Here is a 57,671-nt window from a genome sequence, read left to right as displayed (position 1 = left end):
GTAGCCGTACTGCTCCTGCTCCGCGTACGCGGGCGCGGGCGCCTGGGCCGGGATGGCGGGCGCCGGGACGGCCGGAGGCGCGGGCGGGGCGGGCGGGGGCCCCGGCGGGGCCGCGCGGCGGCCCCGGGAGGGTGCCGCGGCGGCCGGCTCGGAGAGCGCGGCGAGGTCCGCGAGGTAGTCGGCGTCACTGGTGGGGCGCGGGGAGTCCGCTCCCTCGCCGAGCGAGCCGAGCTCGTCCTCGACGACCCTGCCGTGCAGCTTCTGCCGTCCCCGGCCGACCGCGTCCAGGGTCTTGGCGAGGACGGCCTCGAAGGCCCTGAGCTTGACGTCGACGTACTCGTCGGCACGGCGGCGCAGGGTCTCGGGGTCGTGGCTGCGCTCGGGGGCCTCGGCGTAGTCGGGGTCCTGGTGGTCGCCGGGAGCGGCGCCGAGGAGCTTGTCGCGGCCCCGGCCGACCGAGCCGAGGGTCTTGGTCAGGACGACCTCGAAGTTCGCGAGCTTGGAGTCGACGTAGTCGTCGGCCTCGGCACGGATCTCGACGGCCTCCTCGCGGGCCTCGGTGAGGATGCGCTCGGCCTCGTCCTGGGAGCGGCGGGCGACCTCGGTGTCCGCGATCAGGGAGCCGCGCTCCTGGTGGGCGGCGCTGATGATCCGGCCGGCCTCCTCGCGGGCGCGGGCGACCACTTCCTCCTGGCCGCCGATCAGCTCACGCGCCTGGGCGAGCGAGCCGGGCAGCGCCTCGCGCACCTCTTCCAGCAGCGCGAGCAGTTCGGCCCGGTTGACCACGCACGAGGCGGACATGGGCATGGAGCGGGCGCTGCCGACCGTCGTGACGATCTCGTCGAGCTTCTTCTGCACGTCCACCGTGTGCTCGCCACTCCCTGTGCCTTGATGTGAGACGGACCAGGCGACTGTAAGGGCAGAGGGCACCGGCCCGACACCTGGTGACGGACCATCAGCAAGGGGGCAGGGCTCAGTCCCCGGCCTTCCCGCGCTCGCGCAGCCGGTCCCCCAGCTCGCCGAGGACGGTCGGCGGAACCAGGTGGGAGACATCGCCGCCCCAGGCGGCGACCTCCTTGACCAGCGACGACGACAGGAAGCTGTAGGTGGGGTTGGTGGGGACGAAGAGGGTCTCCACCCCCGAGAGGCCGATGTTCATCTGGGCCATCTGGAGTTCGTAGTCGAAATCGCTGACGGCCCGCAGCCCCTTGACGATCGCGGGGATGTCGCGCTGCTTGCAGAAGTCGACCAGGAGGCCGTGGAAGGACTCCACGACGACGTTGCCGTACTCGGCGGTGACCTCGCGGATCAGCTCGATCCGCTCCTCGATCGTGAACAGTCCCTTCTTGGACTGGTTGATCATCACCGCGACATAGATCTCGTCGTACAGCTTGGAGGCACGGGCGATGATGTCGAGATGGCCATTGGTGATGGGGTCGAATGACCCCGGACAGACGGCGCGGCGCAACTCAGTTCCCTCGCTCTCCGGTCCGGTCATGGGGCGTTTTCGCACGTGGGCGCGGTGTCGCTGATGGCGGCGGCGCGACCGTACCAAAGGGTCCCTTCGCCGTAGCGGCGGGACCGGACGGCCTCGAAACCCTCCGGCCAGGGGAACGTGCCTCCCCTGGTACCGCGTTCCACGGTGACGAGCGCGTCGCCTGTGAGCCAGCCCTGGGCACGGAGTGTGAGCAGGATCTCGCCAAGATCGCCGTCCGGGACGGCGTAGGGCGGGTCGAGGAACACCACGTCGTAGGGCTCCTGGGGGGCCGGTCCGGCGACGGCCTGCTCGGCCTTCCCGGGCCGTACCTCGGCGCCCGGCAGCCCCAGTACGCGGACGTTCTCCTTGATCACGCGGACGGCGCGGGGGTCCGCCTCGACGAGCAGCGCGTGGGCCGCGCCGCGGGACAGCGCCTCCAGCGCGACGGCGCCGGAGCCCGCGTACAGGTCCGCCAGCCGGATGCCGTGCAGCGTGCCGAGCAGGGACTCCCAGGTCGAGAAGAGTCCTTCACGCGCGCGGTCGGAGGTGGGGCGGGTACCGGTCCCCGGGGGGACGGCCAGCCGTCGTCCTCCGGCGGCTCCGGCGATCACGCGGGTCATAGGTGCGTCTTGCCCTTCGGCAGCGGTCGGTCACGGTCACGCCCACGATATGGCGTCCCCCGGGCCCCGGCAGCTCGCCTTCGCTTGCGCTTGCGAGGATTGCGGTGCGGGTCGCCTTCGCTCGCGCACCCGGGTTTCTTGTGCTGGGCCCACTTCGTCCCTGCACGGGTCGCTCGTGGGGTGCGCGGTTCCCCGCGCCCCTGGGTCGCGCCCCTTGCGGTTCCCGTTCGGGTGCGGGTGGTCCTTGGTTGCTCGCGCGGTTCCCCGCGCCCCTGAGGGGGCGCCCCTTGCGGTTCCCGTTCGGGTGCGGGTGGTCCTTGGTTGCTCGCGCAGTTCCCCGCGCCCCTTCGGGGGCGCCCCTTGCGGTTCCCGTTCGGGTGCGGGTGGTCCATGGTTGCTCGCGCGGTTCCCCGCGCCCCTTCGGGGGCGCCCACCTGGGGCTGTTCTCAGTCTGCGGGAGGGCGTGGGTGGGACGGAGGATCCCGACCTGCACCGACCCGAAAAACCGGCCGGACGCGTCCCGAAGGGGCGCGGGGAACTGCGCACCCACGGACGGCCCGCGCGGGAAGCACGTACGCCCAGCACAAGAAACCCAGGGCGTGAGCGAAAGGATCACCCCTTCTCCAGGTACCGCTCCCGCTCCGGGTCGACCAGCGCGTCCAGCGCGACCCGCAACCCCGGCAGGCTGCCGAGCTCAGGATCGGCGGCGACCAGCGCGGTCGCCTCCTCGCGGGCCTCGGCGATGATCTCCTCGTCGTCCACGACGGTGAGCACCCGCAGCGAGGAGCGCACCCCGGACTGCGCCTGCCCGAGGACATCGCCCTCGCGCCGCTGCTCCAGGTCGATCCGGGACAGCTCGAAGCCGTCGAGCGTGGACGCCACCGCGTCGAGCCGCCCGCGCGCGGGGCTCCCCTCCGGCATCTCGCTGACGAGGAGACACAGACCCGGCGCGGAGCCACGGCCCACCCGGCCCCGGAGCTGATGGAGCTGGGAGACCCCGAAGCGGTCGGCGTCCATGATCACCATCGCGGTGGCGTTGGGCACGTTCACCCCGACCTCGATCACGGTGGTGGCGACCAGCACATCCGTGTCGCCCGCGGCGAACCGCCGCATCACCGCGTCCTTGTCGTCGGGCGGCATCCGCCCGTGGAGCACCTCGATCCGCAGCCCGCGCAGGGCACCCGCGGCGAGCTCCGCCGCGATGTCGAGGACGGCGAGCGGCGGACGCTTGTCGGCGGTGGCCTCGGCCTCCTCCTTGGCCGCGGCCTTGGCGCGGGCCTTCGCGTCGGCGGGGTCGGGCTCCTCGTCCCCGATCCGGGGGCACACCACGTACGCCTGGTGGCCCTTGCCGACCTCCTCGCGGACGCGTTCCCAGGCGCGGGCCAGGAAGTGCGGCTTGTCGGCGGCGGGGACGACATGGCTGGCGATCGGGGAGCGGCCGGCCGGGAGCTGGTCGAGGACGGAGGTCTCCAGATCGCCGAAGACGGTCATCGCGACCGTACGCGGGATGGGGGTGGCCGTCATGACCAGCAGATGCGGGGTGCGGCGGATGCCCTCCTCGCCCTGGCTGGGGCCCTTGCCGCGCAGGGCGTCGCGCTGCTCGACACCGAAGCGGTGCTGTTCGTCGACGACGACGAGGCCCAGGTCGTGGAACTGGACCTTGTCCTCGATCAGCGCGTGCGTCCCGATGACGATGCCCGCCTCGCCCGTGACCAGGTCCAGCAGGGCCTGGCGGCGGGCCGCGACGCCCATGGAGCCGGTGAGCAGGGTGACCTTGGTGCCGTGATCGGCGCCGCCGAGCATGCCGCCCTCGGCCAGCCCGCCCATCATCTCGGTGATGGAGCGGTGGTGCTGCTGGGCGAGGACCTCGGTGGGCGCGAGCATCGCGGCCTGGCCGCCCGCGTCGACGACGGCGAGCATGGCGCGCAGCGCGACCATGGTCTTGCCGGAGCCGACCTCGCCCTGGAGCAGCCGGTGCATGGGGTGCTCGGTGGCGAGGTCGTCGAAGATCTCGGCGCTGACCTTGCGCTGGCCGTCGGTGAGGGTGAAGGGCAGCCGGTCGTCGAACGCGGCGAGGATGCCGTCGGCGGCGGGGCGGCGGGGGGTGGCGGGCAGCAGGGTGTCGCTGAAGCGGCGGCGGGCCAGGGCGACCTGGAGGACGAACGCCTCGTCCCACTTGAGGCGGGCCCGCGCGTCCTCGACGTCGCGTTTGGTGTGCGGGCGGTGGATCTTCAGCAGGGCCTCGGGCAGCGGGACGAGGGCGCGGCCCTCGCGCAGCGCGGGCGGCAGCGGGTCCACCGCGTCGGTGACGGAGGGCAGGACCGCGTCGACCGCCTTGGCGATCTTCCAGGACTCCAGCTTCGCGGTGGCCGGGTAGATCGGGATGAGGGCTCCGGCCCAGGAGTCGACGGCGTCGCCCCCGGTGTCGTCCGGGGAGCGGCGCAGCAGTTCGTAGGCGGGGTGGGCGAGCTGGAGCTTGCGGTTGAACAGGGAGACCTTGCCGGCGAACATCGCGCGGGTGCCCGGCACGAGGTCCTTGTGGGGCTTGTGGACGCCGCGGCCGAAGAAGACGAGCTGGAGCCGGCCGCTGCCGTCGGTGATGACGACTTCGAGGCGCTGGCCGCTGCCGCCGTTGAACTTGAGGACGCGGGCGGTCTCCACCTGGGCGACGACCGTGACGTGTTCGTCCAGGGGGAGGTCGGCGAGGCGGGTCAGCTCGCCCCGCTCGGCGTACCGCCGCGGGTAGTGGTGGAGGAGGTCGCCTACGGTGTGCAGGTCGAGGGACTCGGCCATCACCTTCGCGGTGGCGGGGCCGAGCACCTTCTTGAGCGGTTCTTCGAGCACGGGCACGGCATCCATTGCACACCACGGCACTGACATCGTCGTAGATCCCCGCGATTTCGGGGGGAAAGTCGCTGGTCAGCCGGTTCGGCCGGATGAGTTCGCCGACCGTGGGGCGCGGGTGGGGCGACCGTGTCCGCGAGGCGGTCGGGGGGCGGTCCCGGCCGGTGGGACCCGGTCCGTTCCGGCGGGCGGGGGACCGGACTTGCGTGCGGCGGACACCGGTGTGAGGACAGGGCCTAGGATGACCTGGCCCCAGCCCGCTCGCGGTCACCGGTTCGCGGGACCGCCCGACCCGCGCCGTCGTCCTTCCCCCCACCGGCGCAGCGACGATGGACTCTCAGACACCTCAGCCGCCCCATGTGCCCCAGGACAACCGGGCACCCCAGCCGACCCAGACCCCGCGGGCGGACCCCCCGCCCGGGGCGGACCAGCCGTTGCCGACGGCCGGGAGACCGCATTCGTTCCAGGTCGATCTCCGGGGGCTGGTGGATCTGCTCTCGCAGCATCTGTACTCCAGCCCCAAGGTGTATCTGCGCGAGTTGCTCCAGAACGCGGTGGACGCCGTCACGGCCCGCCGCGCCGAACAGCCGGACGCGCCCGCGCGGGTGCGGCTCACCGTGACCCCGGCGAGCGGGACGGCCGGGGCGACGCTGTGCGTGGAGGACTCCGGGATCGGGCTGACCGAGGACGACGTCCACTCGCTGCTGGCGACGATCGGGCGCAGCTCCAAGCGGTCCGGCGCCGGGATGCCGGGCGGGGCCGATCCCGTCGCGGCCCTCGGACTGGAGTCGGCGCGTTCGCAGTTCCTGGGCCAGTTCGGCATCGGTCTGCTGGCCTGCTTCGTGGTCGCCGAGCGCATCCGGGTCGTGAGCCGTTCGGCGCGGACCCCCGGGGCGCCGCCCGTCGAGTGGACGGCCCGCGACGACGGTTCGTACACCGTGCGTGTGCTGCCGGACGAGGCCCGGCCCGAACCGGGCACCACGGTCCGTCTGGAGGCACGGGCGGGCGCGGGCGAATGGCTCGACGAGGAGCGGGTGCTGGCCCTGGCCCGTGACTTCGGCGCGCTCCTGCCGTACGACGTGCGGGTGGGCGACGTACCGGTGACGGAGCTCCCGGCGCCCTGGGACCGCCCGTACCCGAGCCCCGCCGCGCGGCGGGTGGCGCTGGCCCGGCACTGTCACGAGGTGTTCGGCTTCAGCCCGCTGGACGCGATCGACCTGGACGTACCGCTGGCCGGGGTGCGGGGGGTCGCGTACGTGCTGCCGCAGGCCCTGAGCCCGGCGCAGCGGGCGGGGCACCGGGTGCACCTCAAGGGCATGCTGCTGACCGAGCGCGCCGAACAGCTGCTGCCCGACTGGGCGTTCTTCGTGCGCTGCGTCCTCGACACGGACAGTCTGCGCCCCACCGCGTCCCGTGAGGCGCTGTACGAGGACGAGACCCTGGCGGCCGTCCGGGAGGCGCTCGGGGAGCGGGTCCGGGGCTGGCTGACCGGGCTGGCGGCCGGGGACCCGGAGCGGCTGGCCGCGTTCGTCTCGGTGCACCATCTGGGCGTCAAGTCGCTGGCGCGGCACGACCGGGACATGCTGCGCACGATGCTGCCGTGGCTGCCGTTCGAGACGACCGACGGACGGCTGTCGCTGGACGAGTTCGCGCGGCGCCACCCGGTGGTGCACTTCACCCGGACGGTGGAGGAGTTCCGCCAGGTCTCCCCCATCGCGTCCGCGCAGGGCGTCGGGGTGGTCAACGGCGGCTACACGTACGACGCGGAGCTGCTGGAGGCGCTGCCGTCGGTGCGGCCCGGGACCGTGGTGGCGGAGCTCGACGCCGACACGGTGACCGCGCATCTGGACTCCGTCGACCCGGCGGAGGAGCTGGCGCTGGGCGCCTTCCTCGCCGCCGCGCGCGCGAGGCTCGATCCGCTGGGCTGCGATGTGGCGCTGCGCGCGTTCCACCCGGTGTCCGTGCCCGCGCTGCACCTGGACGACCGGCAGGCGCGGCACGAGCAGGCCCGCGCGGACGCCGCGGACCAGGCCGACGACCTGTGGGCGGGCATCCTCGGCTCGCTGCGGGGCAGCGCCCCGCGCGCGCGGCTGGTGCTCAACCACCACAATCCGCTGATCCGCAGGATCAGCGGGCTGCGGGACCCGGAACTGATCGGGACGGCGACGGAGTCGCTGTACGGGCAGGCCCTGCTGATGGCGCAGCGCCCGTTGCGGCCCGCCGACTCGGCGCTGCTGAACCGGGCGTTCATGGGGCTGCTGGAGTGGGCCACGCACACCGGCCCCGGGGAGGACGGACGATGACCGACGCGAACGCTCCCGCCATGGATCTCGGCGCGCTGCGTGCCGCGATCGCCGAGAACGACGGCCGGCCGGAGGGACCCGCGCGCAACGCGCGCGCGGAGGCCCTGGTCGTGGCGGCGGAGGGGCTGGGTGTCCCGCTCGCGGTGATCGAGGCGCTGGGGCATCAGTTGCAGGTGTACTGCTACAGCTCCGAGAAGGACAAGATGTTCGTGCCCTTCGCGCGGCTGCTGCGCATGTGGGACGAGGGTCCGCAGGACTTCGACGAGTACGAGACGCACTCCCTGCACTGGGCGTTCAAGTGGATGTCCGCGGGGATGCTGGACCAGCCGCACATCCCGCTGGCGTCGATCGAGAAGTGGCTCGCCGAGATGGAGCACCGGTACCGGGTCGCCGGTTTCTCGGAGCGGGCGGTGCGTTCCAGCGAGCACAGTGTGGCCCTGCACATCGGTGACCTGGAGCGGGCGGAACGCGCGCATCGCGCGTGGCGGGCCGCCGACCGGGACCGGATGAGCGACTGCCACGCGTGCGAACTGCACGACCAGGCGTGGTTCGAGGCGCATCGGCGGCACGACGAGCAGGCACTGGAACTGTGGCGTCCGGTGCTGGAGGGCGAGTACACCTGCGCCCATGAGCCGCACGCGTCGCTGGCGTCGAGCCTGTTGCCGCTGGTGCGGGTGGGGCGGCTGGACGAGGCGCGGGCCCATCATCTGCGGGGGCTGCGGCTGGTGCGCGAGATGGAGAGCATGCGCGGGGCGTACGCGCAGCACGTGGAGTTCTGCGCGCTGACCGGGAACGAGGCGCGGGCGCTCGAACTGCTGGCCGACCGTCCGGCGTACTTCACCGACGACGGGCAGCCCCGGAGCCGGATGAACTACCTGGCGGTGGCGGCCCTGCTCACCGAGCGGCTGATCGAACTCGGGCTGGGCGAGCGGCCCGTCCCCGGGCCCGCCGGGCGGTCGTGGACGGCCCGGGAACTCGCCGTGCACGCGCGCGGGGAGGCCGTCGCGATCGGTGGGCGGTTCGACGAGCGCAACGGCAGCGGCCATGTGGGCGCGGAGCTGCGCGCGCGGATGGCCCAGCGGCCGCTCGTGGAGCGGCTGCCGCTGGGGGTACGGGCGCCCCGGCTGCCGAAGGTGTCCACGCGGCAGGCGGTGCGAGCGCTCGTGGACGAGCCGTCCGACGGCGGTCTCGACGCGCTTCTCGCGGAGGCCCGGCGGCTCACCGAGGCGCGGCATCCGGGTGCCGGGGCGGCTTGGGCGGCGGCGCTGGGCGCGGCGGACGCGGCGGGTGTCCCGCTGACCGTCCGGGACCGCGCGGAGATCGCCGACCACGAGGCCATGGCGGGCGCGGACGCGGCGCTGTTCGAGCGCGCGGCCGGGCTGTACGAGGAGGCGGGCGATCCCGACGAGGCGGTGGAGGCACGCGCGCGGGGCGCCTATGTGCGGGCGATGCGGGACGGCGCCACCGGGGCCGGGGCACTGAGCGCGCTCACGGAAGCGACCGGGCGGGCCGTCGCCCGGTACGAGGAGTCCGGCGAGGGCGCGCGGCACGCGGCGTCGATGCTGCTGTACCACGCGCGGGTGCTGATGCTGGCGCTGTACGAGGCCCCCGCGGAGCAGCCGGAGCGTACGGGGCCCGGCGGGCCCACGGAGGCGGTGGGCCCGGAGGCGGTGGGCCCGGAGGCGGTGGGCCCGGAGGCGGGCGACAGTACGGGGAACGAGGTCTCGCGGACGGCCGAGGCGGCCGTACTGCGGCTGCTGGCGCTCACCGAGCGGCACCCCGACGACCCCCGGCTGGTCTCCCGCCGGGCGGCGGCGCACGCCATGCTCGCCGAGCTGGCCGCGTTCGGCGGTGACACCGAGGGCTCCATGGCGGGCTTCACGCGCGCGTGGCAGGGCTATGTCGCGGCGGGCACCCCCTGGTTCGCGGCGGAGCCCGCGTCACGGCTGGCGACCCTGGCACGCCATCTGGAGGACCTGGACACCGCCACCCGCGCGGCACGCGCCGCGCTGGAGCACGGCGGGGCGTTCCTGTCGCCGTCCCACCACGCCCAGCTGCACAGTCAGCTGGCCGACGGCCTCGCCCGCCAGGGAGAGGTCGTCGAGGCGAGCGCGCACGCGCTGGAGGCGGCGCACTGGGCCGACGAGGCCGACGAGGGACCCGTCATGGGCGCGTGGGCACGGCATCAGCTGGGCGGGCTGCTGATCCAGCGCGAACGGTACGCGGAGGCGGCCGAGGTGCTGGAGGCCGCGCTGCCGGATCTGACCCAGGAGGCCCATGGGGACGGCACGCTCGTGCAGACCCGGTGGTGGCTGGGCGACTGTCTGCGGGAGCTGGGCAACCACCGGGGCGCCGCCGAGCACTGGCTGGTGGCCGCCGACCTCGCCCGTGCCTGGCCCGAGCAGCGCGACCACGCGATGCTCGCGCACATGGCCGCCGAGTCGCTGGGCCACGCGGGGCTCCCCGCCGAGGCGGACCAGGCGTACGAGCGGGCCGGTGAGCTGTGGCGGGAGCTGGGCAATCCGTACGGGTTCGTGCGCTCGCTGCGGGCCCGCGCGTGGCTGATGGTCGACGAGGACGCGGGGCATCTGGCGGAGGCCGGGGCGGCCGAGGCACGGGAGCTGATGGAGGCCGCCGTCCTGGAGTGCGTGGCCGCCCTGTCGGCCGCCGACAGGGCGACTGCCGCGCAGGGCGACGGGGACGACGAGGGTGCCGGCGCCGGCGCCCGGGAGCGGCTGGTGTCGGAACTCGCGCAGACCCGGCGGCAGTTCGCCGAGCTGCTGCTGCGCGGGCACGGCGGCGGGACGGACGAGGACCCCGCCGTCCGCGCGGTGTTCGAGGAGGCGCTCGGGCACATGGACCTCGCGGTCGACGCGTACACCTCGCTGGGGCCCGCCGCGCGGGACGGCGCGATGTCCGCGACGGTCGCCGCCGGGTGGCTGCTCGGGCGGCTGGGGCGCCGTGCGGAGGCGGAGGGCCGCGCGCGGTCGGTGCTGGCGTCGTCCGAGGGGTCCTCGGACGACGGGGCGGTCGGGCGGGCCGCCGCCGCTGTCGCCGCGGAGGAGTTGCTGGCGCATCTGGCCCAGGGCGGGCCCCAGGGGGCGGGTCGGCGGTAGCGGGGCGTCTTCGCTTGCGCCGTGAGGGCTTCGGCGGTCAGCACGTGTTCCCGTGCGGGGTGCTCGTGGGGTGCGCCCCTTGCTGTGTCCGCTCGGGTGCGGGTCGTCCGTGGTTGCTCGCGCAGTTCCCCGCGCCCCTTTGGGTCTCGGCCCTTGCTGTGCCCGCTCGGGTGCGGGTTGCCCGTGGTTGCTCGCGCAGTTCCCCGCGCCCCTACGGTCGCGCCCCTTGCCGTGCCCGTTCGGGTGCGGGTCGTCCGTGGTTGCTCGCGCAGTTCCCCGCGCCCCTTTGGGTCTCGGCCCCTGGGCGTACTCGTTCCTGTGCGGGTACTTACGGGGGTGCGCAGTTCCTCGCGCCCCTGCGGTCGCGCCCCCTGCCGTGCCCGTTCGGGTGCGGGTTGCCCGTGGTTGCTCGCGCAGTTCCTCGCGCCCCTTGGGGCGCGGCCCCTGGGCGTACCTGTTCGCGTGCGGGTACTGCGTCGGCGCCGGGGGGTTACTCGACGCCTACCAGGAGGAGGGCCGCGTGGCGGCCGCCTCGGTAGACCACCGTGTCGACCGCCAGGTGGGCGTCCCTGACGTGGCGTTCCAGGAGGTCGGCGACGCGGTCGGGGACCTCGTCGCCCAGGACGAGGGTGACCATCTCGCCGCCCGCCGCGAGCATCCGGTCGAGAACGGTCACCGCCGTCTCCACGAGGGTGTCCGTGGCGTCCGGGCCGGGGGTCGCCCCGATCACCGCCACGTCGCCGTCGATCAGCCCGAGCACGTCCCCGGCCTGGCAGATGCCCGCGGTGGTCCAGGACTGCCGCTCGGCTACGGCCAGTTCGGCGTACCGGGTCGCGCCGGCGGCCGAGGTCATCGACACCACGTCCTCGTCGAAGCGGCGGCCCGGCTCGTGGACGGCGAGCGCGGCGATGCCCTGGACCGCGGACCGGGTGGGGATCAGCGCGACCCGCACCCCCTCGGTGCGGGCCTGTTCGGCCGCCGCCGCCGCGGTGTGCCGCAGATCGGCGTCGTTCGGCAGCAGGACCACCTCACGCGCGTGCGCGCGCCGGATCGCCTGCACCAGTTCCCCGCTGGCGGGCGGCTCTCCGGGGCGGGCGAGGACCGTGGTGGCCCCGGCCTCGCCGTACAGCCCCGCGAGGCCCTCGCCGGGGACGACGGCCACGATCGCGCGCTGCGCCGGTTCCCGTACGGGACGGGCGTCGCCCCCGCGCGCGGTGTGCGCGTCCCCGGCGCCGAAGTGGGTGATCCGGATGCGGTACGGGCGGCCCGCCTCGACCCCGGCCTCCACGGCGGCACCCGCGTCGTCGACGTGCACATGGACGTTCCACAGCCCGTCGCCGCCGACGACCACCAGGGAGTCCCCGAGCCCGTCGAGCCGGGCCCGCAGCCGCTCGACGGCCGGGTCGGTGGCCTCCAGCAGATAGATCACCTCGTACGCGGGTCCGCCCACCCCGTCCTCGCACTCCTCGACCGACTCCACCGATCCGTCCGGCTCCACCTGCTCGGCCGACCCTGCCGGTCCAGGCGACCCGGCCGCGCCGGACGGGCCCGGGAGCGCCGGAGCGGGCCGCTCCCCCGTGCACGCCTCCACCAGTGCCCCCAGGACGGCCACCAGGCCCCGTCCACCGGCGTCCACGACCCCGGCCCGCCCCAGGACGGCCAGCTGGCGTGGTGTGGCCTCCAGCGCCGTCCTGGCGCTTCGGTACGCGGCGCGTACGACGGACCGGCAGTCGTCGGCGGCTCCGGCCGCCCCGTCCGCCGCCGCCGTCGCCACCGTCAGGACCGTGCCCTCGACGGGGTGCGCGACCGCCTCGTACGCCGACTCCGCGGCCCGCCGCAGCGCGCGTCGCAGCGCGCGGGCGTCCCCGGCCGCCCGCGCCGGGCCCACCGGTTCGTCGGCGGTGTCCCGCGCGTCCTCCGCCGCGAGCACCTCGGCCATCCCGCGCAGGAGCTGCGCGAGGATCGTGCCGGAGTTGCCGCGTGCCCCGATGAGCGCGCCGTGGGCCATCGCGCGGGCGGCCTGCGCCGCCGACGGCAGCTCCGGCTCGTGCCCGGCGAACGCGGCCTCCACGGCCTGCGCCGCGGATTCCAGCGTCAGATAGAGATTGGTCCCCGTGTCACCGTCCGCGACCGGGTAGACATTGATCGCGTCGATCTCCTCACGGGCCCTGCCCAGCGCGTCGAGGGACAGCGCGCACCAGGCGCGCACCAGGGCGGCGTCGAGGATCTGCGGCACCTGTCGCTCCTTCGGCATCCGGACTGCGACGCAGCGTAGACCCCGGGCGGGGTCCCCCCGGAAGAGGGCCCGCGACCAGGGGCGGGGCGGGAGTCCGGGGGCGCTCGTGGTAGTTTCGTTGCACCGGGGCAGCCGTAGTATGCTGCTTCGGTTGCCCGATCCGCATCGGGCCTTTCCCCTGGCAGCGCCACCCGATCATTGATCCCGGCATGCCGGGATCAACCGTAAGCGCATCTGAAGTCTTTGGAGTGACCCGTGGCTGCCAACTGCGACGTCTGTGGCAAGGGGCCGAGCTTCGGCAACAGCATCTCCCACTCGCACCGCCGTACGTCCCGTCGCTGGAACCCGAACATCCAGCGCGTGCGTGCCGTGGTCGGTCGGACGCCGAAGCGGCTCAACGTCTGCACCTCGTGCATCAAGGCCGGCAAGGTCTCGCGCTGACGTAAAGCTAGCGCGGCCACCTTCTGGTCGCTGCGAAACCGGTCCACCCTCGGGTGGGCCGGTTTTTGCGCGTGCCCATACGCGCGGCCCCCACACGCGGCTCCTACGCGTGTGGAGGGTGTCCCCGGCCCTCGGGGGCACCCCCCACGCGCGTGTGCCGTACGGCGGGTCGTTGCGGTCAGGCGTTCCTGAGGCGCCAGCCGTGGTCCACCGGCCCTATCCCGCCGCCCAGGGCGAACCCGGCGCCGATCGCGCCGGTCACGTACTCCTTGGCCGCGGCGACCGCCTGGGGCACCCGGTCGCCGTGGGCGAGCCGGGCGGCGATCGCGCTGGCGAGGGTGCAGCCCGTGCCATGGGTGTGCCGGTTGTCCAGCCGGGGTGCCCGGAACCAGTGCTCGGCGGCCCCGTCCGTGAGCAGGTCGACCGCGTCCCCGGCGAGATGCCCGCCCTTGACGAGTGCCCAGCGCGGCCCGAACCGCAGGATCGCCTCGGCGGCCCGGCGCATCCCGTCCTCGGACCGCACCTCGATCCCGGTGAGCTGCGCCACCTCGTCCAGATTGGGGGTGGCGACGGTCGCCGTCGGCAGCAGCTCCAGCCGGACGGCGTCCAGCGCGGAGGACGCGAGCAGCGGATCGCCGTGCTTGGAGACCCCCACCGGGTCGACCACCACGGGCGCGTCGGTCGCGGCGAGCAGCCCCGCGACCGTCTCGACGAGTTCGGCGGTGGCCAGCATCCCGGTCTTCACCGCCTGGACGCCGATGTCGTCCACGACACTGCGGTACTGGGCGCGCACGGCCGCCACCGGCAGCTCCCAGGCTCCCTGGACGCCCAGGGAGTTCTGCGCGGTCACGGCGGTCAGGACGCTCATCCCGTGCGTACCGAGGGCCAGCATGGTCTTGAGGTCGGCCTGGATGCCGGCCCCGCCCCCGGAGTCGGACCCGGCGACGGTGAGCACGCGCGGCAGCGCCGGGCGGACGGGTATGGGGGGCAGGGTCATGGCGGTCGTCCCGGTCTCTCGGTTCTCGGTGCCTCGTTCCGTGTGCGGTGACGGAACCCCGCCGATTGTGCCGGTTCCGGGCCGGATCAGCCCTCGATGTCGCCGAAGTGGTCCCAGCCGCCCTTGTGCGTCCAGGGCGCGCCGTCGACCGTGACCTGGGGCAGCGCCGACGGATTGAGGACCTCGCCGATGATCCGCCAGCGCGCGGGGAGCTTCACCTCGGGCGGGAAGGTCGCCACGATGGCGTGGTCCTCGCCCCCGGTGAGCACCCACATGAGCGGGTCGACACCGACGGCGGCGGCGATGTCGTTCATCTGCGACGGCACGTCCACCGCGCCCGAACGGACGTCGATCCGGACCTTGCTGGACTCCGCGATGTGCCCGAGGTCGGCGATCAGTCCGTCGCTGACGTCGGTCATCGCGGTCGCGCCGAGTCCGGCGGCCGCGGGACCCGCGTGGTACGGGGGTTCGGGCCTGCGGTGGGCCTCCACGAAGGCCCGCGGTGAGCGGAATCCCCGGGAGAGGACCGCGTGCCCGGCCGCCGACCAGCCCAGCCAGCCCGTGACGGCGACCACGTCACCGGGCTGTGCCCCGGCCCGGGTCACCGGTTCGTGGTTGCGCAGATCGCCGAGCGCGGTGATCGCCAGGGTGATCGTCTCGCCCCGTACGACGTCCCCGCCGACCACGGCGGCGCCCGCGACCTGGCATTCGTCGCGCAGCCCGTCCATCAGCTCGGTGGGCCAGGTCACCGGCAGTTCCGCCGGGACGACGAGCCCGAGGAGCAGCGCGGTGGGCACGGCGCCCATGGCCGCGATGTCCGCGAGGTTCTGTGCGGCGGCCTTGCGGCCCACGTCGTAGGCGGTGGACCAGTCGCGGCGGAAATGACGTCCTTCGAGCAGGACGTCGGTGCTGGCGACGACCCGCCGGTCGGGGGCGGTCACCACCGCGGCGTCGTCGCCCGGCCCCAGCCGTACCGCCGGGGTGGTGGTGAGCCGGGCCGTCATCTCTTTGATGAGCCCGAACTCGCCCAGCTCTCCCACGGTGCCCTTCATCGTCGTACTGCCCCTTCCGCGCCGGTCCGGCTGCCGTGCCCGGCCGCGAGCGGCGTACGGGCGCGGACCGTTCCTGTCCTGGGTACGGTCGGCATGACCGTCAACGTGTGCCGTGCGTGCACCTCGTGCGCGCCACAGCCCCCGCGGGTCTCCCCGCGGCGAGCGGCGACGCGATAACGTGGCGTCTCTTCTCCCCACATGATCCTCGTGGCCGCCCTGGAGGTTCCGTGGTACAGGCGTACATCCTGATCCAGACGGAGGTCGGCAAAGCGTCGACCGTCGCTGACACGATCAGCAAGATCCCGGGGGTGATCCAAGCAGAGGACGTGACCGGACCGTACGACGTGATCGTGCGGGCGCAGGCCGACACCGTCGACGAGCTGGGCCGCATGGTGGTTGCCAGGGTCCAGCAGGTGGACGGCATCACCCGAACCCTGACCTGCCCGGTCGTTCATCTGTAGCCCCCGTCTACCCTAGGCCGGTGAACATTCTCCGTCGCCGGCCCCGTTCACTCGCCGGGCCGTCCGTCCTCGCCCTGCTGTTCACCGTCACCGGTTGTTCCGTACTGGACGGACCGGCGACGGCGGCGGTGCCTTCTCCGGGCGCGGCGGCGGACCGGCTGTGCCGGGACCTGCGCGAGGAGCTCCCCGAGCGGGTGGAGGGGCTCGGCAGGCAGGACCCGGAGCCCTCGTCCGAACTGACCGCCGGATGGGGTGATCCGGCGATCATACTGCGCTGCGGTGTGCCCAAGCCCGCGGCGCTCCTCGATCCGAAGGCCGAGAGCGTGACGGCCGACGGTGTGGCCTGGCTCATCGAGCCGCAGAAGAACGGTTCCTTCCGTTTCACCACCGTGCAGCGCCGCGTGTATGTCGAGGTGTCCCTGCCGAAGTCCCGTACGGGCGGGGGCGTGAACCCGCTGCTCGACTTCGCGGAGCCGGTGAAGAAGACGGTCCCGGAGGGCATCCCCGACTGATCCGGGGAGGTGTCCGGATCGCCGTGCTTCACCGTCCCCTCACCTCTGCCCGCCGCCCCGGCGCGGCGGCGGGCGGGCCGGGGCCGGGCGGCGGACGCGCGGGGATCGGGTCAGCGCAGTCCGGTGGAGCGCCGGAGCGCGGCCTGCACGAGCCGGTCCACCAGCTCCGGGTAGGGCACCCCGCTCGCCTCCCACATCCGCGGGTACATCGAGATGGGGGTGAACCCGGGCATCGTGTTGATCTCGTTGATGACGAACGTCCCGTCCTCCGTGAGGAAGAAGTCCGCGCGGACGAGCCCCTCGCAGGACGCGGCCTCGAACGCGGCGACCGCGAGCCGCTGGATCTCCGCGGTCTGCTCGGGCGTCAGCGGCGCGGGGATGATCCCGGCGGCGGAGTCGATGTACTTCGCCTCGAAGTCGTAGAAGTCATGGGCCTGGACGGGCGGGATCTCGGCGGGCACGCTCGCGCGCGGGCCGTCCTCGAACTCCAGGACACCGCACTCGATCTCCCGGCCCCGCAGCAGCGACTCGACCAGGAACTTCGGGTCGTGGCGCCGGGCCTCCTCGATCGCCTCGTCCAGCTCCTCGAAGGAACCGGCCTTGGTGATGCCCATCGAGGAGCCCGCGCGGGCGGGCTTGATGAACAGCGGCCAGCCGTGCTCGGCCGCGAAGTGGGCGATCCGCTCCCGCGCGCCCGTCTCGTCCTGCTCCCACTCCCGGGGCCGCACCACGAGATACGGGCCGACGGGCAGGCCGAAGGACTGGAAGACGCGCTTCATGTAGTCCTTGTCCTGGCCGACGGCCGAGGCGAGGACCCCGGAGCCGACGTACGGCGTCCCGGAGAGTTCGAGGAGTCCCTGGAGGGTGCCGTCCTCGCCGTACGGGCCGTGCAGGACCGGGAAGACCACATCGACGTCGCCGAGGGCCTTGGGCACGGCACCGGGCTCGGTGTAGACGACCTCGCGGTCGTTCGGGTCGACCGGGAGGACGACACTGCCCTCGGACGACTCGGCCAGCTGGTCGACGTTCGGCACCTGACGGTCGGTGATCGCCATCCGGTCCGGTTCGTCGGCGGTCAGCGCCCAGCGCCCGTCCTGGGTGATGCCGATCGGCAGCACGTCGTACTTGGTGCGGTCGATGGCACGCATGACGGCGCCCGCCGTGACGACGGAGATGCCGTGCTCGGAACTGCGGCCGCCGAACACGACGGCCACACGCGGCTTGCGGAGCCGGTGGCCCTGGGGTGAGGTCTCGCTGCTCATATCGCGTTGAGCGTACCCGTTGCCCCGCCGTGGGTCAGCGCGCCCGGGCCGCGTCGTACGACGGACCGCGGCGGGTCCGCCCGGCGCGGCCCGGTGGGCGGCGCCGGGCGGCCGGTTCAGCGGCGTTCGGCCTTGGCGCTGCGGGACATCAGTTCCCTGAGCGCCACGACCGGCGGCTTGCCCTCGTGGACGATGTCGACGACGGTCTCCGTGATCGGCATGTCGACCCCGTGCCGCCGGGCCAGATCGGCCACGGACTCGCAGGACTTGACGCCCTCGGCGGTCTGCCGGGTGACCGCGATGGTCTCCTGGAGGGTCATGCCCTTGCCGAGGTTGGTGCCGAAGGTGTGGTTGCGCGACAGCGGCGACGAGCAGGTGGCGACCAGGTCCCCGAGCCCGGCGAGCCCGGAGAACGTCAGCGGGTCGGCGCCCATCGCGAGGCCGAGGCGGGTCGTCTCGGCGAGCCCCCGGGTGATCAGCGAGCCCTTGGCGTTGTCGCCGAGGCCCATCCCGTCGGCGATGCCCACGGCGAGCCCGATGACGTTCTTGACGGCCCCGCCCAGTTCGCAGCCGACGACGTCGGTGTTGGTGTACGGGCGGAAGTACGGGGTGTGGCACGCGGCCTGGAGCCGCTGGGCGACGCCCTCGTCGGCGCAGGCGACGACGGACGCGGCGGGCATCCGGGCGGCGATCTCCCGGGCGAGGTTCGGCCCGGTGACGACGGCGACGCGGTCGGCGCCGACCTTCGCGACATCCTCGACGACCTCGCTCATCCGCATCGCGGACCCCAGCTCGACGCCCTTCATCAGCGACACCAGGACGGTGCCCGGGGCGAGCAGCGGCGCCCAGTCCGCGAGATTGGCGCGCAGGGTCTGCGAAGGAACCGCGAGGACGGTGAAGTCGGCTCCGGCGGCGGCCTCGGCCGGGTCGGTGGTGGCCCGCAGGTTCGCGGGCAGTTCGACGCCCGGCAGATAGTCCGGGTTGGTCCGGGTGGAGTTGACGGCGTCGGCGAGTCCGGCGCGGCGGCCCCACAGGGTCACGTCGCAGCCCGCGTCCGCGAGCACCATCCCGAATGCCGTTCCCCAGGAGCCGGTGCCGAAGACGGCCGCCTTCACGGTGCTGGTCACTTGCCGCCCTCGATGTCGTGGTCGATGTGTTCCGCCGCTGTCCTGCGGCGCTGTTCGACTCGCACATGGCGCGGGTCGTAGCGGGTGTGCGGGGCCTTCTCCCCGCGCAGCAGCTCCAGCTGCTCGGTGATGGCCGCCATGATGACCTCCGTGGCCTCCTTGAGGAGTTCCGGGGTCGGTTCCCGGTCGTGGAACCGGGAGAGGTCCACCGGGGGTCCCGCGAGCACATGGTGCGTCTTGCGGGGCCACAGGTCGGGCTTGCTCGCGTACGGCGGCAGCAGCAGGTTGGCGCCCCACTGGGCCACGGGGACGACCGGGCAGCCGGTGGCCAGCGCCACCCGGGCGGCGCCCGTCTTGCCGATCATGGGCCACTGGTCCGGATCGCGGGTGAGGGTGCCCTCGGGGTAGAAGGCGACGCATTCACCGCGTTCGACGGCGCCGATCGCGGCCCGGAAGGCGCTGAGCGCGTCGGTGCTCTCGCGGTAGACGGGGATCTGGCCGGTGCCACGCATCGCCGCACCCACGAAGCCCTTACGGAAAAGAGCGTGCTTGGCCAGGAAACGGGGCACTCGTCCCGTGTTGTACTGAAAGTGGGCGTAGGCAACCGGGTCCACATGCGAATTGTGGTTTACCACGGTGATGAATCCGCCCTCGGCCGGAATGTTCTCCATTCCTCGCCAGTCCCGCTTGAACAGAACCACCAGTGGCGGTTTGCACAGGACCGCCGCGAAGCGGTACCAGAAGCCGACTTTTCGGCGGGACACGCGAACACCTTTCTCTCGTTCCACCGGGGCCCGGTGAGCCCCTGGTCAGGCGCCCAAGTGTGGCTCCGGGGCGCCCCTCTGTCGAGGACACCGTACGCCCGGGGGGCCGGCGGTCACGTCCTGCTCAGGGCGGGTCCGGGGGTGCCCGCGCGCGGGGTCCGGACCGGGGGCAGGTCACAATGGGCGCGATGAACGGGGACGGAGCGCGTGTGCGGTGGACGCTGGTCGTCCCCTTGAAGCCCTTGGCGCGGGCGAAGAGCAGGCTTTCGGACACCGCGCCGGACGCCGTACGGCCCCGGCTGGTCCTCGCCTTCGCGCAGGACACCGTGGCCGCGGCGGGTGCGAGCCCGGCGGTACGCGATGTGGTGGTCGTCACGGACGACCCGCTGGCAGGGCGGGAACTGGCCGGACTGGGCGCGCGGATCGTCCCCGACGCGCCCCGCCGCGCGCCGGACCGCGCCCGCGACCGCACGCCCGACGACGGGCTGAACGCGGCGCTGACGCACGGCGTGGCCACGGTGCGGCTGGGGCGGCCCGACGCGGCGGTGGCCGCGCTGAACGCGGACCTCCCCGCATTGCGCACCGAGGAATTGACCCGCGTTCTCGAACAGGCCGCCCGTTTTCCGCGCGCATTCCTCGCGGATGCTGCGGGAATCGGTACGACATTGCTCACCGCGTTGTCCGGGCGTGAACTGCTGCCCCTTTTCGGGAACGCCTCCAGAATGCGGCACAGGGGTTCCGGGGCGGCCGAGATCATGCTTCCGGGTATCGATTCCGTCCGCCAGGACGTCGATACCGGTGCGGATCTGCGTACCGCCCTTTCCCTCGGCGTGGGCCCCCACACCCAAAAAGCAGCAACCCTCCTCCCCCACCCCGGACACCCCCCGCGCTCCCACCCCTGAACACACCCCAGGTCTGTCCGGGTGGGCGCGCTTGTTCCTGTGCCGTCGTCCGGGGGGCGCAGTTCCCCGCGCCCCTTTGGGGGCGCCTCAGCCTCCTGAGGCTGGCCGTCGTCCGCGGGCTGTCCGGAGAATCCCGACCGGCGCCGCCCCGAAGAACCCACCGGGGGTGCCCCAAAGGGGCGCGGGGAACTGCGCAAAAGACGAGAACCGGCCCGCACCCGAAGAGCGACGCACAGGGGCAGCATCCAGGGGCGCGGGGAACTGCGCACCCACCGAGCGACGGCACAGGGACAAGCGGGCCCACCCGGACAGACCCAGAAGCGCAAGCGAAGGCGACCCGCAGGGACAAGGCGACCGCAGGAGGCAGCATCGGCCCCACGCCCGCCGGGAAGCTACCGTGTGGGGATGCAAGCCACCGCGTACACGTACGACCAGGAGACCCGCAGCGGCAGCGTCCTCCTGGACGACGGCACCCCCGTCCCGTTCGACGCCCCCGCGTTCGACGCGGGCGGCCTCCGCCTGCTCCGCCCCGGCCAGCGCGTCCGGATCGAGGTCACCGGCGAGGCCGGGGCCCGCCGCGTCACCCTGATCACCCTCCAGACCTTCTGACGCCGCCGGACAGCGCCCGGACAGCCCGCGGGCCGGGCTCCCCGAGGGGAGTCCGGCCCGGCGCGTGAGTGCCTACGAGGCCCTGCCCTACCGCTTGCGGGCGGTGGCCTTCTTGGCGGTCGTCGTCTTACGCGCGGTCGACTTCTTGGCCGGCGCCTTCTTCGCGGTGGTCTTCTTCGCGGGCGCGGTCTTCTTGGCCGCGGCCGTCGTCTTCTTGGCGGTGGCCGTGGTCTTCTTGGCCGCCGTCGTCTTCGCGGGGGTGGCCTTCTTCGCCGTGGCGGTGGTCTTCTTCGCCGTGGTCTTCTTGGCGGTGGCCGTGGTCTTCTTCGCGGCGGCCGTCGTCTTCCTGGCGGCGGCCGTGGTGGTGGCCTTGCGGGCCGTGGCCTTCTTGGCGGTGGCCTTCTTCGCCGCGGCCTTGGTGGTGGTCCTGGTGCCACCGGTCAGGCTGCCCTTGGGGGCCTTCTTGACGGAGACCTCGCCGCCCTTGGGGAGCTTCTTGGAACCGCTCACCAGGTCCTTGAACCCCTGGCCCGCACGGAAACGGGGCACGGAGGTCTTCTTGACCCGCACGCGCTCCCCGGTCTGCGGGTTACGGGCGTACCGCGCCGGCCGCTCGACCTTCTCGAACGAGCCGAAGCCGGTGACCGAAACACGGTCCCCACCGACAACTGCGCGCACGATGGCGTCGAGTACGGCATCGACGGCGTCAGCGGCCTGCTGACGGCCGCCGACCTTGTCGGCAATCGCTTCTACGAGCTGCGCCTTGTTCACGTCTTCCCCTTCGGAGACATTGCCAGAACGAATCTGTTCAAGCTTTTTCGCACGTTAGGCAGATATATACCGCAAATCAAACACGAAACGGGCTAATCACCCTTGTGCCGCAACGAACTCGACCGCTGCCGGCTCGGTCGCGTCCGTCATGACCCGATGCGGCTGCCGCTCAGGTGTCTTCGGGGATTCGCCCCTCGTCGAGGTCCGCGTTCAATCGCTTCAGACGCCTTGCCGCATCGGCGAGGTCGTGTTTGGCCACGGCCGTAATGACCAGCAGCTTCCGGGTCAGCGCCATCCGTACGCCCTCCGGGACTTGCAGTGCGCGCACCTTGGCGTGCGCTTCCTTCAATTGGTCCGCCACGACCCCGTAGAGCTGGAGTTGGTCGTCGCGTTCCATGCACCGATTGTGCCATCTAGGGCGAGTTGTCGCCCCCCCAGGGTGCAACTGTGCAGCTCGGAGGGCATTTCGGGTCAGTATCCGGGTCGCTCACGCAAGTCACCTTTCGGACTCTTCTCGCTCTGGCAGCAGGGTAGTTGGCCCCGGCACCGGACCGCCATGGGCGGGCGGCGGACACCGAAAAGTGCGCACACGGATGTACCCCCAACCGTGGCACGGATGGGGGTACATCAAGGGGGTCGAGCGGGCGCCCGGGGCACCGGAAGGGCCCGTTCGGGGCGGTCGGGCGGGCCCCGGTCCCGGTGGCCGGGACCCGCCCGCCGGCACTGGGCCGTTCGGGCCGGTCCGGGCCTCGCGAGGGGCCGCGGCCGGGTCAGACCGGGAGGGTGCGCGGCTTGTGGGAGGGCCGGCGTGCCTCGTACGCGGTGATGTCCGTCTCGTTGGCGAGGGTGATGCTGATGTCGTCCAGACCGTTCAGCAGCCGCCAGCGGGCGTTCTCGTCCAGCTCGAACGGGGCGGTGAGGCCCTCGGCCCGCACCTCGCGGGCCTGGAGGTCGACGGTGATCTCGGCCTGCGGGTCGGCCTCGGTCAGCTCCTGGAGCGCGTCCACGACCTTCTGCTCGATCACTACCGTGAGCAGGCCGTTCTTCAGCGAGTTGCCCCGGAAGATATCGGCGAAGCGCGACGAGATGACCGTCTTGAAGCCGTAGTTCTGGAGCGCCCATACGGCGTGCTCACGCGAGGAGCCGGTACCGAAGTCGGGGCCCGCGACCAGGACGCTGGCACCCTGGCGCTCGGGGCGGTTGAGGATGAAGTCGGGGTCCTTGCGCCACGCCTCGAAGAGCCCGTCCTCGAAGCCGTCGCGGGTGACCTTCTTCAGCCAGTGCGCGGGGATGATCTGGTCGGTGTCGACGTTGCTGCGGCGCAGCGGGACGGCCCGGCCGGTGTGGGTGGTGAAGGCTTCCATGGTCCTCAGACTCCTGCGGGTGTGGCGACGTCGGCCTCGGCGAGATCGGCCGGGGAGGCCAGGTGGCCCAGTACCGCGGTGGCGGCGGCGACCTGCGGGGAGACCAGATGGGTACGGCCGCCCTTGCCCTGCCGTCCCTCGAAGTTGCGGTTGGACGTGGAGGCGGAACGCTCACCGGGAGCCAGTTGGTCGGGGTTCATGCCCAGACACATGGAACAGCCCGCGTGCCGCCATTCGGCCCCGGCCTCCTTGAAGACCTTGTCCAGTCCCTCGTCCACGGCCTGGAGTCCGACCCGGGCGGAGCCGGGGACGACCAGCATCCGTACGCCGTCGGCGACTTTGCGGCCGTCCACGATGGCGGCGGCGGCGCGCAGGTCCTCGATGCGGCCGTTGGTGCATGAACCTACGAAGACGGTGTCGACCTTGATCTGCCGCAGCGGCTGTCCGGCGGTCAACCCCATGTACTCCAGGGCCTTTTCGGCGGCGAGCCGCTCCGAAGCGTCGTCGTACGAAGCCGGGTCGGGGACGTTCGAGGAGAGCGGGGCGCCCTGACCGGGGTTGGTGCCCCAGGTGACGAACGGCGCCAGCTCGGCGGCCTCGATGACGACCTCGGCGTCGAAGACGGCGTCGTCGTCGGTGCGCAGCGTCTTCCAGTACGCGACGGCGGCGTCCCAGTCCTCGCCCTTCGGGGCGTGCGGACGGCCTTCGAGGTAGTCGAAGGTGGTCCGGTCGGGCGCGATCATGCCCGCGCGGGCCCCGGCCTCGATCGACATGTTGCAGATGGTCATCCGGGCCTCCATCGAGAGCTTCTCGATGGCCGGGCCGCGGTACTCCAGGACGTAGCCCTGGCCGCCGCCGGTGCCGATCCGGGCGATGATCGCCAGGATCAGGTCCTTCGCGGTGACCTCGTCGGGCAGTTCGCCGTCGACGGTGATGGCCATGGTCTTCGGCCGGGCCATGGGGAGGGTCTGGGTGGCCAGCACATGCTCGACCTGCGAGGTGCCGATGCCGAACGCCAGACCGCCGAAGGCGCCGTGCGTGGAGGTGTGGGAGTCACCGCAGACCACGGTCATCCCGGGCTGGGTGAGGCCCAGCTGCGGGCCGACGACATGGACGACGCCCTGCTCGACGTCGCCCAGCGGGTGCAGCCGGACACCGAACTCGGCGCAGTTCCTGCGCAGGGTCTCCAGCTGGGCGCGCGAGACGGGGTCCGCGATGGGCTTGTCGATGTCGAGGGTCGGGGTGTTGTGATCCTCGGTGGCGATGGTGAGGTCGAGGCGCCGGACCCGGCGGCCGTTCTGCCGCAGGCCGTCGAACGCCTGCGGGCTGGTCACCTCGTGCAGCAGGTGCAGATCGATGAAAAGGAGGTCGGGCTCGCCCTCGGCGCGCCGGACGACATGGTCGTCCCAGACCTTCTCCGCGAGTGTCCTACCCATCGCTTTCCCTCCGGTCGACCGTCGTTGGCCGACCCAACTAGAGATGTGAACGCCGTCGCCCGTACCCCTCGTGCCAGGCAGCGACCGCCGGCCCGCGGTCGGCGGGGCGGCGTCTGACGTACAGGGTGACAAGTTCCCCGGGGAATTGAACTTGCGTTTCACAGAGTGAGACGCGAATATCGTTGCATGGACAACTCTAGTGGTGTCGGCGTACTCGACAAGGCGGCTCTCGTACTGAGCGCCCTGGAGTCCGGTCCGGCCACCCTCGCCGGGCTGGTCGCGGCGACCGGGCTCGCCCGGCCCACGGCACATCGTCTCGCGGTCGCCCTGGAGCACCACAGGATGGTCGCCCGCGACATGCAGGGGCGGTTCATCCTGGGCCCGCGGCTCGCGGAGCTGGCCGCGGCGGCCGGCGAGGACCGGCTGCTGGCCACGGCGGGGCCGGTGCTCACGCATCTGCGGGACATCACGGGAGAGAGCGCGCAGCTCTACCGGCGCCAGGGTGACATGAGGATCTGTGTGGCCGCCGCCGAGCGGTTGTCCGGACTGCGGGACACCGTGCCCGTGGGGTCCACGCTGACCATGAAGGCGGGCTCGTCCGCGCAGATCCTGATGGCCTGGGAGGAGCCGGAGCGGCTGCACCGCGGTCTCCAGGGCGCCCGTTTCACGGCCACGGCGCTGTCGGGTGTGCGCCGCCGGGGCTGGGCGCAGTCGATCGGGGAGCGGGAGCCGGGGGTCGCCTCGGTGTCCGCGCCGGTGCGCGGCCCGTCCAACCGTGTCGTCGCGGCCGTCTCGGTGTCCGGCCCGATCGAGCGGCTGACCCGCCACCCGGGGCGGATGCACGCGCAGGCGGTCATCGACGCGGCGGCCCGGCTCTCCGAGGCCCTGCGCCGCACGGGCTGATCCCGTACGAGCGGCGCGCCGGACCCGACCGGCCCGGCGCGCCGCGAAGGACCGCGACCCGGCGTACGTCACGAAGAACCGGACCGCCGGGACGGTCAGGCGCCGCCGGGTGCCGCGGAGCCGAACCGCTGGGCCGCGCGGTCGCCCCGGCGCCCCACGGGGACCGTGCCGCGGGCGGCCCCCAGTCCGAACGCGGGCATGTCCACGTAGACGTTCTCGTAGGCGCCCGCGGGGACCAGGTAGGTCTCGTGGAAGATCCCGACGCTCCCCCGGCCGTCCCGGGCGCGGCGGTTGAACGCGGTCCAGGCCGGCCGGTGCTCGGCGTCCTGCCGTGAGGCGTACGCGAGCAGCTTCTCCTTCGACTCCCAGTACTGGACCGTGCTGAAGACACGGGGCGAGTAGAGGAAGCGGTACCCGAGCATCCCGGAGTCCGGATCGTCGGACAGCTCCTTGAGCATCGGCGGCATCGCACGCACGGTCGGCAGCCAGCTGCGCACCGCCCGCCAGTTGTTGACCCGCATCCCGATGAGGAAGACCACGATCTCCTCGTCGGCCTCGGTCGTCATCCGCCCCTTGTTCGGCTCAGCACCCATGGCGTTCTCCCAGGCAAGAGTGGTTGGATAGTCTCACTATCCTTCTTTGGATAGTGCCACTCTCCAACGAAGGGTGCAAGTGCCATGAGGCTCGCGGAGCTGAGCGCGCGCAGCGGGGTCCCGACCGCGACGATCAAGTACTACCTGCGCGAGGGACTGCTTCCGGCGGGCCGCCGGGTCAGCGCGACCCAGGCCGCGTACGACGACGTCCATCTGCGCCGGCTGCGGCTGGTACGGGCGATGATCCAGGTCGGACGGGTCCCGGTGGCGACGGTCCGGGAGGTGCTCGCGGCGGTGGACGACGACTCGCTGGACCACCACATGCGGCTGGGCGCGGCGGTGTGGGCGCTCCCCCATGAGCTCGGCGGGACGGATGTGACGGCGGACGACGACGGTGCGGAGGTGACCGAGGCGGCCCGTGGCGCGGTGGACGCGCTGCTGGACCGGCTCGACTGGCCGTTCGCCCGGCTGGCGGGCGCGGATTCCCCGGCGTACCGGACGCTGGTCGGCGCGCTGGTACGGCTGGCGCAGCTCGGATACCCGTGGGACATCGACCACTTGACGCCGTACGGCCGGCTCGCGGAGCGGCTGGCGGTGGCCGATCTGGACATGGTGCAGGGGTACGGCCCGGCGGACGAGCAGGTGGAGGCGGCGATCGCGGTGACGGTGCTCTACGAGCCGGTGCTGCTGAGCCTGCGACGGCTCGCGGACGGCGAGGAGTCGTACCGCCGCTTCGGCGAGCAGGAGCACGCACCGGGGGACGACGCCCCCGAGGCGGACGGCTGACGCGGCAGGGACCGGCCCCGGCCCCGGGGGTGCACGAGAAGGGCCCTCCCCGTGGGGAGGGCCCTTCTTCGCTACAGCTCTGGTACCCCCGACCGGATTCGAACCGGCGCTACCGCCTTGAGAGGGCGGCGTGCTAGGCCGCTACACAACGGGGGCCTGAGTCGTACTGTGCTGCCCGTCACCCACGCACGGAAGGTGCTTGGGGTGAGCGGAACCGCGCTGGCCTACCAGGACTCGAACCTAAACTAACTGAACCAGAATCAGTCGTGCTGCCAATTACACCATAGGCCATGGCTGGTCCGGTTTTACTGGACCGAGTGCGTACCCCCGACCGGATTCGAACCGGCGCTACCGCCTTGAGAGGGCGGCGTGCTAGGCCGCTACACAACGGGGGCCTGGCGATCCCACCCGGCTGATCACCGGGTGTTGTCACCGCTGGGTCGGCAGGAGCTACCTGGCGATCATGCGGGATGGATCAGTACCCCCGACCGGATTCGAACCGGCGCTACTGCCTTGAGAGGGCAGCGTGCTAGGCCGCTACACAACGGGGGCGATGCAGATAAGCTCTGCGAGCTGGCCTACCAGGACTCGAACCTAGACTAACTGAACCAGAATCAGTCGTGCTGCCAATTACACCATAGGCCACCGCGACGCAACCCCCTCGCGGGGATCTTGTTCGGTATCGCGCTTCCCGGCCGGACCTTCTCGGCCCTCTCGGGCGGCGCAGGAAGAACATTACCCGAAGGTGGACGGCGCTCCAAAACGGGTATCCGCGCGGAGCAGCGCGGGGAGTTCGGCGAGCGAGGTGATCCGGCGCAGCCCCGGCGGGACCTCCGCCGTCCACAGCCCGCGATCGAGCCATACGGAGAAGAGCCCGGCGGCCTCCGCGCCCACGGCGTCGATCTCCGGCTGATCACCCACGTACGCCACTTCGTGGGCGGGCAGTCGCAGAGCGTCACACGCGGCGTGGAACGCCTCGGCGGCGGGTTTGGCGATGCCCAGCTCGGCGGCGCACAGCACCGACTCGAAGCGGTCGTGGACGCCGAGGACCCGCAGTTTGTGGTCCTGGTTGCGCAGGGAGGAGTTCGACAGCACCGCGTGCCGGTGGCTGCCGGCCAGGGCGTCCAGGGCGGGCAGGACGTCCGGGAAGAGGGCCCAGGCGTCCTGGTAGTAGGCCACGTACCGGTGGAACCAGTCGTCCGCCTGCGCGTCGGTGAGCGGGGCGTCGAGAAAGATCCGGACGCGGTCCCGGCGCTGGTCCTCGAAGGACACCCCGCCCGCCTCGAACCGCCGCCACTGGGCGTTCGTGACCTCCCGCCAGAGCGCGAGGGCCCGCTCGGCGGTCCCGTACCGCTCCAGCAGGCCCTCGGCTCTCAGATGACTCCGCATCCCGGCGCGGTCCGCCGTGGTGTAGTCGAAGATCGTGTCGTCGATGTCCCACACCACGGCGCGAATGCTCATACGCCGACGGTAACCGTCAGCCCGCCAGCTTCACCAGTGCCGCGTCGATCCGGGCCAGGGCACGGTCCTTGCCCAGGACCTCCAGCGACTCGAAGAGCGGCAGGCCGACCGTACGGCCGGTGACGGCCACCCGGACCGGGGCCTGGGCCTTGCCGAGCTTGAGGCCGTGCTCCTCGCCCGCCGCGAGGACGGCTCCCTTGAGCGACTCGGGGCTGCTCCAGTCGGCGTCGGCGAGCTTGGCGCGGGCCGTGCGCAGCAGGGCGTCGGAGCCCTCCTTCATGGCCTTCTGCCAGGACGCCTCGTCCGCGACGGGCTCCTTCAGGAACAGGAAGTCGACGTTGGCGGTGATGTCCGACAGGACGGTGAGCCGGGTCTGGGCATGCGGGGCGATGGCCTCCCACGCGGTCCGGTCGAAGTCCTCGGGCGCCCAGGGGGCGTGCGGCGCGCGCAGCCACGGTTCGCAGGCCTCGGCGAAGGTCTTCACATCGAGCAGCCGGATGTGGTCGGCGTTGATGGACTCGGCCTTCTTGAGGTCGAAGCGCGCCGGGTTGGCGTTCACGTCGGCGATGTCGAAGGCCGCGACCATCTGGTCGATGGAGAAGACGTCCTGGTCGGCGGAGAAGGACCAGCCGAGCAGCGAGAGGTAGTTGAGCAGTCCCTCGGGCAGGAAGCCGCGCTCACGGTAGAGGTTGAGCGAGGACTGCGGGTCACGCTTGGACAGCTTCTTGTTGCCCTCGCCCATCACGTACGGCAGGTGCCCGAACGCGGGGACGGCCTCGGCCAGGCCCAGTCCGATGAGCGCCTGGTAGAGCGCGATCTGGCGGGGGGTGGAGGACAGCAGGTCCTCGCCGCGCAGCACGTGGGTGATCCCCATGAGGGCGTCGTCGACGGGGTTGACGAGCGTGTACAGGGGGGCGCCGTTGGCACGGACGATGCCGTAGTCCGGGACGTTCTCCGGGGTGAAGGTCAGTTCGCCGCGGACCAGGTCCGTGAAGGTGATCGGCCCGTCCGGCATCCGGAACCGGGTGATCGGGGTACGGCCCTCGGCCTCGTACGCGGCCTTCCGCTCATCGGTGAGGTCACGGCAGTGGCCGTCGTACCCGGAGGGCTTGCCGGCGGCGCGGGCGGCGTCGCGGCGCGCGTCCAGCTCCTCGGTGGTGCAGTAGCAGGGGTACGCGTGACCGGCCGCGCGGAGCTTGTCCGCGACGTCGGCGTAGATGTCCATGCGCTGCGACTGCCGGTACGGGGTGTGCGGACCGCCGACCTCGGGGCCCTCGTCCCAGTCGAGCCCGAGCCAGCGCAGCGAGTCGAGGAGCTGCTCGTACGACTCCTCCGAGTCACGGGCCGCGTCGGTGTCCTCGATGCGCAGGACGAGGGTGCCCTTCTCGTGCCGGGCGTACGCCCAGTTGAAGAGGGCGGTGCGGACCAGGCCCACATGGGGGTTGCCGGTCGGCGAGGGACAGAAACGTACACGGACGGGTCCGTTAACCACGCGTGATCACCTTGTTGGTGAGAGTGCCGATGCCTTCGATGGAGACGGCGACCTCGTCGCCGACGTTCAGGGGGCCGACCCCGGCGGGGGTGCCCGTGAGGATGACGTCCCCGGGGAGGAGCGTCATGGCCTCGGAGACATGGACGATCAGGTCCTCGACCGACCTGACCATGTCGCTGGTGCTGCCGAGCTGGCGCTGCTGTCCGTTGACCGTGCACTGGAGGGTCAGGTTCGCCGCGGTCGCCAGGTCGATGCCGGTCTCGACCCAGGGGCCGAGCGGGCACGAGGTGTCGAAGCCCTTCGCACGCGACCACTGGTTGTCGCTGCGCTGGATGTCACGCGCGGTGACGTCGTTGGCGCAGGTGAAACCGAGGATCACGTCCTTGACCCGCTCGTGCGGGACATCGCGGCAGAGGCGTCCGATCACCACGGCCAGTTCGGCCTCGTAGTGGACCTCCTGCGAGAAGGACGGGTACGCGATGCCGTCGCCGTCGCCGATCACCGAGGTGCTCGGCTTGAGGAAGGCGACGGGGGTGGCGGGGACCTCGTTGCCCAGTTCCGCGGCGTGCTCGGCGTAGTTGCGGCCGATGCCGATGACCTTGCTGGGGAGGACCGGGGGGAGCAGACGGACCTGGTTCAGGGGGACCCTGGTGCCGGTCGTCTCGAACTCCGCGAACGGGATGCCCTTGATGATGTTGAGGACCAGACCGTCGGTGGAGCCGGGCGGGCTGTCGCCCTCGACCACGCCGAAGGCCACATTGCCGTCGATGGAGAATCTGGCGATGCGCACGGTGGCTGGCGCCCCTTTCTTTCCGCTGGACCGGTGAAGCCCCAGGCTAACGCTCAGCCCGCAGGTCGCCTTCGCTCGCGCCCCCCGGGTTTCCTGCGCTGGGCGTACTTGTCCCTGTGCCGTCGCTCGGTGGGTGCGCAGTTCCCCGCAGGTCGCCTTCGCTCGCGCCCCCCGGGTTCCTGCGCTGGGCGCACTTGTCCCTGTGCCGTCGCTCGGTGGGTGCGCAGTTCCCCGCAGGTCGCCTTCGCTCGCGCCCCCCGGGTCTCCTGCGCTGGGCGCACTTGTCCCTGTGCCGTCGCTCGGTGGTGCGCAGTTCCTCGCGCCCCTGAGGTTCCCCACCTGGGCGTACCTGTTCCCGTGCGGGTCGGACGGGGGTGCGCAGTTCCCCGCGCCCCTGAGGTGCTGCCCACTTGCGGTCGCTCTTCGGGTGCGGGGCCGCCCTCGTTTTTGCGCAGTTCCCCGCGCCCCTGGGGTTCCACTCCTGGGCGTACCTGTTCCCGTGCGGGTCGGACGGGGGTGCGCAGTTCCCCGCGCCCCTGAAGGGGCACCCCCTTCCTCCCGCAGTCGCGCTGCTGCCGGAGGGGGTGGGCGGGAATCTCTGCCCGCAGACTCCGATGCTCTTCAGTCGGGCAAGGGGGACGTCGTACCGAGCGCGTTGGAGCGAGGACGGAGAATCCCGACCGGCACCGACCCGAAGAACAAGCCGGACGCGCCCCAAAGGGGCGCGGGGAACTGCGCGAAAACGAGAACCGCCCCGCACCCGACCGACAACACCAGACAGGCAGCGCCCCGACAGGGGCGCGGGGAACTGCGCAAACCCACGAACGACGGCACAGGAACGAAGCACGCCCCGCCGGACAGACCTGGGAAGCGCAAGCGAAGGCGACCCGCGGGGAACCGCGAAACCACCGAGCGACCGCACAGAAACGAAAGACGCCCAGCGGGAGAAACCTCAGAAGCGCAAGCGAAGGCGTTACGCCGGGGACGGCACGAACGGCGCGGGCGGGGTCATGAGGATGGTGCGGCGGGGGTTGGCCGTCTGGGCCGGCAGATCGAGCGAGTGCACCAGCGCCTCGCCCCCACCCCGGAACTCCGCGACATCATCGACATGCGCCAGCGTGGTACGACGCGGATTGGCGGTGTTGCGGAGCAGCATCGTGGTCTTCATCTGAGTGCGGACCCTGTCCTGATTCGGGACGCCGGGCCCGCCACATGGCGCTCCCGGCGCACGGGTTGTCATTACTGCCAGCGGTGTAAAGCGTCAGGCTAAACGCGCAATTCCCCGACTGCGGCAGGATGACGCAGGAAACAGGGTGTGAGTTTGCTCACGACCCAGGGGATATTCCCGACATTTAACATGAGGGTCGAGTGGGAGTGAAAGGGGCATTACCCACCCGAAGCCGTCATTCCGCTCCCGATCATCGCGACTGGGACACCCGGACACTTCCTGCACCTCGTAGCAATTTGTCCGTTGTGCACCAGATAAGGTTCTACGTCCGGTGACCCGGGCCTCACTGCGCGTCACCGAGGTCACAGCCTGGCCCTCCGCTCTTGTTGGAGATCCGGCACTGTGCTGGAATTCCCGGGACCGCCGCGGGAACCAACCGGCGCACAGGGGGCGCAGCGAAGCGCCGAGTGAGCGGCGGGTGGGGGCAGCGCCGGTCACTCACGACCACCACAGGACACGGCAACACGCGGTGCTCCTGCTTGACGCCGACACCGTCCCACCGCACTGCGGGGGGACGCCTGGTCCAGAGGTTGCGACGCTAGTGCAGGGACGTTTCAAGAGGGATGGCAGCGGTCCGGCGGAGCCGGAGCCGCGCGGCGGGACCGACCGTGGCTCCTCGCCCCAGCACGCCCAGAACCCAGGACCCGTGTCCATGATCGGCAGCGCGGACTCCGCCCGCCAGTCCGCGCCCGGCGGCCCCGGCCCCGGCCCCGCGGGCGGCCCGCCCCCGGCCCCCAAGGCGAAGTCCAAGGGCAAGGGCCCCCACAACACCGGCTCCCGTGTCGCGCTGCGCAACTGGCGCATCTCCACCCGGCTCGTCTCGCTGCTCGCCCTCCCCGTGGTCGCCGCGACCTCGCTGGGCGCCCTGCGGATCAACCAGTCGATGGACGACATCCAGCAGCTCGACAACATGAAGCTGCTGACGGACCTGACCAAGCAGGCCACCCAGCTCGCCGCCGCGCTCCAGGACGAGCGTGACAGCTCCGCCGGTCCCCTCGCGCACGGCGGCAAGGCCTCCGACTTCGACGTCAAGGGCCCCCGGGACAAAACCGACCGGGCCCGTCAGGCCTTCCTCGAAGGCACCAAGCCGATCGACGACGTCGGCGGGCGGGAGGGCCTGGAGGGGATCAACTCCTCGGTCCGCCAGATCGCCAGCCAGCTCCGCGGCCTCAGCGACGCCCGCGCGGCGGCGTACACGGACCGCAACTCGTCCTCGCAGACCGTCGACGCCTACAGCATGCTCATCGAGGAGCTGCTGGCCCTCTCGCAGGACATGGCGCAGGCGACCAGCAACCCGGAGATGGTCCAGCGCACCCGCGCCCTGGCGGCGTTCTCGTCCGCCAAGGAGTACGCGTCGGTGCAGCGCGCGGTCATCGCCGCGGCCCTCCCCGCGAACAACAAGGACAAGGGCAGTCTCTCCGAGCTGGACCGGCGCTACGCGGCGAACGCGTTCAGCAAGGAGGACGCGGAGCTCACCGGCTTCAAGACGATCTACGAGGGCGACGCCAAGGAACTCCTCAAGCCGATCGACGACGGCAACTCCAACATCAAGGAGTCGATGGCCTACGCCGATCGGGTCCTGGAGTCGCCCGGCGCCATGGAGAACAGCAAGAAGCGCTCGTACAAGGACTGGCTCGACGCCAGTACCACCAAGATCAACGCGATGACCAACATCGAGCGGACCCTGCTCGGCGAGATGGAGGACAAGGCCCGCGAGCTGCGCGACGAGTCGGAGCAGGGCGCGATCATCAGCGGTGCCGTGATCCTGCTCGTGCTCGGTGTCTCGCTGGTCGGCGCGTTCATCGTGGCGCGCTCCATGATCCGCTCGCTGCGGCGGCTCCAGGACACCGCGACGAAGGTCGCCCAGGACCGGCTGCCCGAGCTGGTCAAGCAGCTGTCCGAGTCGGACCCGCAGGACGTCGACACCTCCGTCGAGTCGGTCGGTGTGCACTCCCGGGACGAGATCGGCCAGGTGGCCGCGGCCTTCGACGACGTGCACCGCGAGGCGGTCCGGCTGGCCGCCGAGCAGGCCCTGCTGCGGGGCAACGTCAACGCGATGTTCACCAACCTGTCGCGCCGTTCCCAGGGCCTCATCCAGCGTCAGCTCTCGCTCATCTCCGAGCTGGAGTCCCGCGAGGCCGACCCCGACCAGCTCTCGTCGCTGTTCAAGCTCGACCACCTCGCGACCCGTATGCGCCGTAACGGCGAGAACCTCCTGGTCCTCGCCGGTGAGGAGCCCGGCCGCCGATGGACCCGGCCGGTGCCGCTGGTCGACGTGCTGCGTGCCGCCGCGTCCGAGGTGGAGCAGTACGAGCGGATCGAGCTGTCCTCGGTGCCCGGCACCGAGGTCGCCGGCCGTGTCGTCAACGACCTCGTCCACCTGCTCGCCGAGCTGCTGGAGAACGCCACGTCGTTCTCCTCCCCGCAGACCAAGGTCAAGGTCACCGGGCACGCGCTGCCCGACGGCCGGGTGCTGATCGAGATCCACGACACCGGTATCGGTCTGTCGCCGGAGGACCTCGCGGCGATCAACGAGCGGCTGGCGTCGCCGCCCACCGTGGATGTCTCCGTCTCCCGCCGCATGGGTCTGTTCGTGGTCGGCCGGCTGTCCCAGCGGCACGGCATCCGGATCCAGCTGCGGCCCTCGGACTCCGGTGGCACCACCGCGCTCGTCATGCTTCCCGTGGACGTCGCCCAGGGCAACAAGAAGCCCCCGGTCGGCAAGCCCGGCACGCCCGGTATCCCCGGTGGCCCGGCGGCCGCGCAGGCCTCGGCCGGCGCGGCCGCCGCCCGCCGCGGCCCCGGCCCTTCGGTCGGCAACGGCCCCGGCACCCCCGGGTACCTCGGCCCCGGTCCGCAGGGCGGTCCCCGGGCCGCGCTGCCCGGCCGGGACGGTGCTCCGCAGGTCCCCGGCGGCCGTCCGGCCCCCGCGGGAGCGGGCGCCTTCGGCCAGGGCCCGGCGGGACCGCAGGGACTCCAGAGCACCGGAAGCGGCCTGCCCGGCCGTCCCGGCGGCCAGGGTGGCCAGCCGGGCCAGCAGGGCCCGGGGTACGGACCGAACCAGGGCCAGCGCCCCGGCCAGGGCCAGCACCAGGGGCTGCCGTACGCGGACCGCGGTCAGGGTGTTCCGGGGCAGGGCGGACCCGGGGCCTTCGACGGGGCGCCGGGCTTCGGCAACGGCCCCCGGCAGGACGGTTTCCCGGACGACCCGTCCGGCGGACGCCAGGGCGCTCCCCGGCGCGGCGACGGCTTCGACGGATTCGGTGCCCGGCCCCCGGGCGCCGAGCGTCAGGACGGCCGTCCCGGCGGTCCGGGCCAGGGCCAGGACCCCTCCCGGCAGCGCGGTCGCAGGCCGCAGCTCCCCGCGCGCGGCGCGCCGCGCGCCGAGCTGCCCGGCGGCGGCGACGCCCAGCGGGCGCCGAGCTGGAGCGACGGGACCGCGCAGCCGCCGGTGCCGCGTGCCCCGCAGGACTCCCCCCGGGGTCATGAGGAGCACGACTCCACCACGCAGTTCCCGCGCTTCGACGAGTACTCCGCCGCGCCGCCCGTCGACACCTCGGCGTTCCCGCCGGTCGACGACCGGCAGCAGGCGGGCGCGACCTCGGAGTTCACGCGTCCCGACTACGACGCGCCGCCTCCGCAGGACTTCGGTTCCCCGAGTCCGGACCCGGGTGTCACCCGCTCCGGCGAAGGGGAGGACGGGCCGTACGTCCGCTCGGACGTCTTCGGCGCGCCGGCGGGCCAGGACCCGTCGGACACCGGCCAGTTCCCGGTGCCCCAGGTGACCGGCTACGACGACCGCGGGCAGGGCGGGCCCGGCGGTTACGGTCAGGACCCGTCGGACACCGGGCAGTTCGAACGTCCGGCGCCGGAGTACGGCAGGCCGCCGGCGCAGCAGGGCCACGGCCCCGAGGCGCCGCGGCAGAACCGGCCCACCGAGCCGGAGGCGCTGCCTCCGGCGGGCCCCGGGGACGGCCGTACCCCGCTGTTCGACACGCTGGAGACGGACTGGTTCCGTGGCCAGCGGGCGGAGCGGCCGGAATCGGACGGTACCCTCGGTGAGCAGGCGGTTCCGCAGGGACAGCCCGAACAGTCCGGACATCCGGGGCAGGGCCCGCGGCCCTCGCTGCCGGCCCGGTCCGCGGACACCCCCACCGGCGATCAGAACAGCGCCCGTCCCGGCCCCGGCCAGGGTCCGGGGCAGGGCGGTACGGGTTCCTGGCGGACGTCACCCAATGACGAGCTCGTCCGGCAGGCCGAACGGGTGCGCCAGCCCACCGCGGGTGGCATCACCACCTCCGGGCTGCCGCGCCGGGTGCCGCGCGCGAACCTCGTGGCGGGCACGGCTCAGCAACAGCAGCACCAGACCGGTCCGCAGGTGTCGCGTGCGCCTGACGACGTACGCGGACGGCTGACCAATCTCCGTAGGGGCATCCAGCAGGGGCGGCAGGCCAACACCGGCCAGTCGACCGGCAACCACCCCCGCCCCACTCACCAGCAGGAGCACTAAGTTGAGCCCGATGAGCCAGGCGGCACAGAACCTGAACTGGTTGATCACCAACTTCGTGGACAACACCCCCGGGGTGTCCCACACGGTGGTGGTCTCCGCCGACGGACTCCTTCTGGCGATGTCCGAAGGCTTCCCCCGTGACCGGGCCGACCAACTCGCCGCGGTCGCCTCCGGTCTGACCTCGCTCACGGCGGGCGCGTCCCGCATCTTCGAGGGCGGCACCGTCACCCAGACGGTGGTGGAGATGGAGCGCGGCTTCCTCTTCATCATGCAGGTGTCGGACGGCTCCTCGCTGGCCGTCCTCGCGCACCCCGAGTGCGACATCGGTCTCGTCGGATACGAGATGGCTCTCCTGGTCGACCGGGCGGGTGCGGTACTCACCCCGGACCTGCGCGCCGAGCTCCAGGGCAGTCTGCTCCACTGACCCGCTGACGCGGGTCGCCCGCCTTCTCGTTTCCTGGTCTCGTCCGTCCTGTCCGTCCGATCGCCGATCGAACGCCCGTCCACCGTCCGGCCGCCACTCGGTCCCCCCACCGGCTCTGTCAGACGGCACGCAGACTCCCTGCTGTCCCGCCCGGAGGATTCATGACCCCGCCAACCGCCTCTCACGATCCGTACGGAGCCTCACATCACGCGCCGTACGGGCACGAAGGCGACCAGCCGCTGGTGCGTCCGTACGCGATGACCGGCGGCCGGACCAGGCCGCGGTACCAGCTGGCCATCGAGGCCCTCGTGAGCACGACCGCGGATCCCGCCGCGCTGATGGGGCTGCTCCCCGAGCACCAGCGGATCTGCCATCTGTGCCGTGAGGTCAAGTCCGTCGCCGAGGTCTCGGCGCTGCTGTCGATGCCGCTCGGTGTGGCCCGGATCCTGGTCGCGGACCTGGCGGAGGCGGGCCTGGTCGCCATCCATCAGCCCGGTGGCGACGAGAACGCCGGTGGCCAGCCTGATGTGACACTGCTCGAAAGGGTGCTCAGTGGACTTCGCAAGCTCTGACTCGGCTACGCGCTCGACCACCTCCGCGAAGATCGTGGTGGCGGGCGGGTTCGGCGTGGGCAAGACCACGTTCGTCGGCGCGGTCTCGGAGATCAACCCGCTGCGTACCGAGGCCGTCATGACGTCCGCGAGCGCGGGCATCGACGACCTGACCCACACCGGGGACAAGACCACCACCACGGTGGCCATGGACTTCGGCCGCATCACACTCGACCAGGACCTGATCCTGTACCTGTTCGGCACTCCCGGACAGGACCGGTTCTGGTTCATGTGGGACGACCTCGTACGCGGCGCGATCGGCGCCGTCGTCCTTGTCGACACCCGCAGGCTCGCCGACTGCTTCCCCGCGGTCGACTACTTCGAGAACTCCGGACTGCCCTTCGTCATCGCCCTCAACGGCTTCGACGGACACCAGCCCTACACCCCCGACGAGGTCCGTGAGGCACTTCAGATCGGGCCCGACACACCGATCATCACCACCGACGCGAGGCACCGCGCCGACGCGAAGAGTGGCCTGATCACACTGGTCGAGCACGCCCTGATGGCCCGGCTGCGGTAGCAGCCAAGTAGGAAGTTGTATACGGCAGTTGTCGTAGGAGTACGGACGCCCGCTGTGGGGTTTGACACGGCGGGTCACGGTGTTCATAACATTTCGACAGAGAATTCGAGCACGGCCCGCCACGTGTCGCAGTCGACTGGTGCCGCTGTGCCACAAAGAGCCCCGCCTTTTGGCGGGGCTCGCTCTTTATATCCCTTTTATCTGTCACCTCACGGAGCCGGAACCGTCGCTTCCGACTGTTTGGAATCGCACAGCCTGACGTGCTGGAATGCGCTGAACTGCCCAGTAGCCAAGGGCAGCCCGGAGACGACGATGCGGCACAGGATCGGTGCCGGCGCCGAGAGGTTGTTGGTCGAGTGAGGCGAAGCAAGAACGGTCCCGAGCCCTCGGCGCGGGGCAATTTCACGCCGCCGCCCCGAGCGGCCGGGTCCGACGCGTCCCGGCCCGGCTCCACCCCACCGCCTCCCGCCGGACCCACCGGCGGACGTCTCTCACCGCGCAACTGGCGGGTCCCGACCCGGCTGAACGCCATCCTCCTGATACCCGTCCTCGTCGGACTCGTCATGGGCGGGTTCCAGGTCAAGGGATCGATCGACACCTGGAACGAGGCGGAGGACGCGGAGGCGACCGCCCGGCTGGTCCGGGCCTCCCTCACCTACGCCAACCAGCTGCTCGACGAACGCGATGTCTCCGCCGTGCCCCTGCTCCGGGGCCGCACGGACGACCCGGCCGTCATCAAGGCCCGGCAGGAGACCGACAAGGCGGCGAACGCCTTCGACACCGCCGCCCGGGACATGCCCCGCAAGGACGGTCTGCTGCGCAGGCTGGAGACCTTCCGCAAGGTCGAGGGCGATCTCGCCGACCTGCGCGCCGACGCCTACACCGCCAAGCTCCCCGGGGTGCAGACCGAGGAGGGCTACGTCGAGGTCCAGCACCCGCTGATGGAGTTCGCCAACGAGCTCGGCCTCGGCACCGGCAACATCACCAGCTACGGCCGGACCGTGTACGCCATCTCGCTGGGCAAGGCCGCGGCCTCCCTCCAGCGCTCCGTCGGTACGCACATCCTGGTCGAGCCCGGCCCCGCCCCCGCCGACCTGGCCCGCCAGCGGCTCGCCCTCAGCAGCTATGCCTACCTTGAGGGCATCGCCATGGACGAGTACGCGGGGGGCGGCACCCCCGAGGACATGGCCGAGCTGGAACGGGTCACCGCCAAGATCAAGAGCGATCACGAGGCCCAGGTCGAGAAGGCCGCCGCCGAGGCCACCGCTAGCGGGACCGACTACGAGGCACCGCCCTCGACCACCGAGATGGTGGCCGCCATGGCCGCCCTGCCCGACACCTCCAAGGGCGCCCGCGAGAAGCTCGCCGGTGACGGCGTCACCGCCGACAACTGGTGGGCGGTGAACACCCTCAAGTTCAACGGCTACCGCACCATCGAGGCGGACCTGGCCGACAAGGCCGTGAACGAGGCCGCCGGCATCGCGGACACCGCGCGCCGCGACACCCTCATCACCGGCGGGGCCGTCGTGCTCGCCCTGCTCACCGCCTTCGTCCTGGCCGGACTCATGGCCCGGCAGATGAGCCGGGCCATGCGGCAGCTGCGCAGCGCCGCGTTCGGCGTCGCCGAACAACGGCTGCCGATGCTCGTCGACCAGCTCTCGCGCACCGAGCCCGGCCGCGTCGACACCCGGGTCCAGCCGATCCCGATCCACACCACGGACGAGATAGGCGAGGTCGCCCGCGCCTTCGACCAGGTGCACCGCGAAGCCGTCCGGCTCGCCGCCGAACAGGCCCTGCTGCGGGGCAACATCAACGCGATCTTCACCAATCTCTCCCGCCGCAACCAGTCCCTCATCGAGGGCCAGCTCACCCTCATCACGGACCTGGAGAACAACGAGGCCGACCCGGACCAGCTGGAGAACCTGTTCCGGCTCGACCACCTCGCCACCCGGATGCGGCGCAACGGCGAGAACCTGCTCATCCTCGCGGGCGAGGAGCCGGGCAGCCGCTGGGACCAGCCGGTCGCCCTCGTCGACGTGCTGCGGGCCGCCGCCTCGGAGGTCGAGCAGTACGAGCGGATCGAGCTGTCCGGGGTCCCCGAGGCCGACATCCACGGCCGCTCGGTCACCGACCTGGTGCATCTGCTCTCCGAGCTGCTGGAGAACGCGACGACGTTCTCGTCCCCGCAGACCAAGGTCAAGGTCACCGCGACCCGGCTGCCCGACGGCCGGATCATGATCGAGATCCATGACAAGGGCATCGGGCTGACCCCCGAGGACTTCGCGGACATCAACCACAAGCTGGCCAACCCGCCGACCGTGGACGCCGCGATCTCCCAGCGCATGGGCCTGTTCGTGGTCGGCAGGCTCGCCGACCGGCACGGTATCCGCGTCCAGCTCCGCCCCTCGGGCGAGCAGGCCGGGACCACGTCGCTCGTCATGCTCCCCGATGTCATCACCCACGGCGGCGGCGGAGCGGCGCACCCCGGCGACGGCCCGGCCGGCGTCCCGGCGCCGCAGACGCAGGCCGGGCTCCCCGGGCCGCAGGCCGTCCCCGGCCCGCAGTCCTACCAGCAGCCCCCGCTGCGCACCGCCGCCGAACTCGGCTTCGACGACAGCCGCTACGCCGCGGTCCCCGACGGCTCCGGCGATCCCGACCCGGTCGGCCGTTCCCTGCTGCGCGAGGAGCGCAGGGCCGCGCAGGAGGCCGGTGACGGCCGCCCCGGCACCGCCGAAGGACCGGGATACGCCCCCGGTTACGGCGCGGACACCCAGCAGCCGTACGACGGGTACCCGCAGCCGGACGGCTACGACCAGCCCACCGGTTACGACCCGCAGAGCGGCTACGCGCCCTCGCCGGACGGTTACACGCCTTCGCCGGACGGATACACAGCCCCGTCCGACGGATACGAACCGGCCACGAACAGCTACGAGCCCACCCGGCGCGGCGGCTACGACGACCCCTTCTTCCAGTCGGCCGGCGAGTACCGGCAGACCCCGTATCCGGACGCGGCACAGCAAGATCCGGCCGGATTCGGGACGGACCCCTACAGCGGCTACGGCACCGGCGCCCCCCAGGCCGACCAGCAGCCCCTGAACGGGTACCCGCAGGGCCTCCAGCAGGAGGGAACGCCCTATCCGGAATCCGTCGGGCCCGCTGACGCGGGTGCGCCGGAACGCGTAGGCTTCGACCGTCCCGGTACGGCCGCGTCCACCGGACAATCGCTGACCGGCGCCGGTCTGCCGCGACGCGGTTCCCCAGCGGACGGCAACGGCGCCGCGAGCGAAGACCGGCCATGGCCGGCGGACCCCGTCCGGGACGACGGCGGTCAGGAACGGGCGGAGCAGGACGAGCCGTCCGGGACCGACGGCACCGGTGTCGTGGACTGGCGCTCGACGAACGACGAGCGGTGGCAGCGCGCCGAGCAGCTCCGTAAACCCAAGGCGGGCGGGGTCACCTCCTCCGGGCTGCCGCGGCGGGTGCCCCGGGCCAACCTGGTCGAGGGCACCGCGGAGCAGACCCCGCAGGGCGGCCCCCAGGTCTCCCGGGCCCCCGAGGACGTCCGGGGCAGGCTGAGCAATCTGCGCCAGGGTGTTCAGCGGGGGCGTCAGGCGGGGAGTGAGAAGAACGGCCAGAACACTGAGGACGACCGCAGTGGTTCTGGGAGTACCTACGACCAGGAGCGTTAGTGTGAGCCCGATGAGCCAGGCGGCACAGAACCTGAACTGGTTGATCACCAACTTCGTGGACAACACCCCCGGGGTGTCCCACACGGTGGTGGTCTCCGCCGACGGACTCCTTCTGGCGATGTCCGAAGGTTTCCCCCGTGACCGCGCGGACCAACTCGCCGCGGTCGCCTCCGGTCTGACCTCGCTCACGGCGGGGGCGTCCCGGATCTTCGAAGGCGGCAGTGTCAATCAGACCGTGGTGGAGATGGAGCGCGGCTTCCTCTTCATCATGTCGGTCTCGGACGGCTCGTCGCTGGCCGTCCTCGCGCACCCCGAGGCCGACATCGGTCTCGTGGGGTACGAGATGGCACTGCTGGTGGACCGCGCGGGTTCGGTGCTGACGCCGGATCTGCGCGCCGAACTCCAGGGCAGCCTGCTCAACTGAGCGGTAGGTGCGGGGCCTTCCGGGAATCGGGACAATTCCCGGGCGGGGCGACCCCCACCGACCACGAGGCGATGCGTACGTGTGTCCCTGGGCCGTAAGGTTTCGGGACGCGGCTCCACAGCTCTGGGTGCCCGGTACAGCAGGAGGAGGACGAAGTGGCGACACCCCCGGACGGTTCCTCGGGCAGCTGGCCCTACAGCCAAGGGCACGGCAACGGCTCGCAGAACCCGTACAACTTCCCCTCCACGCCCAGCCCCCGGCATCAGCGGCCCTACCCCCAGCAGCCCCAGGGTCCCTCGCCCTACGAACCGCGCCAACCCCGTGTACCCCGTGTCCCACCCGTACAGCACCAGCGTCGGGCGCCCGAACCGGCGCCCGCGGGTTCCCCGGCCAACCCCCTCGTCCGCCCGTACGCCATGACGGGCGGCCGTACCAGGCCGCGGTACCAGCTCGCCATCGAGGCGTTGGTGCACACCACAGCTCAACCGCATCAGCTCCAGGGGCAGTTGCCGGAGCATCAGCGGATCTGCAATCTCTGCCGTGAGGTCAAGTCGATCGCCGAGGTATCGGCGCTGCTGACCATCCCTCTCGGTGTGGCCAGGATTCTCGTCGCCGATTTGGCGGAGGCGGGCCTGGTCGCCATCCATCAGCCCGGCGGCGACGAGAACGCCGGCGGCCAGCCAGACGTGACATTGCTCGAAAGGGTGCTCAGTGGACTTCGCAAGCTCTAGCGGCGGACCCGCCCGGTCGACCACCAGCGCGAAGATCGTGGTGGCGGGCGGGTTCGGCGTGGGCAAGACCACGTTCGTGGGCGCGGTCTCGGAGATCAATCCGCTGCGTACCGAGGCCGTGATGACCTCGGCCTCGGCCGGTATCGACGACCTCACGCACACGGGGGACAAGACCACCACGACGGTGGCCATGGACTTCGGCCGCATCACGCTCGACCAGGACCTGATCCTCTACCTGTTCGGTACTCCCGGACAGGACCGGTTCTGGTTCATGTGGGACGACCTCGTACGCGGCGCGATCGGCGCCGTCGTCCTTGTCGACACCCGCAGGCTCGCCGACTGCTTCCCCGCGGTCGACTACTTCGAGAACTCCGGACTGCCCTTCGTCATCGCCCTCAACGGCTTCGACGGCAGTCAGCCTTACACGCCGGACGAGGTGCGTGAGGCGCTTCAGATCGGGCCCGACACACCGATCATCACGACCGACGCGAGGCATCGTGCCGATGCGAAGAGTGCGCTGATCACGTTGGTCGAGCACGCCCTGATGGCCCGCCTGCGCTGACCCCGCCCCACCCGAGCCGTCCCGGCCTCCCGGGACGGCTCCCCCGTTCCCGGGCTCCCCCGTTTCCCTGGCTCCCCGGCTCCCTGGGGTTCCACACCTAGGCGTACTTGTTCCCGTGCGGGTCGGACGGGGGTGCGCAGTTCCCCGCGCCCCTGGGTTCGTCCGGCTCGTCGCACTTGTTCCGGTGCGGGTCGCTCGGTGGATGCGCAGTTCCCCGCGCCCCTAGGTTCGTCCGGCTCGTCGCACTTGTTCCCGTGCGGTCGCTCGGTGGATGCGCAGTTCCCCGCGCCCCTAGGTTCGTCCGGCTCGTCGCACTTGTTCCCGTGCGGGTCGGACGGGGGTGCGCAGTTCCCCGCGCCCCTGGGTTCGTCCGGCTCGTCGCACTTGTTCCGGTGCGGGTCGCTCGGTGGATGCGCAGTTCCCCGCGCCCCTAGGTCATCCCCTGTGAACGTACTTGTACCTGTACAGGTGGGTCCGTGGGTGCGCGGTTCCCCGCGCCCCTGGGGGTCCACCGGTGGGCCCGCTTCCTTTGGGGCGCACCCGCTCCCGCAGGTGAATGGCGCGGCCAGGCAGGTGCCCCCGAAGGGGCGCGGGGAACTGCGCGAAGACGAGGACCGGCCCGCGCCCGAGGAACGGCCCGGAGGGGCAGCATCCAGGGGCGCGGGGAACTGCGCACCCACGGACGGCCCGTACGGGAACAAGTACGGCGCGGTGGACGAACCCAGGGGCGCGGGCCACGGAGGGCCGGCCGCAGGGCCCGGAAACGCGCGAAGCGGTTCGTGCCGCGCCGGTCAGCGGGCGCCCCGCACGCGGGGAGCCATGACCGGCGCGGCACGAACCGCGACGGAGACCTCGGACTGCGTCAGCCCTGCCAGCTGTGCGGCGCCCGGAACCCGTGCTGCCGCTCCAGCCGCCGCCACCCCGCCTTGGCCACCCCACGGCCCACGGAGTGCCCCGCCGGAGCCCCGCCGGCGGCGGCCCGCGCGAGCAGGATCGCCGTCAGCGCGGCCACCTCCTCCGGCTCGGCGTACCCCTTCTCCACACGCAGGACTCCGTCAGCGGACGGGGACGGGGAAGCACTCATGGTGATGACTCCAGAGGGGGTCGGACAGCGGGAGGGTGGGTTCGCGCACGTGCGGGCGGCGCGGTGAGGCGGCGGGGCCGGATCACTGCGGAGGGTTGCCGTGCTTCCGCGAGGGCAGATCGGCGTGCTTGTTCCGCAGCATCGCCAGCGACTTCACCAGGATCTCCCGCGTCTGCACGGGGTCGATGACATCGTCGACGAGTCCGCGCTCGGCGGCGTAGTACGGATGCATCAGCTCGGACTTGTACTCCTTCACCATCCGGGACCGCATGGCCTCCGGATCGGCGGCACCGGCGATCTGGCGGCGGAAGATGACGTTGGCGGCGCCTTCGGCGCCCATCACCGCGATCTCGTTCGTGGGCCAGGCGTAGGTCAGGTCGGCACCGATGGACTGGGAGTCCATGACGATGTACGCACCTCCGTACGCCTTGCGCAGGATCAGCGAGATCCGCGGCACCGTCGCGTTGCAGTACGCGTACAGCAGCTTCGCGCCGTGCCGGATGATTCCGCCGTGCTCCTGGTCGACACCGGGCAGGAAGCCCGGGACGTCCAGCAGCGTCACGATCGGGATATTGAAAGCGTCACACATCTGGACGAAGCGCGCAGCTTTTTCGGATGCCTCGATGTCGAGGACGCCCGCGAGGGACTGCGGCTGGTTGGCGACGATGCCGACGACCTGGCCGTCGAGCCGGGCCAGGGCGCAGATGATGTTGCGGGCCCAGCGCTCGTGGACCTCCAGGTAGTCGCCGTCGTCGACGAGCTCCTCGATGACCTTGGCCATGTCGTAGGGGCGGTTGCCGTCGGCGGGGACCAGGTCCAGCAGGACGTCGGAGCGGCGGTCGGCGGGGTCCTCGGAGGTGACCTGCGGAGGCGTCTCGCGGTTGTTCTGCGGGAGCAGCGACAGCAGGTAGCGGACCTCCGCGATGCAGGTCTCCTCATCGTCGTACGCGAAGTGCGCGACGCCGGAGGTCTCCGCGTGGACGTCGGCGCCGCCGAGCCCGTTCTGGGTGATCTCCTCACCGGTGACGGCCTTGACGACGTCCGGGCCGGTGATGAACATCTGCGAGGTCTCGCGGACCATGAAGACGAAGTCGGTGAGGGCGGGGCTGTAGGCCGCGCCGCCCGCGCAGGGGCCGAGCATCACGCTGATCTGCGGGATGACACCGGAGGCGCGGGTGTTGCGCTGGAAGATGCCGCCGTAGCCCGCGAGGGCGGAGACGCCTTCCTGGATACGGGCGCCCGCGCCGTCGTTCAGGGAGACCAGGGGTGCGCCGGCCGCGATGGCCATGTCCATGATCTTGTGGATCTTGGTGGCGTGGGCCTCGCCGAGGGCGCCGCCGAAGATCCGGAAGTCATGGGCGTAGACGAAGACCGTGCGGCCCTCGACGGTGCCCCAACCGGTGACGACACCGTCGGTGTAGGGCTTCTTCGTCTCCAGGCCGAAGCCGGTGGCGCGGTGCCTGCGGAGCTGTTCGACCTCCTGGAACGAGCCGGCGTCGAGCAGCAGCTCGATGCGCTCGCGGGACGTCAGCTTCCCCTTGGCGTGCTGCGCCTCGGTCGCCTTCTCGCTGGGCCCCCGCAGTGCCAGCTCCCGGATCGCGTGCAGTTCGGCCACCCGGCCGCGCGCGTCCGTGGGCTCGTCCCCCGTGAGCCCCGGGGTGTCCGAGGAACCCGGGGAGTCAGTCTCGTCCAAAACGGTCATGTAGCGACCATACGAAGTCGACCGGGGAAAACGGCCCGTCGACTTTGTACAGTGTCCGGCCCGATTTCCTGGTACCCCCGAACAGAACTGCGCGGGGGTGGTCACGAACCTCCTGCTCATGGGTGGGGCGGGTTGTGGGGTTCGCACAAAATACTCAGGCGAGGCTCACCTCGCAGCGGTGGCTCGCGCAGCGGGTGCCGGGGGTGACGCGCAGCCGGAGGCGGTGTCCGGTGGTGAGCACGTCGATGCCGGGGTCGTGGGAGAGCACCCGGCGCACGGGACGGTCCCAGAGGATGCCGAGGGGGCGGCCGGTGCGTGCGGGTTCGCTGATGTGGAGAGTGGCCGTACGGCCGTGGTGGCGGACGAGGACGCTCGCGGGCGCGTCGGCGGTGACTCCCCCGGCCGTGGCGGGCTGCCAGAAGTTCGCGGCGATTAGGCCGAGCGGGTGAACGGCGACGGCCTGGCGGGCGGTGTCGTTGGCGAGGACGGACAGCCAGTGGGCGGTGGCCGCGCGGGCGGTCAGGGTGGCCGCGGAGGCGCCGGGCAGCACGGCGTAGACGTAGGACGCGCCGGTGGGGTCGGTGCCGTGGTCGAGCCAGAGGGTCTGCCAGCGGCGGGTGCGGCGGTCGGACGCGGAGTGGGCGTTGATGTCGGACCAGGCGCCGGTGCGGTCCTCGCGCAGGGTGCGCAGCGGGGCGCCGCCGGGCAGCAGCCAGCCGCCGTGTCCTTCGAGGTGGGCCCAGTGGGGGCGGGGTCCGGGGGCGGTGCGCAGCCGGGGGGTGCCGTCCGCGCCGAGGTTGCGGTTGTCGACGACGGTCTCGACGGGGACGCCGTCGGCGCAGGTGATCCCGGCGCCCAGGCACAGGACGGTGTCGGCGAGGAAGAACCAGGACTTCCTGGCACGCAGGGTGGAGCCGAGCCCGGCGAGGTCCTGGCCGACGGCCGCGTACTCGCCGTCGGTGGTGCCGCCGACCCAGCGGGTGGGGGGTCTGGGCTCGCCCCACTCGCCGCCGGCCCGGTCGGGAAGGCGGCGGGTGGAGACGGTGGTGCCGGGCAGCCGGTACCAGTCGACGGTGGGCCAGTACCAGTCGGTGTACTGGTCGGCGGGGCGGCCGGCGGGCCACCACTGGAGCATTCCGGCGCCGGTGTGCCAGCCGCGGGGGTTCTCCCCGGCGCCGCATTCGTAGTGGGCGACGCGGTCGGAGGCCATGGCGAGCGCGGCGGTGAACGCGGGGCGGCGGTGGACGGCGCGGTCCATGGCGGGGAAGAGCGTGTGGGCGACCGGTTCGGGGGCGGGGGTGAGCGGGCGGGCGGCGACGGCCCGCAGCCGGGCGAGGTCGGCGGGCCCGAGGTGCGGGGAGTCGAGGAGGGGGGTGACGGTGTCGCGGGCGATCCAGCCCTTGATCCGGGCGTGCCAGCGGTCGCGGCGTTCGGGGGTGAGGGCGGGGTGGGTGCTGGCGGCGAGGAGGGCGATGGCGGAGATCACGGTGTGGCCGTGGGAGTGGTCGCCGCGCATGGCGGTCCCGTCCTCGGAGCGCTGGAGTCCGCGGCTGAGGGCGCGGCCGTTCACGATGTCCATCATCAGTCCGTCGAGGAGCAGCGGGGCGAAGGTCCGTTCGACGCTGTCGAGGACGGTCCGGCGGTTCGGGTCGGTGATCTCCCAGGGGGTGCCGTCGAGCAGGACGAGGAGCCGGGCGAGGCCGTCGAGCAGGACCTGGCCGTAGGTGCCGGTGTAGGCGACGCGGGTGTGCTGGAGGAACGACCCGTCGGCGTACCATCCGTCGCCCTCGGTGACGTACGGGAGGACCGGGGAGAGGGCGTCGCGGGCCAGGGCGATCCGGTCGCCGTCGCGGCCGAGCACCCCGCGCAGGGCGACGACCCGGCAGATGTCGACCCGGTTGGCGCCGGTGGAGGTGCCGCTGTAGTCGCGCAGGGCGCTGTCGGGGACGAAGTGGTCGACGGCGGCGCGGATCGCGGCGTGGCGGGCGGGGGTGAGGTGGTCGTGCAGGGCGAGGGCGATGTCCGTGAGGAGGCGGGGGGTGCCGATCCGCCATTCCCACCAGTTGCCGTGGGGCCGGGTGCCGGGGTGGTAGACGGTGGCGAGGTGGTCGAGGCCGTGGAGGGTCGCGGCGAGCAGGTCGGGGGCGCCGGTGCGTCCCGTGCCGGGCTGGACGTACGCCTGGGTCATGGTCCAGAGCCTGCGGTGGCTGCGGGTGATCGCGGCGGGGTCCGTGAAGGGGTGGCCGGGCCAGAGCCGTCCGGGGGCGGGGTCCATGGTGGTGCGCAGCTGCTCGGCGCGGGTGCCGGTGGCGCGCAGCCGGGTCGCGTAGGGCTCGGCGGCCGGGTCGTGTCCGGCGCCGAGGGTGAGGTCGAGCCAGCGGTGGCGCAGGGGGGTGAAGTCGTCGGGGCCGGCGGGCTCCGGGAGCGCGGGGGCGAACGGCGCGCCCGCCCCGGCCAGCAGGAAGGTCCGGCGTGTGGGGCTCATACGGGCGTGCTACCCGGGTGCCGGTCACGGGCCACGCCGCCGGGTCACAAGCACCCCGGGTGGACGGTGTGCGGGGGTGCGGTGCGCCGGGGCCGTCGTATGACAGGGACCCCGCCGGGGCTCGTGGCTCCGGCGGGGTCCCTGGGTCGGGTGGGTCGCTGGTTGTGGGCGGGGTCCCTGGGTTGGGCGGTCCCCTGGTTGTGAGCGGGGTCGCCGAGTCGGGTGGGCCTCCTGGCCGTGGCCAGGGCCGCTGGTCCGGGCGGCGGGTCGTGCTGGGGGCTCCGGGTCGTGGTCGGGGCCGTCCCGATCCGGCGGGTGCCACCCGGGTGGGGCGACGTGCCGGTCAGGGCGACATCCGGATCAGGGCCGCGTACGGATCAGGGCTGTGTGCCGGTCAAGGCGACGTACGGATCAGGGCCGCGTGCCGGTCAAGGCGACGTACGGATCAAGGCCGCGTCCGGGTCAAGGCGACGTACGGGTCAGGGGGCGCAGTGGAACTTCGCGTCGCCCCAGTCGGCGTGGTCGTTGCCGACCCCGTCGCCGCCGTCACCGACGAGGAGGTCGACGTAGCGGGCGCCGGTGACATCGGCGGTCAGGGACCAGGCGGCGTCGGTGGCGCGCAGGACGGGTGACTCCGCCTTCTTGGCGCTGTCGGCGAGGACGGTGAAGCGGACGGTGCCGCGGCTGGTCTGGACGTCGTCGACGCCGACCTGGGCGGTGAGGGCGGTGCACTTGCCGCCGAGGAAGTAGCGGACGCTGGAAGTGGCGTGGGTGCCGAGGCCCTTGGCGTAGGTGACGCCGCCGATCCGCAGCGGGGAGCCGTCGCCGGTGCCGGTCTCGCCGTTGGAGAGGTCGCGTTCGACGGGGCCCCAGCCGTTGGTGCTGTCGGTCCAGTCGAGGTCGCTGGCCCAGGCGTCGCCGGTGGGCGGCGGCGGCAGGGTCCGGACGGTGGTGGCGGCGGTGAGCGAGCGGGGCGCGCCGTCGACGGTGTAGGTGGCGCGGGCCTTCAGTTCGTAGGGGCGGTAGGCGGCGCCGGCGGGCGGGGTGACCTGCCATTCGGCGGTGATCCTCGCGCCGGGGGCGACCGGTCCGGGGGTGGCGGGACCGGCGGGCTCGGCGCTCCAGCCGTCGGGCAGTTCGAGGGTGATCCGCGGGTCGCGGGCCTCGGTGGACTCGAAGCTGGTGAACGTGGCCGTGACCTTGTTGGGGGCGCCGGGCTCCAGGGCCTGGGAGGCGCCGGTCAGGGCGAGGCGGGCGCAGGCGGGGCGTTCGGTGGCGGGGCCGAGGTCGGTGACGGTGAAGTCGTCGAGGACGAAGTCCGCGCCGTCCTCGGCGTCCTGACGCATCCGCAGGCCGACCCAGGTGTCACCGCAGCCCGCGACGACGTTCTCGGTGAAGGTGCCGGTGGTGCGCCGTTCGGGGACGGGGGTGGCGCGGGTCTCGACCGACTGGGCGGCGCCGCCGGTGTTCTGGTCGTAGCCGGTCACCCAGTCGAAGGAACCGGCGTGGCTGGACTGGTAGGCGAAGTCGATCCGGTAGGCGTTGCCGGGCTTGAGGGGGACGGTGGCGGGGGTGGTGCGGTAGACGAGTCCGCCCTTGTCGCCCTCGTGGGTCTTGAGGGATTCGGCGCCGCCGATGACGTCGTCGACGAGTTTCCCGTTCCAGCCGGACTGGGTGTAGGGCGCGTTCTTCTGGGCGATATGGGTGCGCGGGTCGGTGACGCCGCCCGCGGCGCCCTTGGCGAAGGGGCCCCAGCCCTGGTCGACGTTCTCGAAGTCCTCGTGGACGAGGGTGCCGGACTTGGCGGCGGGGTCGTTGCGGACGATCCGGATGTCGTCGGCGCGGACCTTGGCGCCGGAGCCCGCGGCCGCCTCGACGCGCAGGGTGGTCCGGCCGTCGCGGGGCGCGGTGAAGGTGACCTTGGCGCGCTGCATGTTCGTGCTGTGCCAGTCGCTCGCGGCGACGGTGTTGCGCAGGGTGGAGCGTTCGACGGAGACGGACGCGCCGCCCGCGGTCAAGGTGGTGCGGCGGTCCTTGCCGGGTTCGACCTCAAGCCAGGCGGACGCGGTGTAGCGCTTGCCGGGGGTCAGCCCGCTGATCCGCTGTTCGACGGCGGCCTTGCCGGTGCCGGTGAGGGCGGCGCTGTTGCGGCCGTGGTCGTCCTTGTCGCGGGTGACGGTCCCGGTGGTGCGCCAGTCGTCGAGGCGGGCGTCGTTGAAGCCGGGGTCCTTGACGGGGGTGCCCTCGCCCCAGCGGGGGTCGGCGGCCTTCGGGACGCGGCCGTCCGCGTACAGGACGTAGGGCTGTCCGGCCTCGGCGGTGAGGGTGATCCGGCCGTCCTTGGCGCGGACGGTGCCGGCCTTGACCCGGCCGTTGTCCGTCAGCTTGTGGACGGTGTACGAGGAGCCGGGGACCTCCCAGGTGGTGGTGCCGCCGGTCTTGTTGAAGTGGTAGAGCTTGCGGTTCCTGTCGGTGTGCTTGCCGTGCTTGCCCTGGCGGCCGTCGGCCCAGGGCAGCAGGTAGGTGGTGCCGTCGAGGACCTTGCGGCCGTTGTCGTAGTAGGCGCGGGTGCCGTTCTCGACGGTGCCGCGGACGCCGCCGGTGAGGGCGATGTCGTTGCCCTCCCAGCGCAGGATCTTCTCCTGCTGGAGGTACTTGGCGGGCAGGTCCCGCTCCCAGACCGCGGCGTAGAAGTCGTCCCAGTCGTTCTCGCCGGTCCAGCCCTCGAAGTCCTCCAGGATGGTCTGGCCGAGGACGGGGTCGTTGTTCCAGACGTCCTTCTCGCTGTTGCGGATGAACCGGATGATCTTCGAGTTGAGGCCCTTGTTGGTGACCCCGCCGTAGTTGAGGTCATTGGCCCAGTGGGACCACAGGGACTGCCGTTCGAACTTGTCGGCCCACTCGGTGGAGAGGTTCCAGCCCTGGTCGCGGATGGCCTCGGCGGTCTTCTCGGCGATCCAGCCGTGCGAGTAGTACACATCGACGTAGAGCTGCGAGAGATTGCGGTGGGTCTCGTCGCGCAGTTCCTTGAAGCGGCGGGCGAGCTCCCCGCTGTTCACATCGCGGCGCTGGTCGATGTAGTAGCTCTGGTTGAGCCAGTTCCATCCGGGCTTGTTCTTGTCGACGAGCTTCTCGCTGAAGTTCTTCGCCTCGGGGTACGCCTCGGTGGCGTTGATGTGGACGCCGAAGGTGGCGCCCCACTTCTCGCCGTCCCGCAGCAGCTTGTTGAGGTCGGTGAGGCCGCCCGCGCGCTTGTTGATGTCGCCGCCGTAGTCGGGGTGCGCCGAGTCGTGGCCCTCGGAGGCGTAGCCCTTGAGCATGGCGAGCTGGCCGAGGCCGTCGGTGGCGAGCGAGATCCGTTTGACGTCGTCCAGGGTCCGCAGGAAGGGGTGGGTGGCCTGGCTGGCGAAGTTGAACGGGATATGGGTGATGACCCGGTCGGGGGTGTCGTCGGCGCCGGGCGCCTTGATGCCGATGCCGCGGAAGGCGATCGCGGCGTCCTGCCAGTCGACGGTCCGGTCGGCGTTGGCGTCGGGGGTGACGACGACCTTGGCCCAGGGCAGCGCGTCCTTGCGGGCGGGCGTGGGTGAGCCCTCGCCGCGGTAGGTCCACTGGCCGGACCGGACGCCGACGCGGGTGGAGCCGTCGGCGGCCTTGCGGGCCTGGTGCCAGAAGCGGGCGTTGTCCCCGGCGGTGGCGCCGGACGGCTTGTCGTACGTCGAGTTGGACTCGACGGCGGCGGCGAGCCCGGCGGTGTTGACCAGCGCGTAGGCGGCGCCGCGCGGCGCGTAGGCCGGGGTGGCGGGGGTGACGTCGGCGAAGACGTCGGCCGTGCGGGTCGAGTCGGGGTCGAGCCGGGTGAACGCCGTACGGGCGCCGCCGTCGCCGCTGCCCACGGAGACGAGGTCATGGCCGGGTATGTCGATCGTGCCGACCCGGAACGCCTCGGTGTCGCGGACCGCCGTGACCCGGAAGGTGACGGTACGGCCGCTGACCGACAGCGAGGTGTCGATCTCGACCCCGGGCAGCTCGGGGAAGGTGAGGGTGTACGCGGCCTTGGCGCGCCCGATGTCCGGCGCCGATCCGAGCCGTACGGGCTGGGGCTTGCCGTTGAGGGTGACCTCGGTGATCTCCGCGGTGGAGCCGAGGAGGCGGGCCCCGGTGGCGCGGTCGGTGTACGCGAGGACCCTGGGGAAGTCCTTCGCCACGGTGACGGTGAGCTTGCCGGAGCGGAGCGAGGGGCCGCCGACGGGGTCGGCGGCGGAGGGGGCGGCGTCCGCCGTGGGTGCGGCGGCGGCGACGGGACCGGCCAGGGCGAAGACGGCGGATGAGGCTGCGACCAGCGCACATGCCGTACGGAATCTTCGGGACATGGGGAACTGGGTATCCGCGTCGTCGCCATGGGGTCAACGGACGGGGCGCGTCGCGGCGGCGGCAGTCCAAGTACCGCGTTCCTTTAGTCCAAGTAGGCCCCGCCCGCATCCGCCATCGACGCATACGGAGCGCGTTCGCGCCAGCACACTCCGCTTGCAGTTGAAAGTTGAACGGAATACCGCTAGTGTCATCCTCGTTGAAAGTTCAACCAAAGACCGCTCATCCGGCGGTCACCCCCCACCGCCCCAAGGAGCACACCATGGGTATCTTCGGCCGCAAGAACGCCACCACCGCTGTCGCCACCCCCCAGGCGCCGGGCCCCGGCCTCGCCACCCTGAGCGGCACGTACACCCTCGACACCGCCCACACCACCATCGGCTTCGTGGCCCGCCACGCGATGGTCACCAACGTCAAGGGCGGCTTCCAGGACTTCACCGGCACGCTCGACCTGGACGGCACCGACCCGGCCAACTCCTCCGCCCGTATCGACGTGGAGATGGCAAGCCTGGACACCGGCAACGCCGACCGCGACGGCCACCTCAAGAGCGCCGAGTTCTTCAGCATCGAAGAGCACCCGAAGATGAGCTTCCGCTCCACCTCCACCGAGTTCCTGGGCGGCGACGACTACCGCATCACCGGTGAGCTCTCCCTGCTCGGCACCACCAAGCCGATCACCATCGACCTGGAGTTCAGCGGCGCCGCGACCGACCCGTTCGGCAACGAGCGCGTGGGCTTCGAGGGCAAGGCCGAGCTGCTGCGCTCCGAGTGGGGCCTGACCTGGAACGCCGCGCTGGAGACCGGTGGCGTCCTCGTCTCGGACAAGATCAAGCTGAACTTCGACATCTCCGCGATCAAGAGCGCCTGACCCCCGTCCCGACCCCCCGCCGGAGTCCGCCTCCGGCACCCGGGCCACCGTGCCCCGGACCCACGACGGTCCCCTTCGAGCGCGCCCGCCTTCCGCTTCGCACCACGAGCGAGAAGGCGGGCGCTCGTCTTTTTGCAGTCGCACACCGCTGACCGATAAAGAACCAGCTCGATCCCGGCCATCCATGTCCGAAAGCAGCCTGTCGGGTGACTCCGCGCCTGGCTAGGCTCACGCTGCGCCAATTCAAGGTGCAGAAAACAACAGAATCGCCGGGTGATAAACCGGACCCGGCACGGAGGATTTCCATGCGCGTTTTGAGAAAGTCGATCTCCCTGGCCCTCGCGATACCGGCGGCGGTGACGGTCGTCCTCGGTATGGCGCCGCAGGCGCAGGCCGACGCGGGCACGGGCTGCCCGAACTGGGAGTACGACTGCGGGGAGTTCTACTTCAACAGCCACCAGACCGGATCACGGGTGGTGTTCCGGGGCACGAACGTCCCCGACCTCGCGGGCTACCACTTCCTGACGGCCGGCGCGGGCAAGGGCCAGCTCGTCAAGAACAACGCGGCCTCGTTCCACAACGCCAGCGTGCGCGACGCCGCCGTCTTCTTCAACAGCGGCTACACCGGCCCCTGCGACAGCTTCGCCAAGCGCACCGGCACCGCCCGGCTCAAGAACACGTACAACGACAACGCCTCGCTGCGCTTCGGCGCCGCCCCCTCGAACTGCCACCGCTTCTCCTGACGGCCACGGGACCCGGTCCGATGAGACGACAGGCGCTGTCCGCGCTGGTCCTGGCCCTGCTGCTCGGCTGCTCCCCCGGCGCACCACCGCCGGACGGCACCGCCCGGCCCACCGGCGCGCCCGGCACCGCGACCCATCGGGCCGGCCCCCCGCCCGACCCCGGCGAGAACGGGGCCGGCACGACACTGACCGCCCGGCTCCCCATCGCCCGCTACAGCTACAGCGACGACGAGTACCTCGCGATCACCGCCGCGGAACTGATCCTCGCCCGCGACTGCGCCCGGCGGTACGGGGTCACCTACGACCCGCCGCAGGCCACCGCGGTACTCGCCCCGCCCTTCGCCGACCGCCGGTACGGGATCTCCAGCGCCCGCGAGGCCGCCCGCTGGGGCTACCACCTCCCGCCCCAGCCGGACCCGGCGTCGGACAGTGCGCTGAGCGCCGCCGAACAGCTCGTGCTGTACGGGCGGCGGGCCGACGGGGAATCCCCGCGGGACGCGACGCACCGGGGCCGGCGGGTGCCGGCGCACGGCTGTCTCGGTGAAGGGGTGGAGAAACTCAGGAAACCTTACGAATTCAGCGCAGGTGCGGACGCCGCGAGCCGTATCGCCGCCCGGAGTTTCGTCCGGTCGCGCCAGGATTCCCGGGTACGGGCGGCGCTGACGGAATGGGCCGCCTGTATGCGCGAGAACGGCTTTTCCTACGCCTCCCCCATGGACCCGCTGAAGAATCCGGCATTCCAGAGGAGCGGTATCTCCCGGCAGGAGAAGGAGACCGCCCGAACCGATATCGCCTGCAAACACCGCACACGTCTGCTGGAGACCTGGTTCGAGGCGGAGGCCCGCGTCCAGCGCACCGCGATCGCCGGTGACACCGCCCGGCTGGAACAGCTCCGGGGACTGCATCTGGCGAAGGTGCGGGAGGCCCGCCGGATCGTCGCCGGAGCGGACCGGGACCGGGAGGCCGGTACGGACACCTGACCCCTGCGGGAGCCCGAGCGGGCGGTCGGCGGGGTCCGCTCGGGTACCCGGTCCAGCGGGCGTCAGGGACCCCCGCCCACGCACCCGGACCGATGGGGGTCGGAAACCGCCACCCGGATGCCCAGGGCCGGTGGAGGCCGGGAACCGCGTCCCGGGCGGCGGGAACCGGCGGGGTCCTCAGAAGCCGCCGCCGAAGTCCCCGCCCCCGCCGCCCCCGCCGAAGTCGCCGCCGCCGTCCCCGAAGCCACCGCCGCCGAAGTCGTCCGGGCTGAAGTCCGCGCCGGACACCTCACCGCCGTCGTACCCCGCGCCCGGCCCGAAGTCGCCGTAGCCGGAACCGTAGTCCGCCGCGTACGCGGGACTCGCCATCATCCCGCCGAGCATCGTGCCCACCAGCAGCGTGGGCAGCAGACCCGCGGCGAAGTAACCGCCCGCCCACGGCCCGTACGCCGGGCCCGCGTCGTAGTACGGACGGCGGCCGTGCTCCGTGTCGACCTCGCGGATCATCGGCTCGGCGCCCTCCCGCAGCCGGGCCGCGTCCGCCGCGCACACCGGCACCTCGCGTTCGGCCCCGCCCGCGGGCGCCCAGCGGACGTCCTCGGTGGACGGACCGTGCCGCGGGTCGAAGAAACAGGGGCCCCGGCGCTCCGGGACCGGACGGCCCGCGCGGCGGGCGGCGAGCACCGCCAGCGAGAACCTGCCGTCCTCCAGCGCCCCGGTCACCGGCCGTACGTCCTCCGGGCGCCGGGCGGCGGCCATGGACGACTTCGCCTTCTCGTACGCGTCGAGCGCGTGCTCGTAGTCCCCGCGCATCGCGTCGTCCGCGCCCGCCTCGGCCGGATGGAAGTCCAGCCGGTCCAGTTCCTCGCCGAACGCGGTGATGTCCTCGTCCACCACCACCCGCAGCTTGTCCAGCGCGGCCCGCTGCTCCTCCTCATGACGGCGGCGGTTGCGCCGGGACACCGCGTACAGGCCCGCGCCGCCCAGCACCACGAGGGTGCCGACACCGATCACCGTGCCGGTCGGGAACGACGAACCGGGGTCCCCGCCCCAGGAGGCGGGCGCGCTGCCGCGGGCCGTGGGCAGCGCCCGGTCCACGAAGTCGTTCAGCTGCGCGTTCGCGGAGGCGTCGCCCTCGACGCTGCGCACCAGGTTCCCCACGGCGGTGCGCGACATCACGGCGCTGTCGGCGTGGGCGTCGAAGCGGTCACCGAGGCGCACCGCGTACACCCCGGTGATCCCGGTGTCCGTCCGCAGATCGGTGAAGAGGTCCTTGGTGGGGAAGTCCGCGGGCAGCACCGCGACGAAGACCGGTTTGCCGGCGTCCTCGATCTTCTTCGTGAGGGCGTCCGCGTCCGCGGTGGAGAGCTGGCCCGACGCCGCCGGATCGACGTAGACAGGGCTCTCGCGCAGCGCGTCGGCGACGACGGCGATATCGGTGGCGGTGACGGCCACCGGGGCACCACGGGCGGCCGGAGGGGCGGCCTCGGCGGCGGCGGCCGGGGCCGACAGGGTGAGCACCACGGGCAGCACGGCCGCGGAGATCAGGGCGAGCGCCGGGCCCCGGAGTGACCGGAGTCCTCGCGACAGAACGGCGTCCATACCCTCGACGCTACCCGATGTGCCCGTTGTCACCCTGATGGAGCGGATTCACCGTATTGGTCCGACCACGGTCCCGGGGTGCCTGCGCGGGCACCCCGGGGAGCGGGACTGCTCGCGGGCTACTCCGTCGGCTCGACGCCCGCGCGCAGCAGGCCGTAGGTGTAGGCGTCCTCCAGGGCCTGCCAGGACGCGGCGATGACGTTGTCCGCGACACCGACCGTCGACCAGTCGGCCTCGCCGTCACCCGTGGAGATCAGGACCCGGGTCGTGGACTGGGTGCCGTGGCGGCCCTCCAGGATGCGGACCTTGTAGTCCACCAGCTCGAACTTGGCCAGCTGCGGGTACAGCCGCTCCAGGGCGACCCGCAGCGCGCGGTCCAGCGCGTTGACCGGGCCGTTGCCCTCGGCGGTGGCGACGATCCGCTCGCCCTTGGCCCAGAGCTTCACGGTGGCCTCGTTGGCGTGGCTGCCGTCGGGCCGGTCCTCGGTGATCGCGCGCCAGGACTCCGTACGGAAGTAGCGGCGGGCCCGGCCCTCGGCCTCCTCGCGCAGCAGCAGCTCGAACGACGCGTCGGCCGCCTCGTAGGTGTAGCCCTTCAGCTCGCGTTCCTTGACCCGGTCGACGACCCGGCCGATCAGCTCGCGATCCCCGCCGAGATCGACGCCGAGCTCCTTGCCCTTCAGCTCGATGGAGGCCCGCCCGGCCATGTCGGAGACGAGCATCCGGATGCGGTTGCCCACCAGCTCCGGGTCGATGTGCTGGTACAGGTCCGGGTCGACCTTGATCGCGGAGGCGTGCAGTCCGGCCTTGTGCGCGAA

45 protein-coding genes and 5 tRNA genes (2 of these 50 running past the window's edge) are annotated in these 57,671 nt (G+C 72.1%); 20 read left to right on the top strand and 30 right to left on the bottom strand.

The window, feature by feature from the left end; genetic code table 11:
- From AB852_RS29650 to recG, 4 genes are all read right to left on the bottom strand, one after another.
- Positions 1–864, bottom strand: the 5' portion of a protein-coding gene (locus AB852_RS29650) for a F0F1 ATP synthase subunit B family protein (protein WP_073793300.1). Its footprint begins 267 nt before the window's first position; 864 of the gene's 1,131 nt are visible here — the first part of the coding sequence; it begins with the start codon at positions 862–864; its stop codon lies off the left edge, out of view.
- Positions 865–973: 109 nt separating this feature from the next.
- Positions 974–1,468, bottom strand: a complete 495-nt coding sequence (gene coaD / locus AB852_RS29645; RefSeq protein ID WP_178391155.1) for a pantetheine-phosphate adenylyltransferase — start codon at positions 1,466–1,468, stop codon at positions 974–976.
- A gap of 26 nt (positions 1,469–1,494) precedes the next feature.
- Entirely contained in the window at positions 1,495–2,097 is a 603-nt protein-coding gene (gene rsmD / locus AB852_RS29640; protein WP_073793298.1) for a 16S rRNA (guanine(966)-N(2))-methyltransferase RsmD, read from the bottom strand.
- 612 nt (positions 2,098–2,709) lie between these two features.
- Positions 2,710–4,956 carry an ATP-dependent DNA helicase RecG gene (recG, locus tag AB852_RS29635; protein WP_073793297.1) on the bottom strand — a complete coding sequence of 749 codons (2,247 nt, stop codon included), beginning with the start codon at positions 4,954–4,956 and terminating at the stop codon, positions 2,710–2,712.
- Between the two features lie 314 nt (positions 4,957–5,270).
- Between recG and AB852_RS29630 the strand changes: the two genes are divergently transcribed.
- Positions 5,271–7,244 carry an HSP90 family protein gene (locus AB852_RS29630; RefSeq protein WP_073793296.1) on the top strand — a complete coding sequence of 658 codons (1,974 nt, stop codon included), beginning with the start codon at positions 5,271–5,273 and terminating at the stop codon, positions 7,242–7,244.
- Positions 7,241–10,360, top strand: coding sequence for a tetratricopeptide repeat protein (locus AB852_RS29625; protein ID WP_245876967.1), 3,120 nt, complete (start codon positions 7,241–7,243; stop codon positions 10,358–10,360). The genes AB852_RS29630 and AB852_RS29625 overlap by 4 nt, the downstream gene beginning before the upstream one ends.
- Positions 10,361–10,850: 490 nt before the next feature.
- Here the strand turns inward: AB852_RS29625 and AB852_RS29620 are convergent, their stop codons facing one another.
- A complete protein-coding gene (locus AB852_RS29620; RefSeq protein ID WP_073793295.1) occupies positions 10,851–12,614 on the bottom strand; it encodes a DAK2 domain-containing protein in 1,764 nt (587 codons plus the stop codon).
- 237 nt (positions 12,615–12,851) lie between these two features.
- Here AB852_RS29620 and rpmB point away from each other — a divergent pair, with 237 nt between their 5' ends.
- Positions 12,852–13,037 carry a 50S ribosomal protein L28 gene (gene rpmB / locus AB852_RS29615; protein WP_073793294.1) on the top strand — a complete coding sequence of 62 codons (186 nt, stop codon included), beginning with the start codon at positions 12,852–12,854 and terminating at the stop codon, positions 13,035–13,037.
- A gap of 178 nt (positions 13,038–13,215) precedes the next feature.
- Here the strand turns inward: rpmB and thiD are convergent, their stop codons facing one another.
- Together thiD and AB852_RS29605 are read right to left on the bottom strand one after the other, a co-directional pair.
- Positions 13,216–14,034: a bifunctional hydroxymethylpyrimidine kinase/phosphomethylpyrimidine kinase gene (gene thiD / locus AB852_RS29610; RefSeq protein ID WP_073793293.1), complete on the bottom strand. Its 819-nt coding sequence runs from the start codon at positions 14,032–14,034 to the stop codon at positions 13,216–13,218.
- 86 nt (positions 14,035–14,120) lie between these two features.
- Complete coding sequence (locus tag AB852_RS29605) at positions 14,121–15,086, bottom strand: thiamine-phosphate kinase (RefSeq protein WP_073793292.1); 966 nt, start codon at positions 15,084–15,086, stop codon at positions 14,121–14,123.
- 227 nt (positions 15,087–15,313) lie between these two features.
- Between AB852_RS29605 and AB852_RS29600 the strand changes: the two genes are divergently transcribed.
- Positions 15,314–15,547, top strand: a complete 234-nt coding sequence (locus AB852_RS29600; RefSeq protein ID WP_055493527.1) for an Lrp/AsnC family transcriptional regulator — start codon at positions 15,314–15,316, stop codon at positions 15,545–15,547.
- Between the two features lie 20 nt (positions 15,548–15,567).
- A complete protein-coding gene (locus AB852_RS29595) occupies positions 15,568–16,059 on the top strand; it encodes a DUF3515 domain-containing protein (RefSeq protein ID WP_073793291.1) in 492 nt (163 codons plus the stop codon).
- 110 nt (positions 16,060–16,169) lie between these two features.
- Here the strand turns inward: AB852_RS29595 and AB852_RS29590 are convergent, their stop codons facing one another.
- The 3 genes from AB852_RS29590 to AB852_RS29580 all read right to left on the bottom strand — a co-directional run bounded on the left by AB852_RS29590 (position 16,170) and on the right by AB852_RS29580 (position 19,212).
- Positions 16,170–17,321, bottom strand: coding sequence for a D-alanine--D-alanine ligase family protein (locus tag AB852_RS29590; RefSeq protein WP_073793290.1), 1,152 nt, complete (start codon positions 17,319–17,321; stop codon positions 16,170–16,172).
- Positions 17,322–17,437: 116 nt separating this feature from the next.
- Positions 17,438–18,448 carry an NAD(P)H-dependent glycerol-3-phosphate dehydrogenase gene (locus tag AB852_RS29585; RefSeq protein WP_073793289.1) on the bottom strand — a complete coding sequence of 337 codons (1,011 nt, stop codon included), beginning with the start codon at positions 18,446–18,448 and terminating at the stop codon, positions 17,438–17,440.
- Positions 18,445–19,212, bottom strand: a complete 768-nt coding sequence (locus AB852_RS29580) for a lysophospholipid acyltransferase family protein (RefSeq protein ID WP_073793288.1) — start codon at positions 19,210–19,212, stop codon at positions 18,445–18,447. Before AB852_RS29580 ends, AB852_RS29585 begins: the two co-directional genes overlap by 4 nt.
- A gap of 209 nt (positions 19,213–19,421) precedes the next feature.
- On the opposite strand from AB852_RS29580, the gene cofC reads away from it, so the two are divergent.
- Complete coding sequence (gene cofC / locus AB852_RS29575; protein WP_073793287.1) at positions 19,422–20,114, top strand: 2-phospho-L-lactate guanylyltransferase; 693 nt, start codon at positions 19,422–19,424, stop codon at positions 20,112–20,114.
- Positions 20,115–20,519: 405 nt separating this feature from the next.
- Complete coding sequence (locus tag AB852_RS29570; RefSeq protein ID WP_073793422.1) at positions 20,520–20,723, top strand: hypothetical protein; 204 nt, start codon at positions 20,520–20,522, stop codon at positions 20,721–20,723.
- Positions 20,724–20,810: 87 nt separating this feature from the next.
- Here the strand turns inward: AB852_RS29570 and AB852_RS29565 are convergent, their stop codons facing one another.
- The 4 genes from AB852_RS29565 to leuC all read right to left on the bottom strand — a co-directional run bounded on the left by AB852_RS29565 (position 20,811) and on the right by leuC (position 24,294).
- Positions 20,811–21,494: an HU family DNA-binding protein gene (locus tag AB852_RS29565; RefSeq protein ID WP_073793286.1), complete on the bottom strand. Its 684-nt coding sequence runs from the start codon at positions 21,492–21,494 to the stop codon at positions 20,811–20,813.
- A 169-nt stretch (positions 21,495–21,663) separates the two neighbouring features.
- Complete coding sequence (locus AB852_RS29560; RefSeq protein WP_073793285.1) at positions 21,664–21,891, bottom strand: SCO5555 family protein; 228 nt, start codon at positions 21,889–21,891, stop codon at positions 21,664–21,666.
- Between the two features lie 373 nt (positions 21,892–22,264).
- On the bottom strand, positions 22,265–22,858 hold the full coding sequence (leuD, locus tag AB852_RS29555) for a 3-isopropylmalate dehydratase small subunit (protein ID WP_073793284.1): 594 nt from the start codon (positions 22,856–22,858) through the stop codon (positions 22,265–22,267).
- 5 nt (positions 22,859–22,863) lie between these two features.
- Positions 22,864–24,294, bottom strand: coding sequence for a 3-isopropylmalate dehydratase large subunit (gene leuC, locus AB852_RS29550; RefSeq protein WP_073793283.1), 1,431 nt, complete (start codon positions 24,292–24,294; stop codon positions 22,864–22,866).
- A 186-nt stretch (positions 24,295–24,480) separates the two neighbouring features.
- Here leuC and ndgR point away from each other — a divergent pair, with 186 nt between their 5' ends.
- Complete coding sequence (gene ndgR / locus AB852_RS29545; protein ID WP_007384919.1) at positions 24,481–25,197, top strand: IclR family transcriptional regulator NdgR; 717 nt, start codon at positions 24,481–24,483, stop codon at positions 25,195–25,197.
- Between the two features lie 95 nt (positions 25,198–25,292).
- On the opposite strand, the gene AB852_RS29540 is transcribed toward ndgR, so the two are convergent.
- Entirely contained in the window at positions 25,293–25,790 is a 498-nt protein-coding gene (locus AB852_RS29540) for a DUF4188 domain-containing protein (RefSeq protein ID WP_178391151.1), read from the bottom strand.
- 84 nt (positions 25,791–25,874) lie between these two features.
- On the opposite strand from AB852_RS29540, the gene AB852_RS29535 reads away from it, so the two are divergent.
- The gene (locus AB852_RS29535) at positions 25,875–26,576 is read left to right on the top strand and encodes a MerR family transcriptional regulator (RefSeq protein WP_073793282.1); all 702 of its coding nucleotides are present in this window, start codon (positions 25,875–25,877) and stop codon (positions 26,574–26,576) included.
- An 80-nt stretch (positions 26,577–26,656) separates the two neighbouring features.
- Here AB852_RS29535 and AB852_RS29530 read toward each other — a convergent pair.
- The 9 genes from AB852_RS29530 to AB852_RS29490 form a co-directional block, all read right to left on the bottom strand.
- Positions 26,657–26,732: transfer RNA gene (locus tag AB852_RS29530), tRNA-Glu, on the bottom strand.
- Positions 26,733–26,795: 63 nt separating this feature from the next.
- Positions 26,796–26,867: transfer RNA gene (locus tag AB852_RS29525), tRNA-Gln, on the bottom strand.
- Positions 26,868–26,898: 31 nt separating this feature from the next.
- Positions 26,899–26,971: transfer RNA gene (locus AB852_RS29520), tRNA-Glu, on the bottom strand.
- 84 nt (positions 26,972–27,055) lie between these two features.
- Positions 27,056–27,128 (bottom strand) — tRNA-Glu (locus AB852_RS29515).
- A gap of 21 nt (positions 27,129–27,149) precedes the next feature.
- Positions 27,150–27,221, bottom strand: a tRNA-Gln gene (locus AB852_RS29510).
- A 90-nt stretch (positions 27,222–27,311) separates the two neighbouring features.
- Positions 27,312–28,037, bottom strand: coding sequence for an HAD family hydrolase (locus tag AB852_RS29505; protein ID WP_073793281.1), 726 nt, complete (start codon positions 28,035–28,037; stop codon positions 27,312–27,314).
- Positions 28,038–28,053: 16 nt separating this feature from the next.
- Complete coding sequence (gltX, locus tag AB852_RS29500) at positions 28,054–29,529, bottom strand: glutamate--tRNA ligase (protein WP_073793280.1); 1,476 nt, start codon at positions 29,527–29,529, stop codon at positions 28,054–28,056.
- Positions 29,522–30,319: a fumarylacetoacetate hydrolase family protein gene (locus AB852_RS29495; protein ID WP_073793279.1), complete on the bottom strand. Its 798-nt coding sequence runs from the start codon at positions 30,317–30,319 to the stop codon at positions 29,522–29,524. The genes gltX and AB852_RS29495 overlap by 8 nt, the downstream gene beginning before the upstream one ends.
- A gap of 973 nt (positions 30,320–31,292) precedes the next feature.
- Positions 31,293–31,487 (bottom strand): hypothetical protein, encoded by a 195-nt coding sequence (locus tag AB852_RS29490; RefSeq protein WP_073793278.1) that lies wholly within the window; start codon positions 31,485–31,487, stop codon positions 31,293–31,295.
- Positions 31,488–32,088: 601 nt separating this feature from the next.
- Here AB852_RS29490 and AB852_RS29485 point away from each other — a divergent pair.
- From AB852_RS29485 to AB852_RS29450, 8 genes are all read left to right on the top strand, one after another.
- Positions 32,089–36,057, top strand: coding sequence for a sensor histidine kinase (locus tag AB852_RS29485; protein WP_073793277.1), 3,969 nt, complete (start codon positions 32,089–32,091; stop codon positions 36,055–36,057).
- A gap of 10 nt (positions 36,058–36,067) precedes the next feature.
- Complete coding sequence (locus tag AB852_RS29480; protein WP_073793420.1) at positions 36,068–36,481, top strand: roadblock/LC7 domain-containing protein; 414 nt, start codon at positions 36,068–36,070, stop codon at positions 36,479–36,481.
- A gap of 161 nt (positions 36,482–36,642) precedes the next feature.
- Positions 36,643–37,053, top strand: coding sequence for a DUF742 domain-containing protein (locus AB852_RS29475; RefSeq protein ID WP_073793276.1), 411 nt, complete (start codon positions 36,643–36,645; stop codon positions 37,051–37,053).
- Entirely contained in the window at positions 37,034–37,612 is a 579-nt protein-coding gene (locus AB852_RS29470) for a GTP-binding protein (RefSeq protein ID WP_073793275.1), read from the top strand. The genes AB852_RS29475 and AB852_RS29470 overlap by 20 nt, the downstream gene beginning before the upstream one ends.
- Positions 37,613–37,968: 356 nt before the next feature.
- A complete protein-coding gene (locus AB852_RS29465; RefSeq protein WP_073793274.1) occupies positions 37,969–41,301 on the top strand; it encodes a sensor histidine kinase in 3,333 nt (1,110 codons plus the stop codon).
- A 10-nt stretch (positions 41,302–41,311) separates the two neighbouring features.
- Positions 41,312–41,725: a roadblock/LC7 domain-containing protein gene (locus AB852_RS29460; protein ID WP_073793419.1), complete on the top strand. Its 414-nt coding sequence runs from the start codon at positions 41,312–41,314 to the stop codon at positions 41,723–41,725.
- Positions 41,726–41,880: 155 nt separating this feature from the next.
- Positions 41,881–42,456 carry a DUF742 domain-containing protein gene (locus AB852_RS29455; RefSeq protein WP_073793273.1) on the top strand — a complete coding sequence of 192 codons (576 nt, stop codon included), beginning with the start codon at positions 41,881–41,883 and terminating at the stop codon, positions 42,454–42,456.
- Complete coding sequence (locus AB852_RS29450; protein ID WP_073793272.1) at positions 42,437–43,018, top strand: GTP-binding protein; 582 nt, start codon at positions 42,437–42,439, stop codon at positions 43,016–43,018. Before AB852_RS29455 ends, AB852_RS29450 begins: the two co-directional genes overlap by 20 nt.
- 862 nt (positions 43,019–43,880) lie before the next feature.
- Here AB852_RS29450 and AB852_RS29445 read toward each other — a convergent pair.
- From AB852_RS29445 to AB852_RS29430, 4 genes are all read right to left on the bottom strand, one after another.
- Positions 43,881–44,102, bottom strand: a complete 222-nt coding sequence (locus tag AB852_RS29445; RefSeq protein WP_073793271.1) for an acyl-CoA carboxylase subunit epsilon — start codon at positions 44,100–44,102, stop codon at positions 43,881–43,883.
- An 82-nt stretch (positions 44,103–44,184) separates the two neighbouring features.
- Positions 44,185–45,804 carry an acyl-CoA carboxylase subunit beta gene (locus AB852_RS29440; protein ID WP_073793270.1) on the bottom strand — a complete coding sequence of 540 codons (1,620 nt, stop codon included), beginning with the start codon at positions 45,802–45,804 and terminating at the stop codon, positions 44,185–44,187.
- 154 nt (positions 45,805–45,958) lie between these two features.
- A complete protein-coding gene (locus AB852_RS29435) occupies positions 45,959–48,289 on the bottom strand; it encodes a polysaccharide lyase 8 family protein (protein WP_073793269.1) in 2,331 nt (776 codons plus the stop codon).
- Between the two features lie 479 nt (positions 48,290–48,768).
- Positions 48,769–52,662, bottom strand: coding sequence for an endo-alpha-N-acetylgalactosaminidase family protein (locus AB852_RS29430; RefSeq protein WP_073793268.1), 3,894 nt, complete (start codon positions 52,660–52,662; stop codon positions 48,769–48,771).
- Positions 52,663–52,922: 260 nt separating this feature from the next.
- Here AB852_RS29430 and AB852_RS29425 point away from each other — a divergent pair, with 260 nt between their 5' ends.
- The 3 genes from AB852_RS29425 to AB852_RS29415 all read left to right on the top strand — a co-directional run bounded on the left by AB852_RS29425 (position 52,923) and on the right by AB852_RS29415 (position 55,251).
- On the top strand, positions 52,923–53,528 hold the full coding sequence (locus tag AB852_RS29425; protein WP_073793267.1) for a YceI family protein: 606 nt from the start codon (positions 52,923–52,925) through the stop codon (positions 53,526–53,528).
- A gap of 305 nt (positions 53,529–53,833) precedes the next feature.
- Entirely contained in the window at positions 53,834–54,271 is a 438-nt protein-coding gene (locus tag AB852_RS29420; protein WP_073793266.1) for a peptidase inhibitor family I36 protein, read from the top strand.
- A gap of 20 nt (positions 54,272–54,291) precedes the next feature.
- The gene (locus AB852_RS29415; RefSeq protein WP_073793265.1) at positions 54,292–55,251 is read left to right on the top strand and encodes a hypothetical protein; all 960 of its coding nucleotides are present in this window, start codon (positions 54,292–54,294) and stop codon (positions 55,249–55,251) included.
- 177 nt (positions 55,252–55,428) lie between these two features.
- On the opposite strand, the gene AB852_RS29410 is transcribed toward AB852_RS29415, so the two are convergent.
- Both AB852_RS29410 and cimA read right to left on the bottom strand, forming a co-directional pair.
- On the bottom strand, positions 55,429–56,853 hold the full coding sequence (locus AB852_RS29410) for a hypothetical protein (RefSeq protein WP_107499381.1): 1,425 nt from the start codon (positions 56,851–56,853) through the stop codon (positions 55,429–55,431).
- Between the two features lie 119 nt (positions 56,854–56,972).
- On the bottom strand, positions 56,973–57,671 hold the end of the coding sequence (gene cimA, locus AB852_RS29405) for a citramalate synthase (protein ID WP_073793264.1). 903 nt of this gene lie beyond the right edge of the window; the window shows 699 of its 1,602 coding nt (coding positions 904–1,602); the start codon falls outside the window, past its right edge; its stop codon occupies positions 56,973–56,975.

This window comes from Streptomyces uncialis (genome assembly GCF_001905345.1).
In the GTDB taxonomy this organism is placed as follows: Bacteria; Actinomycetota; Actinomycetes; order Streptomycetales; family Streptomycetaceae; genus Streptomyces; species Streptomyces uncialis.
This window is presented reverse-complemented; position numbering and strand designations above follow the sequence as displayed.

Bases quoted from the DNA above. Each gene is read 5' to 3' on its own strand.
- rsmD (WP_073793298.1), bottom strand. From the start codon at position 2,097: ATGACCCGCGTGATCGCCGGAGCCGCCGGAGGACGACGGCTGGCCGTC.
- recG (WP_073793297.1), bottom strand. From the start codon at position 4,956: ATGGATGCCGTGCCCGTGCTCGAAGAACCGCTCAAGAAGGTGCTCGGC.
- AB852_RS29630 (WP_073793296.1), top strand. From the start codon at position 5,271: ATGGACTCTCAGACACCTCAGCCGCCCCATGTGCCCCAGGACAACCGG.
- AB852_RS29625 (WP_245876967.1), top strand. From the start codon at position 7,241: ATGACCGACGCGAACGCTCCCGCCATGGATCTCGGCGCGCTGCGTGCC.
- AB852_RS29620 (WP_073793295.1), bottom strand. From the start codon at position 12,614: ATGCCGAAGGAGCGACAGGTGCCGCAGATCCTCGACGCCGCCCTGGTG.
- thiD (WP_073793293.1), bottom strand. From the start codon at position 14,034: ATGACCCTGCCCCCCATACCCGTCCGCCCGGCGCTGCCGCGCGTGCTC.
- AB852_RS29605 (WP_073793292.1), bottom strand. From the start codon at position 15,086: ATGAAGGGCACCGTGGGAGAGCTGGGCGAGTTCGGGCTCATCAAAGAG.
- AB852_RS29590 (WP_073793290.1), bottom strand. From the start codon at position 17,321: ATGAGCAGCGAGACCTCACCCCAGGGCCACCGGCTCCGCAAGCCGCGT.
- AB852_RS29570 (WP_073793422.1), top strand. From the start codon at position 20,520: ATGCAAGCCACCGCGTACACGTACGACCAGGAGACCCGCAGCGGCAGC.
- AB852_RS29560 (WP_073793285.1), bottom strand. From the start codon at position 21,891: ATGGAACGCGACGACCAACTCCAGCTCTACGGGGTCGTGGCGGACCAA.
- leuD (WP_073793284.1), bottom strand. From the start codon at position 22,858: ATGGAAGCCTTCACCACCCACACCGGCCGGGCCGTCCCGCTGCGCCGC.
- leuC (WP_073793283.1), bottom strand. From the start codon at position 24,294: ATGGGTAGGACACTCGCGGAGAAGGTCTGGGACGACCATGTCGTCCGG.
- ndgR (WP_007384919.1), top strand. From the start codon at position 24,481: ATGGACAACTCTAGTGGTGTCGGCGTACTCGACAAGGCGGCTCTCGTA.
- AB852_RS29540 (WP_178391151.1), bottom strand. From the start codon at position 25,790: ATGGGTGCTGAGCCGAACAAGGGGCGGATGACGACCGAGGCCGACGAG.
- AB852_RS29535 (WP_073793282.1), top strand. From the start codon at position 25,875: ATGAGGCTCGCGGAGCTGAGCGCGCGCAGCGGGGTCCCGACCGCGACG.
- AB852_RS29505 (WP_073793281.1), bottom strand. From the start codon at position 28,037: ATGAGCATTCGCGCCGTGGTGTGGGACATCGACGACACGATCTTCGAC.
- AB852_RS29490 (WP_073793278.1), bottom strand. From the start codon at position 31,487: ATGAAGACCACGATGCTGCTCCGCAACACCGCCAATCCGCGTCGTACC.
- AB852_RS29480 (WP_073793420.1), top strand. From the start codon at position 36,068: ATGAGCCAGGCGGCACAGAACCTGAACTGGTTGATCACCAACTTCGTG.
- AB852_RS29475 (WP_073793276.1), top strand. From the start codon at position 36,643: ATGACCCCGCCAACCGCCTCTCACGATCCGTACGGAGCCTCACATCAC.
- AB852_RS29460 (WP_073793419.1), top strand. From the start codon at position 41,312: ATGAGCCAGGCGGCACAGAACCTGAACTGGTTGATCACCAACTTCGTG.
- AB852_RS29445 (WP_073793271.1), bottom strand. From the start codon at position 44,102: ATGAGTGCTTCCCCGTCCCCGTCCGCTGACGGAGTCCTGCGTGTGGAG.
- AB852_RS29440 (WP_073793270.1), bottom strand. From the start codon at position 45,804: ATGACCGTTTTGGACGAGACTGACTCCCCGGGTTCCTCGGACACCCCG.
- AB852_RS29435 (WP_073793269.1), bottom strand. From the start codon at position 48,289: ATGAGCCCCACACGCCGGACCTTCCTGCTGGCCGGGGCGGGCGCGCCG.
- AB852_RS29430 (WP_073793268.1), bottom strand. From the start codon at position 52,662: ATGTCCCGAAGATTCCGTACGGCATGTGCGCTGGTCGCAGCCTCATCC.
- AB852_RS29425 (WP_073793267.1), top strand. From the start codon at position 52,923: ATGGGTATCTTCGGCCGCAAGAACGCCACCACCGCTGTCGCCACCCCC.
- AB852_RS29420 (WP_073793266.1), top strand. From the start codon at position 53,834: ATGCGCGTTTTGAGAAAGTCGATCTCCCTGGCCCTCGCGATACCGGCG.
- AB852_RS29415 (WP_073793265.1), top strand. From the start codon at position 54,292: ATGAGACGACAGGCGCTGTCCGCGCTGGTCCTGGCCCTGCTGCTCGGC.
- AB852_RS29410 (WP_107499381.1), bottom strand. From the start codon at position 56,853: ATGGACGCCGTTCTGTCGCGAGGACTCCGGTCACTCCGGGGCCCGGCG.